At 59.1% G+C, this 51989-nt stretch carries 50 protein-coding genes, 1 rRNA gene and 1 riboswitch; of the genes, 24 read left to right on the top strand and 27 right to left on the bottom strand.

Going from position 1 to position 51989, the window contains the following annotated elements; genetic code table 11:
- Positions 1–22 precede the first annotated feature (22 nt).
- On the bottom strand, positions 23–1054 hold the full coding sequence (locus AB5Y84_RS02605) for an IS630-like element ISAhy2 family transposase (RefSeq protein WP_001809438.1): 1032 nt from the start codon (positions 1052–1054) through the stop codon (positions 23–25).
- Positions 1055–1305: 251 nt separating this feature from the next.
- Between AB5Y84_RS02605 and AB5Y84_RS02600 the strand changes: the two genes are divergently transcribed.
- Positions 1306–2304 (top strand): DUF2860 family protein, encoded by a 999-nt coding sequence (locus AB5Y84_RS02600; RefSeq protein ID WP_335849223.1) that lies wholly within the window; start codon positions 1306–1308, stop codon positions 2302–2304.
- Between the two features lie 67 nt (positions 2305–2371).
- Here AB5Y84_RS02600 and AB5Y84_RS02595 read toward each other — a convergent pair whose 3' ends face one another.
- The 4 genes from AB5Y84_RS02595 to AB5Y84_RS02580 form a co-directional block, all read right to left on the bottom strand.
- The gene (locus AB5Y84_RS02595) at positions 2372–3070 is read right to left on the bottom strand and encodes a DUF3334 family protein (RefSeq protein WP_005339098.1); all 699 of its coding nucleotides are present in this window, start codon (positions 3068–3070) and stop codon (positions 2372–2374) included.
- A gap of 89 nt (positions 3071–3159) precedes the next feature.
- Positions 3160–3606 carry an HIT domain-containing protein gene (locus tag AB5Y84_RS02590; RefSeq protein WP_088870095.1) on the bottom strand — a complete coding sequence of 149 codons (447 nt, stop codon included), beginning with the start codon at positions 3604–3606 and terminating at the stop codon, positions 3160–3162.
- Positions 3607–3679: 73 nt separating this feature from the next.
- Positions 3680–4321, bottom strand: a complete 642-nt coding sequence (locus AB5Y84_RS02585) for a DUF2057 domain-containing protein (RefSeq protein WP_139399056.1) — start codon at positions 4319–4321, stop codon at positions 3680–3682.
- Positions 4322–4392: 71 nt separating this feature from the next.
- Complete coding sequence (locus AB5Y84_RS02580) at positions 4393–5292, bottom strand: LysR family transcriptional regulator (protein ID WP_139399055.1); 900 nt, start codon at positions 5290–5292, stop codon at positions 4393–4395.
- A gap of 97 nt (positions 5293–5389) precedes the next feature.
- On the opposite strand from AB5Y84_RS02580, the gene AB5Y84_RS02575 reads away from it, so the two are divergent.
- A complete protein-coding gene (locus tag AB5Y84_RS02575; RefSeq protein WP_021231956.1) occupies positions 5390–5992 on the top strand; it encodes a short chain dehydrogenase in 603 nt (200 codons plus the stop codon).
- Positions 5993–6120: 128 nt separating this feature from the next.
- On the opposite strand, the gene AB5Y84_RS02570 is transcribed toward AB5Y84_RS02575, so the two are convergent.
- The 3 genes from AB5Y84_RS02570 to dapA all read right to left on the bottom strand — a co-directional run bounded on the left by AB5Y84_RS02570 (position 6121) and on the right by dapA (position 9399).
- Positions 6121–7224 carry a phosphoribosylaminoimidazolesuccinocarboxamide synthase gene (locus tag AB5Y84_RS02570; RefSeq protein ID WP_368176307.1) on the bottom strand — a complete coding sequence of 368 codons (1104 nt, stop codon included), beginning with the start codon at positions 7222–7224 and terminating at the stop codon, positions 6121–6123.
- 167 nt (positions 7225–7391) lie between these two features.
- A complete protein-coding gene (gene bamC / locus AB5Y84_RS02565) occupies positions 7392–8519 on the bottom strand; it encodes an outer membrane protein assembly factor BamC (protein ID WP_005349235.1) in 1128 nt (375 codons plus the stop codon).
- Positions 8512–9399 (bottom strand): 4-hydroxy-tetrahydrodipicolinate synthase, encoded by an 888-nt coding sequence (gene dapA / locus AB5Y84_RS02560; RefSeq protein WP_005349232.1) that lies wholly within the window; start codon positions 9397–9399, stop codon positions 8512–8514. The genes bamC and dapA overlap by 8 nt, the downstream gene beginning before the upstream one ends.
- A gap of 205 nt (positions 9400–9604) precedes the next feature.
- Here dapA and AB5Y84_RS02555 point away from each other — a divergent pair, with 205 nt between their 5' ends.
- The 3 genes from AB5Y84_RS02555 (at position 9605) to AB5Y84_RS02545 (ending at position 11291) form a co-directional block, all read left to right on the top strand.
- Positions 9605–10138: a glycine cleavage system protein R gene (locus tag AB5Y84_RS02555; protein ID WP_064337273.1), complete on the top strand. Its 534-nt coding sequence runs from the start codon at positions 9605–9607 to the stop codon at positions 10136–10138.
- A gap of 24 nt (positions 10139–10162) precedes the next feature.
- Positions 10163–10627 (top strand): thioredoxin-dependent thiol peroxidase, encoded by a 465-nt coding sequence (gene bcp, locus AB5Y84_RS02550; RefSeq protein WP_005358255.1) that lies wholly within the window; start codon positions 10163–10165, stop codon positions 10625–10627.
- Between the two features lie 163 nt (positions 10628–10790).
- Positions 10791–11291 carry a YfbU family protein gene (locus AB5Y84_RS02545; protein ID WP_368176306.1) on the top strand — a complete coding sequence of 167 codons (501 nt, stop codon included), beginning with the start codon at positions 10791–10793 and terminating at the stop codon, positions 11289–11291.
- Between the two features lie 59 nt (positions 11292–11350).
- Here AB5Y84_RS02545 and yfbV read toward each other — a convergent pair whose 3' ends face one another.
- Entirely contained in the window at positions 11351–11791 is a 441-nt protein-coding gene (yfbV, locus tag AB5Y84_RS02540) for a terminus macrodomain insulation protein YfbV (RefSeq protein ID WP_005339116.1), read from the bottom strand.
- A 304-nt stretch (positions 11792–12095) separates the two neighbouring features.
- Here yfbV and AB5Y84_RS02535 point away from each other — a divergent pair, with 304 nt between their 5' ends.
- The 5 genes from AB5Y84_RS02535 to AB5Y84_RS02515 all read left to right on the top strand — a co-directional run bounded on the left by AB5Y84_RS02535 (position 12096) and on the right by AB5Y84_RS02515 (position 18853).
- Positions 12096–13298: an acetate kinase gene (locus AB5Y84_RS02535; RefSeq protein ID WP_005339118.1), complete on the top strand. Its 1203-nt coding sequence runs from the start codon at positions 12096–12098 to the stop codon at positions 13296–13298.
- Between the two features lie 54 nt (positions 13299–13352).
- Positions 13353–15533 (top strand): phosphate acetyltransferase, encoded by a 2181-nt coding sequence (gene pta / locus AB5Y84_RS02530; protein WP_005339119.1) that lies wholly within the window; start codon positions 13353–13355, stop codon positions 15531–15533.
- A gap of 380 nt (positions 15534–15913) precedes the next feature.
- Positions 15914–16234, top strand: coding sequence for a ComEA family DNA-binding protein (locus AB5Y84_RS02525; RefSeq protein WP_040065014.1), 321 nt, complete (start codon positions 15914–15916; stop codon positions 16232–16234).
- Positions 16235–16330: 96 nt separating this feature from the next.
- Complete coding sequence (gene galU, locus AB5Y84_RS02520; protein ID WP_005339121.1) at positions 16331–17242, top strand: UTP--glucose-1-phosphate uridylyltransferase GalU; 912 nt, start codon at positions 16331–16333, stop codon at positions 17240–17242.
- Between the two features lie 213 nt (positions 17243–17455).
- The gene (locus tag AB5Y84_RS02515) at positions 17456–18853 is read left to right on the top strand and encodes a peptide MFS transporter (protein ID WP_368176305.1); all 1398 of its coding nucleotides are present in this window, start codon (positions 17456–17458) and stop codon (positions 18851–18853) included.
- A gap of 74 nt (positions 18854–18927) precedes the next feature.
- Here AB5Y84_RS02515 and AB5Y84_RS02510 read toward each other — a convergent pair whose 3' ends face one another.
- Positions 18928–19899: a response regulator gene (locus tag AB5Y84_RS02510; RefSeq protein ID WP_368176304.1), complete on the bottom strand. Its 972-nt coding sequence runs from the start codon at positions 19897–19899 to the stop codon at positions 18928–18930.
- A gap of 237 nt (positions 19900–20136) precedes the next feature.
- On the opposite strand from AB5Y84_RS02510, the gene AB5Y84_RS02505 reads away from it, so the two are divergent.
- From AB5Y84_RS02505 to AB5Y84_RS02495, 3 genes are all read left to right on the top strand, one after another.
- The gene (locus AB5Y84_RS02505; protein WP_368176303.1) at positions 20137–20835 is read left to right on the top strand and encodes a DnaT-like ssDNA-binding domain-containing protein; all 699 of its coding nucleotides are present in this window, start codon (positions 20137–20139) and stop codon (positions 20833–20835) included.
- Positions 20836–20906: 71 nt separating this feature from the next.
- Positions 20907–21761 carry a DnaA/Hda family protein gene (locus tag AB5Y84_RS02500; protein WP_064341084.1) on the top strand — a complete coding sequence of 285 codons (855 nt, stop codon included), beginning with the start codon at positions 20907–20909 and terminating at the stop codon, positions 21759–21761.
- 133 nt (positions 21762–21894) lie between these two features.
- The gene (locus AB5Y84_RS02495; RefSeq protein ID WP_368176302.1) at positions 21895–22530 is read left to right on the top strand and encodes an SDR family oxidoreductase; all 636 of its coding nucleotides are present in this window, start codon (positions 21895–21897) and stop codon (positions 22528–22530) included.
- Positions 22531–22640: 110 nt separating this feature from the next.
- Here AB5Y84_RS02495 and AB5Y84_RS02490 read toward each other — a convergent pair whose 3' ends face one another.
- The 4 genes from AB5Y84_RS02490 to AB5Y84_RS02475 all read right to left on the bottom strand — a co-directional run bounded on the left by AB5Y84_RS02490 (position 22641) and on the right by AB5Y84_RS02475 (position 27466).
- Positions 22641–23837, bottom strand: coding sequence for an ABC transporter permease (locus AB5Y84_RS02490; protein ID WP_368176301.1), 1197 nt, complete (start codon positions 23835–23837; stop codon positions 22641–22643).
- On the bottom strand, positions 23837–24991 hold the full coding sequence (locus AB5Y84_RS02485; RefSeq protein WP_368176300.1) for an ABC transporter permease: 1155 nt from the start codon (positions 24989–24991) through the stop codon (positions 23837–23839). Before AB5Y84_RS02485 ends, AB5Y84_RS02490 begins: the two co-directional genes overlap by 1 nt.
- A complete protein-coding gene (locus AB5Y84_RS02480) occupies positions 24991–25995 on the bottom strand; it encodes an HlyD family secretion protein (protein ID WP_368176299.1) in 1005 nt (334 codons plus the stop codon). Before AB5Y84_RS02480 ends, AB5Y84_RS02485 begins: the two co-directional genes overlap by 1 nt.
- A gap of 73 nt (positions 25996–26068) precedes the next feature.
- The gene (locus tag AB5Y84_RS02475) at positions 26069–27466 is read right to left on the bottom strand and encodes a TolC family protein (protein WP_368176298.1); all 1398 of its coding nucleotides are present in this window, start codon (positions 27464–27466) and stop codon (positions 26069–26071) included.
- A gap of 292 nt (positions 27467–27758) precedes the next feature.
- Between AB5Y84_RS02475 and dusB the strand changes: the two genes are divergently transcribed.
- The 3 genes from dusB (at position 27759) to AB5Y84_RS02460 (ending at position 30041) form a co-directional block, all read left to right on the top strand.
- Entirely contained in the window at positions 27759–28724 is a 966-nt protein-coding gene (gene dusB / locus AB5Y84_RS02470) for a tRNA dihydrouridine synthase DusB (protein WP_019445016.1), read from the top strand.
- 26 nt (positions 28725–28750) lie between these two features.
- Positions 28751–29047 (top strand): DNA-binding transcriptional regulator Fis, encoded by a 297-nt coding sequence (gene fis / locus AB5Y84_RS02465; RefSeq protein WP_005309538.1) that lies wholly within the window; start codon positions 28751–28753, stop codon positions 29045–29047.
- 112 nt (positions 29048–29159) lie between these two features.
- Positions 29160–30041 carry a DMT family transporter gene (locus AB5Y84_RS02460; protein WP_368176297.1) on the top strand — a complete coding sequence of 294 codons (882 nt, stop codon included), beginning with the start codon at positions 29160–29162 and terminating at the stop codon, positions 30039–30041.
- A gap of 160 nt (positions 30042–30201) precedes the next feature.
- Here AB5Y84_RS02460 and AB5Y84_RS02455 read toward each other — a convergent pair whose 3' ends face one another.
- From AB5Y84_RS02455 to AB5Y84_RS02425, 7 genes are all read right to left on the bottom strand, one after another.
- Positions 30202–30834, bottom strand: a complete 633-nt coding sequence (locus AB5Y84_RS02455) for a LysE family translocator (protein ID WP_368176308.1) — start codon at positions 30832–30834, stop codon at positions 30202–30204.
- A 104-nt stretch (positions 30835–30938) separates the two neighbouring features.
- On the bottom strand, positions 30939–31433 hold the full coding sequence (gene ilvN / locus AB5Y84_RS02450; RefSeq protein WP_005311605.1) for an acetolactate synthase small subunit: 495 nt from the start codon (positions 31431–31433) through the stop codon (positions 30939–30941).
- Positions 31433–33151, bottom strand: coding sequence for an acetolactate synthase 3 large subunit (locus tag AB5Y84_RS02445; protein ID WP_005339146.1), 1719 nt, complete (start codon positions 33149–33151; stop codon positions 31433–31435). Before AB5Y84_RS02445 ends, ilvN begins: the two co-directional genes overlap by 1 nt.
- 390 nt (positions 33152–33541) lie before the next feature.
- Positions 33542–33694 carry a hypothetical protein gene (locus tag AB5Y84_RS02440; RefSeq protein ID WP_005339147.1) on the bottom strand — a complete coding sequence of 51 codons (153 nt, stop codon included), beginning with the start codon at positions 33692–33694 and terminating at the stop codon, positions 33542–33544.
- A gap of 37 nt (positions 33695–33731) precedes the next feature.
- Positions 33732–34841, bottom strand: a complete 1110-nt coding sequence (locus AB5Y84_RS02435) for an MJ1255/VC2487 family glycosyltransferase (RefSeq protein WP_258721695.1) — start codon at positions 34839–34841, stop codon at positions 33732–33734.
- Positions 34838–35341 (bottom strand): phosphatase PAP2 family protein, encoded by a 504-nt coding sequence (locus AB5Y84_RS02430; RefSeq protein WP_005339149.1) that lies wholly within the window; start codon positions 35339–35341, stop codon positions 34838–34840. The genes AB5Y84_RS02435 and AB5Y84_RS02430 overlap by 4 nt, the downstream gene beginning before the upstream one ends.
- Before the next feature lie 126 nt (positions 35342–35467).
- On the bottom strand, positions 35468–36088 hold the full coding sequence (locus AB5Y84_RS02425) for a TetR/AcrR family transcriptional regulator (RefSeq protein WP_005349170.1): 621 nt from the start codon (positions 36086–36088) through the stop codon (positions 35468–35470).
- A 408-nt stretch (positions 36089–36496) separates the two neighbouring features.
- Here AB5Y84_RS02425 and leuA point away from each other — a divergent pair, with 408 nt between their 5' ends.
- From leuA to AB5Y84_RS02400, 5 genes are all read left to right on the top strand, one after another.
- Positions 36497–38059 (top strand): 2-isopropylmalate synthase, encoded by a 1563-nt coding sequence (gene leuA / locus AB5Y84_RS02420; RefSeq protein ID WP_005341192.1) that lies wholly within the window; start codon positions 36497–36499, stop codon positions 38057–38059.
- Positions 38060–38251: 192 nt separating this feature from the next.
- Positions 38252–39337 carry a 3-isopropylmalate dehydrogenase gene (leuB, locus tag AB5Y84_RS02415; protein WP_368176296.1) on the top strand — a complete coding sequence of 362 codons (1086 nt, stop codon included), beginning with the start codon at positions 38252–38254 and terminating at the stop codon, positions 39335–39337.
- A 33-nt stretch (positions 39338–39370) separates the two neighbouring features.
- On the top strand, positions 39371–40768 hold the full coding sequence (gene leuC, locus AB5Y84_RS02410; protein ID WP_368176295.1) for a 3-isopropylmalate dehydratase large subunit: 1398 nt from the start codon (positions 39371–39373) through the stop codon (positions 40766–40768).
- A 12-nt stretch (positions 40769–40780) separates the two neighbouring features.
- Positions 40781–41380, top strand: coding sequence for a 3-isopropylmalate dehydratase small subunit (gene leuD / locus AB5Y84_RS02405; RefSeq protein ID WP_368176294.1), 600 nt, complete (start codon positions 40781–40783; stop codon positions 41378–41380).
- A gap of 117 nt (positions 41381–41497) precedes the next feature.
- Complete coding sequence (locus tag AB5Y84_RS02400) at positions 41498–42427, top strand: hypothetical protein (RefSeq protein WP_005358183.1); 930 nt, start codon at positions 41498–41500, stop codon at positions 42425–42427.
- A gap of 30 nt (positions 42428–42457) precedes the next feature.
- Here AB5Y84_RS02400 and AB5Y84_RS02395 read toward each other — a convergent pair whose 3' ends face one another.
- On the bottom strand, positions 42458–42748 hold the full coding sequence (locus AB5Y84_RS02395; protein WP_005339160.1) for a PilZ domain-containing protein: 291 nt from the start codon (positions 42746–42748) through the stop codon (positions 42458–42460).
- A gap of 89 nt (positions 42749–42837) precedes the next feature.
- A riboswitch (TPP riboswitch) is annotated at positions 42838–42928 on the top strand.
- Between the two features lie 60 nt (positions 42929–42988).
- Here AB5Y84_RS02395 and thiB point away from each other — a divergent pair.
- The 3 genes from thiB to thiQ are packed head-to-tail and all read left to right on the top strand — an operon-like array spanning position 42989 to position 46267.
- On the top strand, positions 42989–43969 hold the full coding sequence (gene thiB / locus AB5Y84_RS02390) for a thiamine ABC transporter substrate binding subunit (RefSeq protein WP_368176293.1): 981 nt from the start codon (positions 42989–42991) through the stop codon (positions 43967–43969).
- On the top strand, positions 43966–45585 hold the full coding sequence (gene thiP / locus AB5Y84_RS02385; RefSeq protein WP_368176292.1) for a thiamine/thiamine pyrophosphate ABC transporter permease: 1620 nt from the start codon (positions 43966–43968) through the stop codon (positions 45583–45585). The genes thiB and thiP overlap by 4 nt, the downstream gene beginning before the upstream one ends.
- Entirely contained in the window at positions 45572–46267 is a 696-nt protein-coding gene (gene thiQ, locus AB5Y84_RS02380; protein WP_323936683.1) for a thiamine ABC transporter ATP-binding protein, read from the top strand. The genes thiP and thiQ overlap by 14 nt, the downstream gene beginning before the upstream one ends.
- A gap of 80 nt (positions 46268–46347) precedes the next feature.
- On the opposite strand, the gene AB5Y84_RS02375 is transcribed toward thiQ, so the two are convergent.
- From AB5Y84_RS02375 to rrf, 5 genes are all read right to left on the bottom strand, one after another.
- Positions 46348–47718, bottom strand: coding sequence for a PhoH family protein (locus AB5Y84_RS02375; protein WP_005358170.1), 1371 nt, complete (start codon positions 47716–47718; stop codon positions 46348–46350).
- A gap of 220 nt (positions 47719–47938) precedes the next feature.
- Positions 47939–48622 carry an NrdJb gene (locus tag AB5Y84_RS02370; protein ID WP_118854278.1) on the bottom strand — a complete coding sequence of 228 codons (684 nt, stop codon included), beginning with the start codon at positions 48620–48622 and terminating at the stop codon, positions 47939–47941.
- Positions 48623–48632: 10 nt separating this feature from the next.
- Positions 48633–50774 carry an adenosylcobalamin-dependent ribonucleoside-diphosphate reductase gene (locus AB5Y84_RS02365; protein ID WP_368176291.1) on the bottom strand — a complete coding sequence of 714 codons (2142 nt, stop codon included), beginning with the start codon at positions 50772–50774 and terminating at the stop codon, positions 48633–48635.
- A 211-nt stretch (positions 50775–50985) separates the two neighbouring features.
- The gene (locus AB5Y84_RS02360) at positions 50986–51438 is read right to left on the bottom strand and encodes a pullulanase (RefSeq protein ID WP_139405601.1); all 453 of its coding nucleotides are present in this window, start codon (positions 51436–51438) and stop codon (positions 50986–50988) included.
- 284 nt (positions 51439–51722) lie between these two features.
- Positions 51723–51837, bottom strand: a 5S ribosomal RNA gene (gene rrf, locus AB5Y84_RS02355).
- Between the last annotated feature and the right edge of the window lie 152 nt (positions 51838–51989).

Below are 51989 nucleotides of genomic sequence, written 5' to 3'. Positions count from 1 at the left end.
TAAATAACTGATCCCAATAGTGCTACACCTTCGCTGTGCCATAGCCATTCCCCGGGAAAGGAGACACGGTATCCATGAAGTGTTTCACTCGGGCCAGCAGGTTTGCCATCCCTCTGCATTGATGATTGCGCGTGATGGTTTCATGTAACTTGTGCCATAGCCGTTCTATGTGATTAACCCAAGGGCTGTAAACTGGCTGGAACACCAGGCAGAACTTGGGATTCTTCTTCAACCATCGCTCGGTCTGTTTGCTTTTGTGAATGATGTAGTTATCGAGGATCAACGTGATGGTTTTGGCTCGTCGGTAGTGGTGGCGCAGCTTTTCCAGCATGGCAATAAACAGCGATGAGTTTTTCTTGATCCCGCTGACGTAAAGTACCCTTCCGTTGCCTGCGTGGAGAACGCCTGCCAGATAATGCTTGGCATTCTGCCCCGGTGTGACAACCCGCTTTTGCTGCGCTCTGAACATCCAGTCGGCTCCTAATTTGGGATTGAGGTCTATATCGACTTCATCCTCATAAAACACCGGATTATCGGCATCACAGCGGGCCAGCGCGGCGTCGATATTCGCCATTTTTTCCTGATAGGCTGGGTCTTTTATCCGCAAGGTCGGCACGGGCCTGCGCCAGACAATGCCCATACGAGGTAACCATCGGCGGAGCGTGGAGGCTGCCACATTGAGCCCTGTTAACCGATTGATTTTTATAGCCAATAGTTCAGTACACCAACGGCTGCGCTGATAACCAAAATCTTGCGGAGAAAACTGCATGAGCAGCACCAGTAAGGTGACAATCTTGGCGATAGGTAAGACTGGGGCACGGCCAGCCGGTAAGGCTTCTAGCGCATCTATGCCTTCATCTCGATACCACCGAAGCCAACGACCGATGGTCGAGCGCGCAGCGCCGGTAAGGTGATGAACATCGGTGATCGTGCGTCCTTCATGTAACAGCAAGATGGCCATCAAGCGACGAGCATGTCCTTTATCACGGGTGGCATGGATGATTTTGTGAATGCGGCGCCGTTGTGGTCGTGGCAGAGGTGGTAGGATAGGCATCAACTCAGTCCTTTGGGTGTGGCTTGTTTTGTTTAGCGACTAATCAGATCGCACAAACTGGACTGAGTTCCCTTCCTCCGGTGATCTACTATTCGGAACAGCTATTTAATCTCGCACAATTAATTAACGATTCGCCGAATGAAATGAGTGGGTTAGGATAATTGGCAATATTGAGTCAGTTGCCATTAAGGTTTTTTCTTTATACTCACCGGCCGAAAAAATTCACCACCATTTAATTTAGGAGTTATCCGATGCGCAATACCACCTTGCTGGGCCTGGGCCTGCTGGTCGCAAATAGTGCTTATGCTGATTTGGGTGAAATTCCCAAGGAGTCTGGCTGGTCCGGTTTCCTGCTTGGCGGGGTCAGTGTCATCAATTACGAATCGAATTTTTATAGCGGTGATGATGAAAACCGCCGCCTGAGCGGACTGGGCAGTGCCGAGAGCAGCTCCGCCGTTGCCCCGCTGCTCAACGCCGATATCCGCTACACCTTTGCCGATACCCGCACCCAGGTCTTCCTCGGTAACCTGATCCAGGATGCCATCCGTTTCGACTTCACCCAGCAGCTCGGTATCCGTCAGGAAATGAGCGACAAGGGCATCGTAGCTGGCTCCGTGGTCTTTAATGCCATGCCGACCGAGCAATGGAGCGATCCCTTCGCGGTGGGTGTCGACCGTCAGTCGACCGATATCAAGTCAAAAGGGGTTCGCTTCGCCTGGGACAGCATCTGGGGTAGCAACTTCAATGGCAGCCTGACCACCCGCAACATCGAGGTAGATGAGGAGCGCAGCGGCCAGCAATACGATAAGGATAACCAGACAGACTATGCAGCCAAGCTGGATCGCAACGGCAAGATCCACGCCCTCGACCTCTCCTACAAATGGCAGCTGGCACCCGGTCAGATGCTGGAGCCAGCCTTTATCTACCGCCAAGCCGATCTGGATGGCAGCGCCCAAAGCTACAAGAGCAACGGCCTGCAGTTGACCTACGGCATGCGCGCTTCCCAGTGGTCTTTCGTCAGCAACGCCTATCTGGGCCAGACCAAATATGATGAGGCCAACCCGATCTTTGGCCAAAACGCCGACTCCGACGAGTTTGCCCTGACCGGTACCTTCTTCTGGCACCGCCTGTTCGGTATTGCTCCGCTCTCCGCAACCTTTACCGCTGGCTATGCCAAGTCCGATTCCGACATCAACTTCTACGATTCTGAATCAGTGATGTTCAACACCGGCCTGCTCTACAACTTCTAACAACGGTTGTGCGCACCGATACAACAAGGCCACCCGAAGGTGGCCTTGTTGCTATCCGGCATTTGCCTCAGATACCCAAAGAGTCGAGCAGATCGTCGTGATCGTTGGCAACCGGAGCTGCCGCCTGAGCCGGCTTGGCGGCATCCTGCTTGGCCTGGGCGATCAGCGCATCGGGATCCAGCTCCTCGTGCTCCATCCCCTCATTGTGGATACGGATGAACTCGGTTTTGTCCATCGCCAGCTCCAGATAGAAGATGTTGTTGCGGGCGGTGAAGAAGGTAACGCGGCGGGACTCCGGGCTGTCGAGATTGGTATCGACACTCAGCATCACCTGCTTGTTTAGCGCCAGCATCTTCGGCTGGTTCTGGGTGATGTGAGTCTGCAGATCGCGGCCCACCTTGACGGTAAAGCTACCGACGATCTGGTTCATCAGCTCGCCCATCACGTTGCTCACCTCGTCAGAGGTGTGGGAGATGGCGAGATCCTCCTTGGAGAGTCCCATGCTCAGCATGTAACTCTCGTACAGCTCCATGGCGGCGGCGGCGGAGAAGTTGATCACCACCAGACCGGAAAAACCGCCATCGAACAGCACGAAGCAGCCGATATCCGGCTTGAGGCAGGTCTTGCTGATCCGCTGCACCATGCCGGAAAACCGCACCTGACTCATGGTCGCAGCACTCAAAACGTCCGTCACCGAGTTGCACAGGCTGAGCAGCACATCCTCTGTGGTCAATACGGCATCGTCATCGGATCTTGTCACTATCATGGGACCTTCCTGAACATCGAAAATGGGCTTATCTATACCATAACTCTAACAGATGGCGCGGCCCGGAGACTGAAATAGCGACACGCCTCTCAGTTGACTCCGTTATCAGCAGCCACAGGGGTGAAACCGCTCAGCTTGGCGAGCCGGGCACGCCATATATCGGCCTGCTGGACCAAAACTTGTGGCTCATAAGGCACGACCGGATGAGCCCCCCAGATGGGGCCGGGCCAAGCGCGATCCGTCGCAAAGCGGGCTACATGGTGAAGGTGGAGTTGCGGCACCAGATTGCCCAGCGCGCCGATGTTGATCTTGTCCGGGCTGAGGGCCTGTTCCATCAGGTTGGCGACAGCGCAGGACTCCTGCATCAGCTGTTGCTGCTGCTCCGGAGCCAGATGGTGAATTTCCCGCAGGTTGGCTACTCGCGGTACCAGGATCAGCCAGGGATACTGGCTGTCTTTGGCCAGCAAGACACGGCAGAGGGGCAGATCCCCAAGCCACCGGGTATCTGCCTGCAGGCGTGAATGCAATTCAAACATGAAAACCTCGTTGAGTACGATGAACAGAGCGCCTGAAAAAGGAGTGTCCACGTTACTGCAACGGGCATAAAACTTAAAGCTGCGGCACGGCCCAACCGATAAAGCGCTTGCGCAGAGCCGGATCGGCCTGGAGGAACAGCTGCTGCAACTGCCCTTCCAGCTCGCTGGCAGCCACAACAGGTTGAGAGCCGCCAGAAACTGCATTGATTGACGGAGCCGCAACCACTCCCGCTGTCAGCGCCGCCTTGCCGCCGCTGCGATTGTATTCAGCCAGTTTGCCGCTCCAATCCACCCCAAGCAGCATACCGCTGGTCACCAGCACATCCTGCTGGATGGCAAGCTCGCGGCCATTCTCCTGCAGCGCTACCACAGGAGCCTTGGCATACGCCTGCATCCCCCGCTCGTCTCCCGGTACGCTGGCCGTCAGCTGCAAATGCTGATTGCTGCCCTGATAGCGCACCACCTGCGGCTCGGAGCGCACCTGCCGGTCATTCTCGCTGCTGCTGCGGCTGGGGATCACCCCCTCGAAGCGCACCAGCAGTTGCTGCTCGCCATCCGCCAGGGTGGCATGCTGCTCATCCTGCAAGGTGCCGTTGCTCACCGCGAGAATGCGGAAATTCTCCGGCACCTTCACGTCCACCATGGCCTGCACACTGCCAGCCCCCAACACTGCACAGAGCAGCACAAACCCGGTCAACCCTCTATTACTCTTCATTCCCGCTGATCTTCCTGATGCCGATGATGGGCGCAGGGTAGCAGCCGAAGATGACAGAAAAATAACGCCGCTCAGAGCAGGTAGTGGGGTCGCTCGGCAAACCACTGGGCCAGCACCTGCTTGAACAGCCGGATCTTGCGTGGCACCCGCCGCTGCTGGGCATGCAGCACATGAAGCTGATGCAGGCCGCTCTGCCACTCGTCGAGCACGGTCACCAGCTCTCCTGCCGTCAGCAGCGACTCCACCAGCATCAGCGGGCACTTGGCATAGCCCATACCGGCGCGCGCCAGTTGCAATACTGTACTGTAGTGGTTGGCTCGCACCTTGCCCTGTACCAGAATGTGAGCCTCTTCCCCCTCACGGATAAAGTGCCACTGCTCCCAGGCCGGATTGTGCCCCTGCAACAGGCAGTTGCGCCCGCTCAGCTCATAGGGAGTGGCAGGACGCCCCTCCCGCGCCACCAGCGCGGGGCTGGCCACCACCACATCCTTGAGCCGCCCCAGCGGCAGGGCCACCAGATTGTCCGGCACCTCGTTCATGGCGCGCAGGGCGATGTCGTTCTCCCCCTGACTCATGTCGACCATCTGGTTGGTGAAGTTGAGCTCCACCTCCACTCCCGGGCAGAGCACGGCAAAGCTGGCCAGCAGCTCGCTCACCATGCGATCGCCGGTACTGACCGGGCAGGTAAAACGCAGGCGACCGCCATCCTCTTCGGTCAGCGCCTGAATATCTTGCTCCGCTTGCCGCGCCAGCGCGAAGATCTCCCCCGCCTGCTGGTAGAGGGTCTTGCCCGCCTCGGTCAGACTGAGGCGGCGGGTGGTGCGCTGCAACAGTTGTGCATTGAGGGAGGCCTCCAGCGCGCTGACATGGCGGCTCAGCATCCCCTTGCTGACCCCCAGCGTATCGGCAGCAGTCGAGAAACTGCCGCGCAGCACCACCTCATAAAAGCTGGCCAAATGGGCGATATCCATCATTAGCTCCAATATGGAAACAATGGGTTTATTTTACGCGCTTTTTCGCATTTTCTGTTGCGCTAGAATCAACACATCCCAACCAGGAGTGATGCAGATGAAAATTGTGATTGTGGGTGCCTCCGGCACCGTCGGCTCCGCGGTCAGTGAACTGCTTGCCAAAGATCATCAGGTGATCCGGGTCGGCCACAGCCGTGGCGATGCCACGGTCGACATGCGCGATCCCGCCTCCATCAAGGCGCTGTTTGCCCAAGTGGGCCAGTTTGATGCACTGGTTGTCGCCAGCGGCAGCGTGGCCTTCAACGGCCTGACCGAGATGACCGACGAGCAGTGGCAGGTGGGACTGGAGAGCAAGCTGATGGGCCAGATCAACCTGACCCGAGCCGCCATTCCCTATCTGACTGACAAGGGTTCCATCACTTTGATCAGCGGTATTCTGAGCGAGGAGCCGATCAACTGGGGGGTGAGCGCCAGCACCGTCAACGGCGCCATCGATCACTTTGTGAAAGCGGCCGCCTGCGAGCTGCCAAGGGGCCTGCGCATCAACGTGGTGAGCCCCACCGTGCTGGCGGAGTCGATGGACAAATACGCCGACTTCTTCCCGGGGTTCGTGCCGGTGCCCGCCGCCAAGGTGGCGCAGGCTTACAAGAAGTCGGTGTTGGGCATCCAGACCGGTCAGGTGTTCAGGGTCAACGGCTGAGCGCAGCTCGCTTGCCGCCAGACCAGCAATAAAAACGGGCCCCATAGCGGGGCCCGTCTGTTTCTCTGCCTCTCTCCATCGCCACCAGCAAACGTTTGTTTGTTGGCGACAAAAAAAGAGAGCAACACTTAGTCGATCAGACCGTACTGATCGCGCAGCACCTCGATGATCTCCTGCTTGGGATTGGCAGAACGCGCCAACTTGTGGCCGATGATCTTCTCGGCGATCCCGACGTAGGTGTTAGAGATATCCATCATCACTTCGGTCGGCAGCTTGTTGTCGCGGGCCAGGGCAAAACGTTCCGGCATGCGGTTCTTGTTGAGCAGGATGTCCGGATCCGGGAAGTGGTTGAGCAGCCACTGACGGAAACCCTCTTTGGACTTCTCGACGATCTGGCCATCGCGCAGGGCCGCGCCATCCCAGATACGGGAGCTGTCGGGGGTGCCCACTTCGTCCATGTAGATCAGCTTCTCGTTGCCGGCGGCATCGTGGACGTAACCAAACTCGAACTTGGTATCGACGAAGATCTGATCCAGCCCAGCCAGCGCGTCGCTAATGACGTTGAAGCCCTCTTTGAGCAGCACTTCGTAGCGGTCGATGTCGGCCGGTTTGCTGAAGTTGAAGCCTTTATAGTGGCGCTCGATATCGGCACGGGAGACGTTGACGTCATCGGCTTCCGGCACGCCATCCAGCCCAGTCAGCACGCCCTTGGTGGAAGGGGTGATGAGGATCTCCGGCAGTTTCTGATCCTTGTTCAGCCCTTCCGGCAGGGTAATGCCGCAGAACTCGCGCTCGCCATCCTTGTAGGCACGCCACATGGAGCCGGTGATGTATTGGCGGGCAATCGCCTCGATCATCACCGGACGGGCTTTTTGCACGATCCAGACGAAGGGGTGCGGAATATCCAGAATGTGGCTGTCGGCCAGTCCCTTCTCCTTGAACAGCTTGAACCAGTGGCTGGAGATGGCGTTGAGCGCCGCCCCTTTGCCCGGCACGCCGTTCAGGCCATCCACACCTTGCCAGATGCAATCGAAGGCCGAGATGCGATCGCTGATCACCATGAGGGCGAGGGGCGCATCGGCCGGCACATCATAGCCTTTCTCTTTTATGAGCCGGGCACTGTCTTCGGGGGTCAACCAGTAGACGCTGCGCACTTTGCCGGAATGGACAGGTTTATCGGTACGGATCGGCAAATCGTCATTCACCGCCAATACTTGATCTGCAAGACTCATGGCTAATAACACTTCCTGTTTGTGGGGGGTAAACATCGCGAGTTCCTCACCTGCGCGCTCTGTTTGCAACGGGCTGGCAAGGGGACTCGCATCATCGAAAACCGCTTGGAATCCCCGCGTTTTCAGAGGGATTCAGATAACAAAACAGGGGCACAAGGCCCCTGTATTTATTCTGCTTTTGCTGCTGCCTGATCGGCCAGCCCCTTGGCGAACGCCTCGGACAGGCTGATATACATTTGGGAGATAACCCCGGACGATACCGGCTTCTTGTCCTTGTCGAACAGGGTGATGGAGGTCTTGCCTCCCGCCATTTCGCCAAGCTGGAAGCGGTATTTCTCCTCCTCCAGTTTGAACGGCTCGCTCCCTTTCGCCTTCCAGAACTCGGCGCCCGGCTCTTCGTATTCGACGTCGATCCAGCCCAGTGACTGCTGGGTATCCTTGATGGTGAAACCGTAAGCAGGCAGTACCTGATTGAGGCGACGCCACACCTGGTCAAAGGAGCCTTCGGCAATCCAGGCGCTCAGTTCGTTGTTGTCCAGACCCAATTGCAGACCCATACCATCGTTGGACTTGTGCTGCTCGCGGGCTTTCAGCTGGCTGTCGTAATAGAGCGAGAACTGGTTCAGCACTCGCGCGGCATAGCGCTGGGCATCGGCAGGGGTCAGCTTGTTGCTGGTCTCGCCATCGATGGTCTCTTCGTGATCCAGTACCCGGACCGACATGTTGACGGCGTGGCGCTGGGCATCGTTGCGCACGGTGAACTGGTAACGCTGACGGATTTTGAAGTCTTCATCATCTTCGCCCCAGCCATCGAGGGCGACCGTGTTGTCAAACCAGCCGGTCTGCAATACGCCATCCTGCTGATCCAGCTTCTCGGTGGTGACCTTGTATTTGGCCAGGAAGTTCATCAGGAACGACCAGGTATCGCGCTCCACGCTCTGGCTGGTGCTCAGGGCATAGAAGGCAACGGTCGGTTCGGTTGCGCTCTGCACCACCTGACTGCCCGGTACCACGGTCAGCAATTGAGCGGGTGGGCGCACATCGACCTGGGCGCCGAGGGCACCTTCACGGCTGCTTTCGGGAAGCGGCGGGATGTCGTACTGGCTGTTGAAGGTGGGGGCACTCAATCCTGCGGGGATCAAGAACGCGCGGCCCTCGAGGCGGGCATCTTCATAACCGAAGTCGCGGTTGGCCATTTTGCGATCCTGGGGGGTGCTGCAACCGGCCAATACGGCCACAGTCGCAACGCTCAGCACCAGACGGGCTCTATTTCCCTTTCCATTAGATTTAAACACTCGCCATCAACTCCGCTGTGGTCAGTGCTCGCGCCATCAGCTGCTCGCCCTCGGGGGTGAGGTCAACCAGCGGCAGGCGCAAGGTGGCTGTTGCAATCAACCCCAGTTGGGCACAGGCCCATTTCACCGGGGTGGGGCTCGGTTCGCAGAACAGAGTCTTGTGCAACGGCATCAAGAGATTGTTGATGTCATGCGCCTGCCCGGCATCACCGGCCAGCGCAGCACGACACATGTCGGCCATCTGGGCCGCCGCAATATTGGTGGTGACCGAAATCACGCCATCGCCACCTTGCAGCATAAAATCACAACCAGTGGCATCGTCGCCACTGTAGAGAGCAAACTCCGGCCCGCACAGCTCGCGCAGCAGCGGAGTGCGGCTCAAATCGCCAGTTGCCTCTTTCAAACCGATAATGCCGGGAACCTTGGCCAGACGGGCCACTGTCTCCGGTTTGAGATCGCAACAGGTGCGACCGGGCACATTATAAAGAATTTGGGGCAGACCACTAGCCTCGGCGATCGCACAATAGTGGCGATAGAGACCTTCCTGAGTGGGCTTGTTGTAGTAAGGAGTCACCGAGAGACCCGCCACCACGCCGGTTTTGGCCAGTCGCTTTGCCAATTCAATGGCATGGGCAGTATTGTTGGAGCCGCAACCGGCGATGACGGGAATACGTCCGGCGGCATACTCAACGGTCTTTTCAACGACGGCGATATGCTCCTGCTCGCTCAGGGTCACCGATTCCCCTGTGGTCCCCACCGCAACAATGGCGCTGGTCCCGGCGCTGACATGATAGTCGACCAGTTTGGCCAGACTGGCCCAATCGACTTCACCTGAAGCCAGCATGGGGGTAACGAGCGCAACAATACTACCGCGTAACATGGACTTTTCTCCCGATTTTCAGGGGCGTAATGGTAAAGCTGACCCCTTTGAAAAACAAGGGAGAGAGGGGGCAAGCCGTGATACCATCCGGAACAAAAAGTAATGGACGAAAGTCGGCAACGTCCCTCAGGGAGTGGCCATCAGGGCCGGAGGGTTGGCTTGCCAGCGCGGCTTTCGCAACGAAATAACGGACGAGAGAAGATTTATGACTCACTACCTGGTCGTAACGGCCATCGGCACGGACAGGCCTGGCATCGTCAATGAAGTGACCCGCCACGTCAGTGGCTGTGGTTGCAACATTGTGGACAGCCGCCTTGGCATCTTCGGCAATGAATTTACCTTTATCATGCTGCTCTCGGGCGACTGGAACAGCATGATGCAACTCGAAATCAGCCTGCCCCTGCGTAGCCAGGAGTGGGATCTCATCACCATGATGAAACGCACCGAACGCCACCAGTCCCTGCAGTATGACATCCGCGCCAGTGCCGACCTGTTGATCCGCGACGAGCCCGGCATCGTAAGCCAGTGCACCCAGTTCTTCAGCGAACATGGCTGGAACATTCAGGCGATGCAATCCATGACCCTGGAGCAGCAGCCGTTCAACCTGCTGAAGATCAGTTTTCAGCTCAATCTGGCCAGAGAGGGTGAAGTGGAAGGTTCGCAAACCGCCTTCGCCGAATTCTGTCGTCAACTGGGTGCCGAATCGTTCGAGTTTATCGTCAATCGCAAACACGCCTGAGGGCGTTTTACCCGAGGAGACCCCATGCAACCACTACAAGCTGGCAGCCCCGCCCCCGATTTCTCCCTGCCCGACCAGAATGGCAATCAGGTCAGCCTCGCTGGCCTGCGCGGCAAGAAGGTGCTGGTCTATTTCTACCCCAAGGCGATGACCCCCGGCTGCACCACCCAGGCCTGCAGCCTGCGCGATGTGAACGCCGAGCTGGCCGCCCTCAATGTGGTGGTGCTTGGCATCAGCCCGGATCCGGCCAAACGTCTGAAAAAGTTCGAAGAGCGGGACCAGCTCAACTTCACCCTGCTGGCCGATGAAGACCACGCCGTCGCCGATGCCTTTGGCGTCTGGGGCCCGAAGAAGTTCATGGGCAAAGAGTATGACGGCATTCACCGTCAGAGCTTCCTGATCGACGAAGAGGGCAAGATTGCCCACCACTTCGACAAGTTCAAAACCAGCGATCACCATCAGGTGGTACTGGATTTCCTCAAGGGATAACCCTCCCCTGCGTTATTGAAAGGCCTGCCATGCAGGCCTTTTTCGTCTGCTCAGCCGCTCCTTGCCAGCGGATTTTTCTCACCAACTCCCCCGCCCAGATCAAAAAATTCATTTTATATATGGGTTAACGTGATCCCAGAATCATCTTCCAGCGAGATATCCCATGAACATGAGCAACACTGAGCGTTTGATCCTGAGCAACCAGTACGAAATTCTGGCGAAACTCAATCCAGAGAAAGCGGACGTCTACCAGCGTGCCAGCACCATCATCGAGCGCGGCTACTGCCTGCAGATCCTCGAGCTGGAGAAGAGCTTCGGCCATCTGGATCTGGCGACCTGCCAGGAGGTGATCGACACCCTCGAGCTGCACCACGCGCTGGCCATCTCATGGGGCAATCTGGATGCCGCCGATCAGGGCGAGTTCAACGCCAGTCGGCTGGAGTTCAACGGCTACAGCCGCAGCCAGGAGCGTGAGCTGGCCGACTACGTCTGCTTCCTGCTGGAGGTGGACAAGCGCTTCCCCGAGCTCAAGTGCCCGTGCGATGAGCTCTCCAGCGACATCGCCATGCGCGACAAGTATCAGCGGATGCTGCAGGTGTGGCGTCAGTGCCCCCGTCAGTACAAGCTCTCCATCCAGGAGATCCGCAAAGTGCTGGCTGCCTGATGGCAGACCACCAGACAACAAAAAAGGCGCCAGTGGCGCCTTTTTGCATCTGAATCGGGTTATTCGTAGAGAAACGATTTATCGAGCTGCTGAAACGCAGCCTTGAGGGTATCGGCCAGCTCTTCATAGCGCGGCTGTGACACCAGCTGACGGCGGCCGCCCTGCTCGTTCATCTTGCCGTTGATCTCCCGATACCAGCTCGCCAGCGACGGGGGCAAGCGGGTATCGGCACGCTGGCCGAGCCAGTAGTAACCCTGCAGCGGCAAGCTGAGCAGAAACAGCACGGAGGTGATGACGGAAGGCCAGTAGTGCAGCTCACCAAACTGGAACTGCAGCATCACGCTCAGCACCGCCAGCGCGGGGATCACCTTGAGGGCGAACTCGGTCGCCTTGATCACCCGATTTTCAGGAAACATCGAATTGAGCTCGGGACGGCGCGGCCAAAGCGTCATATAATGGCGGCCTTGCTGTAACTTAGTTCCAAAAATGTTCATGCTCATACTACCTCCGAGCGCTTTTTGAACGTACTAACGGCAAAACCTCGACAAAATTTGATGCAAAGTAACAAAGGTTGAGGATGACTTTGTTATTTTTCAACAATCGGGTTATCCTTTGTACGCCCATTTTTGCGTCAAAAGCTTCTTGCTATTGACCTGTCAGGGACGTCTGGATTTCGGGTCTTGTATCACTATACAAGGGGCAAGCAACAGATTGCCAACCCTCATAAGGATAAGTTGAAAGTTTTTGGCCGCACCGCGTCCAACGCATCCGCCTACACAACCCAATCTGCGATAGGATTTATTCATGAGTAAGCTGGTTCTTGTTCTTAACTGTGGCAGCTCTTCCCTGAAGTTTGCCGTCATTGACGCAACCACCGGTGATGACCTGCTGTCCGGCCTGGCCGAGTGCTTCAACCTCGACGACGCCCGCATCAAGTGGAAACTGAATGGCGAGAAAGGCAGTGCCGATCTGGGCGCGGGTGCCGCTCACCAGGAAGCGCTGGACTTCATCGTCAACAAGATCCTGCCGCTCAACCCGGAACTGTCCAAGAACCTGATCGCCATCGGTCACCGTGTTGTTCACGGCGGTGAGCGCTTCACCTCTTCCGTCGTTATCTGTGACGACGTGATCGCCGGCATCGAAGCCGCCGTTCCGTACGCGCCGCTGCACAACCCGGCTCACCTGATCGGTATCCGTGAAGCCCGCCGCGTATTCCCGGCGCTGGCTGACAAGAACGTGGCCGTATTCGATACCGCGTTCCACCAGTCCATGCCGGAAGAAGCCTTCCTGTACGCTCTGCCGTACAAACTCTACAAAGAGAACGGCATCCGTCGCTACGGCGCTCACGGCACCAGCCACTACTACATCAGCCTGGAAGCAGCCAAGCAGCTGAACAAGCCGGTTGAAGAGCTGAACATCATCAACTGCCACCTGGGCAACGGCGGTTCCGTCTGCGCCATCAAGAACGGCAAATCCGTTGATACCTCTATGGGTCTGACTCCGCTGGAAGGTCTGGTGATGGGTACCCGCTCCGGCGATCTGGACCCGGCCATCATCTTCTTCCTGCACGACAAGCTGGGCATGAGCGTGGCCGATATCAACACCATGCTGACCAAAGAGTCCGGCCTGCAGGGTCTGACTGAAGTGACCTCCGACTGCCGTTTCGTTGAAGACAACTACGACAGCAAAGAAGAAGCCAAGCGTGCTATGGACGTGTACTGCTATCGCCTGGCCAAGTACATCGGCGCCTACGCTGCCGCCATGGACGGTCGTCTGGACGCCGTTGTTTTCACCGGTGGTATCGGTGAAAACTCCGCCCCGATCCGTGAAATCACCCTGAACAAGCTGGGTCTGCTGGGCTTTGACGTTGATCACGACGCCAACCTGAAGGCTCGTTTCGGCAAGGGTGGCGAGATCACCAAGGCTGGTTCTACCAAGGCCCTGGTTATCCCGACCAACGAAGAGTGGGTTATCGCCCACGACGCGCTGGAACTGGTCGGCGCTTAATTGACGCAGTAACTCGAGGCCGCCCACAGGGCGGCCTTTTCCTGATCCCAAAAAATGAACAAGGGGTATAAAGTGGCACGCACTATTATGCTTATCCCGGTCGGCACTGGTGTCGGCGTAACTTCCGTGAGTCTGGGCGTTGTTCGCGCCATGGAACGTCACGGTGTCAATGTCAGCTTCTTCAAACCGGTTGCCCAGCCGCGTCCGGGTGAAACCGGTGCCGAGCGCTCAACCGCCGTTATCCGCGCTGCTGCCAACATCAATCCGCCCGAGCCCTTCACCCTCTCCTACGCCGAGAACATGATCAGCTCCAGCAACACCGACATCCTGCTGGAAGAGATTGTTGCCCGCTTCGAAGAGCACGTGAAATCCAGTGGTGCCGAAGTGCTGGTTGTCGAAGGTATGGTGCCGACCGACAAGCAGCCCTTTGCCAACAAGCTGAACTACGACGTCGCTAAAGCTCTGGATGCCGACATGGTATTCGTGACCCATCCGGGCCATGACTCCAGCCAGAAGCTGAAAGAGCGCATCGAGCTGGCCTGCTCCAACTTCGGTGGTGTCAACAACCCCCGCATTGTTGGTTGCGTGATCAACAAGGTGGGCGCGCCGGTTGACGAGCATGGCGTAACCCGCCCTGACCTGACCGAGATGTTCGAAGCCCATCACCACGCTTCTGACGCGGCTCACAACCTGGAAGTGCTGCAAGTGTTCGGCAAGAGCCCCCTGCGCATCCTGGGTTGCATCCCCTGGAACACCCAGCTGATCGCCCCGCGCGCCAAGGATCTCGCCAAGCATCTGGCCGCCAAGATCCTGCACAAGGGCGAGCTGGACAGCCGCCGCCTGCAGACCGTGACCTTCTGTGCCCGCTCCATCCACAACATGGTCGAGCACTTCCGTCCGGGCAGCCTGCTGGTCACCTCCGGCGACCGCTCTGACGTCATCGTCTCTGCCTGCCTCTCCGCCATGAACGGCGTCAAGCTGGGCGCCCTGCTGCTGACCGGTAACTACCATCCGGAGCCGCAGGTAATGGCGCTGTGCCAACAGGCCATGGCCACCGGCCTGCCGATCATGATGACCGGTACCAACACCTGGCAGACCGCCGTCAGCCTGCAGAACTTCAACGTCGATATTCCGGAAGATGACCGCGAGCGTATCGAGCTGGTGCAGGACTATGTGGCTGGCCACATCGACAAGCACTGGATCGAGTCGCTGACCGTCAGCTCTACCCGTTCCCGTCGTCTGAGCCCGCCGGCATTCCGTTATCAGCTGACCGAGCTGGCCCGTCAGGCCAACAAGCGTGTCGTGCTGCCGGAAGGCGACGAGCCGCGCACCATCAAGGCTGCCGCCATCTGTGCCGAGCGTGGCATTGCCCGTCCGGTGCTGCTGGGTAACCCGGAAGAGATCCGTCGCGTTGCCGAACAGCAGGGTGTTGTTCTGACCGATCGCGTCGAAATCATCGATCCGGCCGTTGTGCGCGAACGCTATGTGCCGCGTCTGGTCGAGCTGCGCAAGAACAAGGGCATGACCGAAGTGGTTGCTCGCGAGCAACTGGAAGACAACGTGGTACTGGGTACCATGATGCTGGAGCGCAATGAAGTTGACGGCCTGGTATCCGGCGCGGTGCACACCACTGCCAACACCATCCGTCCGCCGATGCAGATCATCAAGACCGCTCCGGGCTCTTCCCTGATCTCCTCCATCTTCTTCATGCTGCTGCCTGACCAGGTGCTGGTCTACGGTGACTGCGCGATCAACCCGGATCCGACTGCCGAGCAGCTGGCCGAAATCGCCATCCAGTCCGCCGACTCTGCTGCCGCGTTCGGCATCGAGCCGCGCGTAGCCATGATCTCCTACTCTACCGGTACCTCTGGCGCCGGTGCCGATGTAGAGAAAGTGCGTGAAGCGACCGAGCTGGCCAAGGCCAAGCGCCCCGATCTCATCATCGACGGCCCGCTGCAGTACGACGCGGCCATCATGGAGAACGTGGCCAAGTCCAAGGCACCGAACTCACCGGTTGCCGGTAAAGCTACTGTGTTCGTCTTCCCTGACCTGAACACAGGTAACACCACCTACAAGGCGGTACAGCGTTCCGCTGACCTGGTCTCCATCGGCCCGATGCTGCAAGGCATGCGCAAGCCGGTCAACGACCTCTCCCGTGGCGCCCTGGTTGACGACATCGTCTACACCATCGCCCTGACCGGTATCCAGGCTGCACAGGCTGACGAACAAGCCTAATCAGCATCCGCCTGAAAAAACCGATCACAAAGGCTGCTCACCCCAGGTGAGCAGCCTTTTTTATTGGTTCTCTCTTTGAAGACCAGTGAAACATGCCATCCGCACTTTGTGGAGCAGAATAATTCCATCCGGCACCTCCACAACGGTTTGAGCAGAGCATCTCGGGGAAGTCTGCTCGTCAAATCAAAGATGCATCTGAAATACATTCCAGATCATAAGGTTGGCTATACGGCGGCATTCATGGCTAAGCGCTTATAGCAAATCCGCCACCATCGGCATGAGAATTTGACCTGTTAGAAATAGCAGTGAAAAAGACCCGTTCGATACGCTATTTCTCAAAGTGCCCACTCGGCAAAATCCAACATCATGGAGGAATGGAAATGCTGATGAAGAAGTTCTCTGCAATCATGCTGCTGGCCTGCTTGCCCCTGTTCAGCCAACCCGTGCTGGCCGCAGATAAGGCAACGCCCAAGCAAACAACCACGACCGCGGTCGCCAAGGAGTCCGGCAAGCTGAATATCAATACGGCCACCCTTGCCGAACTCACCAGCCTGAAAGGGATTGGCGACAAGAAGGCACAGGCCATCGTCGACTATCGGGAAAAACAGGGAAAGTTCACCTCGGTCGATCAGCTGGCAGATGTCAATGGCATTGGCCCAGCCACGCTGGAAGCCAACCGTGACATGATCATCGTCAAATAACGTCCGAGCACTGCATATGCAAATGGGGCAGCCTGTGGCTGCCCCATTTTTCTTGGAGTATCATGGCCGCACTTTAATCCCGCTGGATAGTTTTCCATGAAAAAGACTCCTCTGACAGTTCGCAAGGCCGTGCTCCCGGTAGCCGGTTTGGGTACCCGTATGCTGCCAGCCACCAAGGCTATCCCGAAAGAGATGCTGCCGGTGGTCGACAAACCGCTGATCCAGTACGTAGTGCGCGAAGCCATCGCCGCCGGTATCAAAGAGATCGTGCTGGTCACCCACTCAAGCAAGAACTCCATCGAAAACCACTTCGACAAGAGTTTCGAACTGGAAGCTACCCTCGAGAAGCGGGTCAAGCGTCAGCTGCTGGAAGAGGTGCAACAGATCTGCCCGAAAGACGTCACCATCATGCACGTCCGTCAGGGGGAGGCCAAAGGTCTGGGCCACGCGGTGTTGTGTGCCCGCCCGCTGATCGGTGACAACCCCTTCGCCGTGCTGCTGCCGGATGTACTGATTGATGAAGTGGCCAGCGACCCGAAAAAAGACAACCTGGCCGAGATGGTGCACATGTTCGAAGAGAACCAGATCAGCCAGATCATGGTGGAAGCGGTTCCCGAGAGCGAAGTGGACAAGTACGGCATCGCCGACATCAAGGGCGAGGCCCTGAGCGAGGGGATGTCCCTGCCGATGCAGGCCATTGTCGAGAAGCCGCCCCGTGACGAAGCCCCCTCCAATCTGGCGGTGGTGGGTCGTTACGTCCTCTCCTCCAATATCTGGCCGCTGCTGGAGAAGACCCCGGCCGGTGCCGGTGACGAGATACAGCTGACCGATGCCATCGCCATGCTGATGGAGCAGGAGCAGGTCAACGCCTACTTCATGAAGGGCAAGAGCCACGATTGCGGCAGCAAGCTGGGCTACATGAAAGCCAATGTGGAATATGGTGTGCGCCATCACGAGCTGAATGGTGAATTCATCGGCTGGCTGAAGCAGTTCGTCAAGCAGTTGTAATCGCTGATAAATCTGTTTTTTATAGACGTATTTAAGGGGCATCAAATGATGCCCCTTTTTCATTTTTGCAACAAAAAATCAATCAAGAGTAAATAAACTCTCAGCAAATCATAATGTTGTAATTTATTCACACATGCTCTATAAGGATTGAGGCGTGTTTCTCGCCCTTGCATAAAAAACTCAAAAAAATATAAGACACAGGTGGAAGTTCCAATGAATAACCCGTCAAAAGGGACCTTTTTAGGTCACCCTAAAGGGCTTTTTTTGCTCTTTAGTACCGAACTGTGGGAGAGATTCTCCTATTACGGCATGCGTGCCGTACTGGTGCTCTATCTGACCGACCTGACTGCCAACGGCGGTCTGGGCTGGAGTCAGGCAGATGCCCTCAAACTCTACGGTATCTATACCGGTCTGGTTTATATCACTCCGCTGATCGGCGGCTGGCTGGCTGACACCTTCCTGGGTCAACGTCGCGCCATCCTGATCGGTGCCGTGCTGATGGCCGCAGGTCAGTTCACCCTGGCACTGCCCCACGCTATGTTCCCGGATATGGTCAACACCATGTTCTACACGGGCCTCGCGTTGCTGATCGTGGGTAATGGCCTGTTCAAGCCGAACATCTCCACCATGGTGGGTGACCTCTATGAAGAGGGCGATCACCGCCGTGATGGTGCTTTCACCATCTTCTACATGGGTATCAACCTGGGTTCCCTGCTGGCAGGCGTGATCTGTGGTGCTGCCGCTACGGCCTACGGCTGGCAAGCTGCCTTCGTCGGCGCCGGTATCGGTATGCTGCTCTCTCTGGTGATCCAGGCCACCATGGCCCAGCGTTTCCTGGGTGACATCGGTCGCGTCACTGCCGCCCAGCGCGCAGCCGCCCTGCGTACTACCGAGCAGAAAGCACCGCTGACCAAGCAGGAAGTGGATCGCATCAAGGTTATTCTGGTACTGGGTCTGTTCACCATCATCTTCTGGGCCGGTTTCGAGCAGGCCGGTGGTCTGATGAACCTCTACACCCAGGAGTATACCGACCGCATGATCGGCAGCTTCGAAGTGCCGACCGCCTGGTTCCAGTCCCTGAACCCCTTCTTCATTATCACCCTGGCACCGGTCGTTGCGGCCATCTGGATCAAGCTCGGCAAGAAAGAGCCGAACTCTCCGGTGAAATTCGCCATGGGTCTGCTGTTCCTGGCTATCGGCTTCCTGTTCATGGTCGGTGCCGTGCTGCAGCAGGGTGGTGACAACACCGTCAAGACCTCCATGTTCTGGCTGGTAGGTGCTTACCTGTTCCACACCTTGGGCGAGCTCTGCCTCTCCCCGATCGGCCTCTCCATGGTGACCAAGCTAGCTCCGCTGCGTCTGGCTTCCCTGATGATGGGCGCCTGGTTTGGCTTCGTTGCCCTGGCCAACTACGCTGCGGGCTTTATCGGCTCCTTCGTGGGTGAAGCCGGTCCGATCGCCATCTTCGGTGGCATCGCCTTGGCTGCGATACTGAGCGCCCTGATCCTGCTGACCATGGCCAACCGCCTGGTCTACTGGATGCACGGTGCCGAAGGCCCGGCCAAAGAGCCGCAAGTTCAAGAGAAGAAACTGCAATCCGCCACCGTCTAAACGGTCAGGATTGTAAACAACAAACAGGGCGCCCATCGGCGCCCTGTTTGTTTTGGCCTGTTTATCAGGCGGCATCAGTGATGACGAACCTGCACATCCAGCGAGCCGCCGCTGTCGCTGCGAAACTGCAGGGCGAACGGTTCATGCCAGCTACGTTTGTGCAGGGCGTAGTGGCTGCTGCGCATCAGACCAAGGGGTAGCCCGCCGGAGCGCATCAGCCAGTGGGGAGAGGTGAGCCCTGCGTTGGCAAACACCAACCCATCATGCAGATCAAACAGCAGCGCCGCCATGGCAAAAGAGTGGCGAAGCCCGGACGCCATCAACTGATGGTTGAGGTAGTCGAGCAACCGGTGCGGCTGGCTCAGCAACCGGCTCTCGTTCTGCTGAAACTGGCGATAGGGGACGTTCATCAAGGAGCGCACCAGTGCCCCACAAAATGCCGCATCCGTCCCCATGATCGGCAGCTCCATCACCAGCACCAGCAGCTTGTCTTCCACCTTGAAGGTATCGGGAATAAACAACTGACCCAGCCCCTTGAACGTAACCTGCCAGGGGCCCCACTCCTGCAAGCCCGGCGGCTTGAGCCCCGCCAGCAGGCGGCTGGCCGCCTTGTCGTGGGCACTGAAATAGTCGATGTGATCCATCAGCTCAAGCTGCTGCGCCCGGTTGGCGCTGCCGTTGAGACACTGTTCGATACTGCGCTCGACCAGCGCGTAATCCTCGAGGGGTTTGAGCAGATAGTCCCGCGCACCGGCACGCAAGGCGCTGGCAACCGCCTCCATGGTGCTCTGGGCCGAAATAACGATAACCGGAATATGGGGATAGCGCGCAGAGAGGCAGGCGATCACCTCGTGGCCATTCATATTGGGCATATTGAGATCGCACAACACTACATCGGGATGGTAGAGGGCCGCCGCCGATAGCCCCTCAATACCATCTTCGGCCTGAAACACCGTTGCCCCGTCCCGTGCGAGGTAACTCACTAACGAGTGGCGAAAAACAGCTTCGTCCTCCACCATCAGGATCCGTAGCCCGGCTCTTAACATCTTGATAAAGCTCTTATTAGTCAATTGGTTATTTAGGTATTAAGACTAGTTCAAAAGTCCGGTATCCGCGGAAACGATGTGTCAAAAATAGACCTTGGTCAGATTCTGAAATACAGATAGCTCTATTAACAACCACATAGCAGTGCCGTATCTCCTCGTTATGTCGCAACCCCATGCGAATTGTGCAAGTGGGCGCCATAAGGGATAATGCCCCCACTCCAGCTCGTGAAGAAGACCATGACCCCAGCCGAATACAGCGCCCTTGCCCACCCCAGATTGTCCCATCCGGCTCGCAGTCTCTATACCCTGCAGCTGCGCCGACTGGTGCTGGAAAATCAGGCGGCCAGGCTCAACTATCCCGAGCTGGGTCGGGCGCTGGCGGTGGCCGATCCGGGTGATCCCTGCGGCTTCTCGTTTCAGGTCAATGCCCGCCAGCTCACCGAGCTGTTCGATGAACTGATGGAGGCGGGCCTGCTGCAAATCGAGGCCCAGCCAGAGAGTGAGCACTACCATCAGTGCCCGTTCCGGTTGCCGCTACTGACCCAGAAATTGCGCAGCCCGCTGCCGGAACGCCCCTTCCAGATGCATCTGCAATGGCGCCCGGACGAAGAGCTGCCCGCCCTCGCCCATCTGTGCGGGGTGATCGATGCCAGCTATAACGAAGAGGATCTGGGAGAATTTATCGCCTACTGGCTGGGGCGCCCCGAGGTGTTCGACTCCCAGCATCAATGGATGCTCAAGTTCATTCGCGCCCTCAAGACCCGCCGCTATACCCGTCGCAAACCGATGGAGGTGCAGGGCTACCAGCAGGTGACGCCGGCCCCGCCAGAGTCGGGCCCCAGCAAACGGGCCCAACAGATGATTGAAGAGGCCAAGCGACTGGCCCAACAGCAGACGCAAGAACCCGCAGCGCAGCAGGAGTCGGATAATGATTGATAGCGGCCCCCGCCTGCAGGCAGAATCAACCCCTTGTCTACCCATCCCTGATCGAGCAGAAGGAGCATTCCATGACTGACCCGCAAGATCCCCTGCGCCAGGAGCTGGAAGAGATCGAAGCCAAGCGCCAGAAGATCGCCAAGGCCAAGCAGGATCACCGCATTCACGACCCGGAATTGAGTCGCCATGTGGGTGGCCTGCTGGAGCGCATTCGTCGCCTGCAACAAGAGACCGGCGGCAGTCAGTATGACTACGAGACTCTGCGCAAGGAGTATGACGCCAAGGCCAACGCCGAGGTGCGCGAGCTGCAGAAAGCGGCCCGTCAGGAGCGGATCCAGAAGCTGATCGCCCAGGCCGACCTCAACCCCGACTGGGTATTTGACAAGATGGATGCCGGTGACCCGGCGCTGCAATACCCCATCGAAACAGCCCGTTACTTTATCAGCGGCTTCGAGCACTGGGAGAAGAGCGGTGGCGGCTGCATGCTGATCTACGGCGACTACGGCACCGGCAAGTCAACGCTGGCGGGAGCGGTGGCGCATGAGCTGATCGCCCGTCACCAGAAATCGGTGATCTTCCAGCAGTGGGCCTCCATCGTCGATCGGCTGTTCTTCAACGTCATCCCCGACCAGGATGAGCGCAACCAGTACCGCCGCGCACTGGAAGAGGTGGATCTGCTGATCATCGACGAGGTATCGGCCAACCGCGCCAAAATGGCGGAGAGCCAGTCCAGCTTCCTCGGCCACCTGCTGCGCCGCCGTCGCAACCTGTCAAAGAGCGTCATCATCATCACCAACCACACACCCCAGAGCCTGCATCAGGCGATCGGTGATTTCAGCTATGAGGCGATCAAGGCGTTCAATCCGGTGGATATCCACCTGAGCGGCCCAAGCCGTCGCCCCAGCATCGGCAACTACAACGGCTGATCCCTCTCAAAGAGTGCGAGTCGCTGGAGGCTCGCACTCTCTCCTCCCTGCCAGCTCACAAATAGAAACAACTCTCATTTACAGCAAGCGAACAAGCCACTAGGCTAGCCCCTTTTGCCAAGGGAGCTCAGCTATGCCAACCACACTGATTTTCGGAGCCAGCCGCGGGCTGGGCCGCGCCTTTACTCACCACGCCCTGAACATGGGTCACCGGGTCGTTGCGCTGGTGCGCAGCCCCGAGATGGCCACAGAACTAGATGCGCTGGGGGTCGAAGTGATCGAGGGGGATGCGCTGGATCCGGCTGCGGTGCAGCAGGCGTGCGCCCTAGCGGGGCAAGATGCCCACGTTGTCTCTACCCTCGGCAGCTTCCGTCAGACGACGCCGGTGGACTATCAGGGCAACCGTCATGTGATCGATGCCATGGAGCAGGCAGGCCTGAAACGGCTGCTGCTGGTCACCTCCCTCGGCTGTGGTGACAGCTGGCAGTATCTGCCGGAGCGGGCACGCGCCGCCTTCGGTCACGAGGTACGTCTCAAGAGTCTGGCGGAGAGCTGGCTGCAGACCAGCTCCCTCGTGTGGACCATTCTGCGCCCGGCGGGCCTGCAGGATGGCGACGCCACCGGCCGCGCCGAGCTGAGTCAGGGCAAGGAGGTACACGGACTGGTGCGCCGCGCCGATGTGGCCGCCCAAGGGCTGCGCCTGCTGGCGGATGAGACAGCGGTGGGGCAGATCTACGCCATCGGGGATCCCACGCTCCAGCGCGGCTAAAGCAGCAGTAAAATCGCTCATACCCACCACATAACAAAACGGTCAGCCCAAGGGCTGACCGTTTTCGCTTTACCGCACACACCATCTCACGGGCGCTTGCACCATCCCACTTAACCGGCGGTCGTCTCACTCTTTACGACCGGCTGACTGGCCACCGGCAGTGACTGCTGCCGCCAACGCAGCAACAGGCAGGCCAGCACACCGTAAAGCAGCGCCAGACCCCACAGCTGCCACCAGTAGCGGGAGACCTGCGCAAAGTCGGCCCCCATCTGGTTAAGGCGCAGAAAACCCTCGATGGCGGGGATAGTGGGCACCCACTGAGCCAGCCAGTTGAGAGGCGTAGGGATCAGCTCGAGCGGCCAGATAAAGCCCGCCAGAAAGACCAGCGGCAGGGAGGATATGAGTACCACCTGAGTGGGCAGATCCCGCCGGGTAAAGATCGCCCCCAGCACAATCCCGAACCAGCAGGTCGCCAGCAGGAACGGCAGGGCAAACAGCCAAAGCTGCACCGGATCTGCATGACGAGCGATATTGTAGTGATCGAAACAGAAGCCGAGGAAGTAGCTCACCGGCAGCAGGAACAACCCAGCCAGCACCAGGGTTCTGGCCAGCAGCAGCGGCAACACCGGCGCGCTTTGCCAGTAACCATGCTCGCCGCGGCAACTGCGCTGGTTCTGGGTCGCCCCCAGGATCCCCGCCCCCATCAGCAACACCTGATGGAGGATCAGCACGAACACCGCCGGCACCACGTAATTCACATAGCCCATGGTGGGGTTGAACACCGGTACCACGTTGAGGGCCACCGCATTCCAGCCCATGGCCGCTTGTGGCAGCGCCTCACCGTGACTCAACAGCCGCGCCACCTTCACCTGCGCGGCGAGAGTGCCACCGGCCTGCGCCAGCCCTTCGGCAATGGTGCCGTAGACCAGAAAGTAGGAGGCATCACCGGCATAACTCAGGGTGACGCTCTTGCCCTGCATCAGATCCCGATAGAAGTGGTTGGGGATGTGCAGGATCCCGCTCGCCTCCCCGGCCATCATCAGCTGGCGCGCCTCGGCCAGCGAATTGGCTCGCGCCACCAGCTTTACCTGCGGCGTGGCATCGGCCATAAACTCCAGCTGACGGGACAGCTGACTGTCATCGTCGTTGACCACCACCACCGCCTCTTCCCGCGGCAGCTGATGCAGATAGGGCTGGGGATAGAGAAACGAGTAGAAGATCACCCCGCCAAACAGGGTCAGCATGATGGCGCGATCCGCCAGCAGGGTGCGCAGTTCGAGGCGCAACAGATCGACAAATCCCAGCATCACTCAGGCTCCTTTTCGGCGCTCGCCACTGCGGCTGATTGACGGGCCAGCTCGGCCTGCTGCTTGTAACGACGTACCACCAGCAGTAGGGGGAGCAGGAACAACAGCAGCGCCCCCAGTTGCGGCAACGCCGATGCGACTGGCAGACCGTAGTTGCTCTGACCAATCTGCAGCTCGACATAATGAGAGACCGGCAACAGGCTGCGCCAGAAGCGGGCGAAATCCCCCATGGCGCTCACCGGAAAGGTGACGCCCATAAAGGCAAAACCGGGCGCAGTGTAAGCCCCCGCCAGCGACAGGGCACGGGCCGGATCCCGGATGATGCCGTAAAAGAAGGCTCCCATGGTGACGCAGGCGCCCGAGGCGAGCCCCAGACCCACCACCAGCACCAGCCAGCTGCCGTGCATGGGGTAGGAGAAGCCCTTGAACAGCAGCAGCGTCCAGACTATCCCCCAGCCCCAGCCAATCAGCACGTGGGGCAGCAGGGTGCGCCAGAGACCAAACCAGACACCGCGAGTGGTCCAGTCCAGCCCCAGCCGATCGGTACGGGCCAGCGCATTGAGGCCGAACAGCACCACCAGGATCTGCCACACCGCGGGCAGAATGGCGCTCAGCAGAAATTGGGCATAGCTGGAGTTGAGGTTATAGAGCGCAGTGACCTGACTGCTGATAGGCACCGACTGCCCGAGCGCGCCGGGCAGTGCCTTGCCCTCGGCCATCGCCTCCAGCACACCGACCTGACCGTTAAGGGTGCCTACCACCTGCGCCAGCGCCGAGTTGACCAGCTTGGCGATCAGGATGAACTGGCCGTTGTTGAACACTGTCACCTGCGGCTGGGTACCCCGGCGGGCATCCCGCTCCAGATGGTTGGGGATCACCACCAGCGCATAGATGTCGCCACCGCGCAGGGCGTGGGCACCGGCATCGATGGAGTCAAACTGATTGGCCACCTTGAGCCCGGCCGAGCCATCCAGCGAGAAGGCGAGCTGGCGCGACAGTACGCTTCGGTCGAGATCCACCAGCCCCACCTTGAGGTCGCGGGCCAGCCCTGCCGAGAAGATCCAGCAGAGGATCCCCATCAGCAGCAGCGGTACCCAGCTCATCAGGGCACGGCTGAACGGATCCTGCCACAGCAGCCGAAATTCACGTCCCATCAGAGTTCAACCAGCACACTCATGCCAACCCGCAGCCCCTCAACCGGTTGCAGCGGGCGAGCCTCCACCTGGAAGCTCTTCATATCGAAGCCCTGACGGGTATCGGTGGCACGCCAGGTGGCGAAATCCCCCATCACGGCCACATGGGTCACCTTGAAGCGCACCATCTGGTCGCCAAGGCCCGGGATGCGGGCATCAAACTCGGTATCCACGGTGAAACGGGGCAACAGATCTTCACGGATGTGGAACTGGGCCCAGGCATCGCTCATGTCGAGCAGCGTCACCACAGGGAAGCCTTGCGGCGCCAGCTCGCCGCTACGCAGCAGCACCTGACTCACTTCACCATTGTGGGGACTGGTGATGCGGGTGTCGGCCAGATAGGCCTCTACCTCAGCCACGGAACCCGCCGCCATTTTGGCCTTCTCGCGGGCGGCGATCTTGGTCTCTTCCCGCGCCCCTTCCAGCGCCATCTGGTACTGCTGCCACGCCATCCCTTCGCTGTAGCGGGCGGCTTGCCATGCGGTCCAGGCCTCATCGCGTTTTTGCAGCGGCATTACGCCGTCGCGGTGCAGGCTGGCAACCCGCTCATAGGTCTTGCCACGCAGCTGGGCGGCAGCCTTGGCTTTTTGCCACTGATCCTTGGCAGCGGCGATCTGTTGGGCACGGGCCCCCTTCTCCGCCTCTTGCGCCAGCGCACCCGCTGCGGCCTCACCGGCCTTGGCCTGGCTCAGCTTGGCTTCGATCTCGGGGCTCGCCAGGGTAAAGACCAGCTGATCCTTGGTCAGCTGATCGCCCTTTTTAACCAGCACCTCGTCGATGCGGCCCGGCACCTTGGAGGAGACCGAATATTGCTGCGCTTCAATCTGCCCTTGCAGATGCACCGGCTCGGGCTGATAGGCGAGCCAGAAGCGCCAGCCGAGCCAGACCACCAGGATCACCAGCACCAGCGGCAACAACAGCGGTTTACCCTGGCTCATCTTCTTTTTGATGGGGGGATGGCTCATCACTTCACCTCGACAAACGGGCGACCCTTGGCGGTCGAAACAGAGATAGAAAAAGGCACGGACTGGAGTGCGATCATGAGTTCACCTCGATCACCTGACCGTGCTGATATTGATTGAAACTGTTCATCTGGCCGGAGAGCGCCAGCAGGCGGGCCAGCGACACTACATATTGATAGGCCGCCGCCGCGCGCTGAGTCTTCACCCCCGCCAGCTGGTTCTGGGCATCCACCACATCAAGGGAGGTAGAGAGTCCCTGCCCGAAGGCCTTGTCCCGCAGTAGCACGTTCTCCTCTGCCAACGCCTGGGTGGAAGAGAGGGATTGATACTCCTCCAGCCCCTGCGCTGCTTCGCGCCAGGTCTTCTCCACCAGCAGCTTCAGATCATCGCGAGTCTTGGCCTGCAGCAGATTGACCTGCAGCTCGGCGCTCTTGGCTGCCTGCACCGTCTCGGAACGGCCATCGCGACTCACCAGCGGCATGCTGACACCCACCCCCACCAGCCAGTCCGGCGCGGTCTTGGAGGCGAGCGAATCATCTTCATAGAGGTTGTAGTTGCCGAACAGGAACACCTCGGGGGCATATTTGCCCTGCTCGACCCGGATCATCCCCTTGGCCTGCTCCTTCTTGGCAATGAGCAGCTTGAGACCGGGGTGCACCTCCAGGGTCTGGCTCACCAACCCCTCGAGGCGCGGCAGCTCCTTGTTGACGAACAGGCCGCTGCCCGGCTGGGCATTTGGCAACTTCAGCATGCGGCCGAGGGCCAGTTCGGCGATCTCGAGGCTGCGGCGCGCCTTCTGGGTATCGATGCGCGCTCTGTCATAGGCCGACTGGGCGGAGAGACGCTCCACCCTGGCTATCTGGCCCTGCGCTTCTAGCTTCTTGGCATGATCCAGATGGTGGGCCAGCCCCTCTTCGATCTCCTGTTTGGTCTGCACCACCTGAGCAGCCAGCACCACGCCGAAATAGGTCTGGGAGAGGCTCTCGAAAGTGGACTGCTCCTTGAGCACCAGCAGCTGTTGCGCCTCGCTCACCTGCGCCTGGCGGATATCCTGCGCCGCATCGATGCGACCACCGGCAAACAGCGGCCAGAGCATCTTGACCGAGCTGGTCACCACATTCTGTTTGGTCAGGGGGGTGACAAATGCGTTGGCTCCGACCCCGAACAGGCTGCCGAGTGCCAGGATCAGATCTTTCTGCTTGGCCAGCGGATTGAGATCGAGGGCATCAAGTTCAATCGGCTGATCAAGATGGGTATAGCTGGCCCCCAGATCCACCTTGGGCAGATACATATCCTTGGCCGCCTCGCGCAGCTGCTTGGCCCGATCGACCCCGGCCTGCTCGGCAGCCAGCCCTTCATCCTGCTGGATGACCCGGGTCCAGGCTTCGCCAAAACTGATGGTTTGCGCCTGCGCCGACCCCAGCACGGCCCCCATCAGACACGGCCAGAGTGATTTAATGAACCTTGACGTCATAGATCCCCAATCCGCTTTTGTTGCATAAATGTTTGGAGCATTTGCTCGATTTAAGCCAGCTATCATAACGCAAAGCGGGCCTGCAAGTGGACTGACAATTATGCAGGCGTCCGACCCGAATGGTACAGCGCTCACTCTCCGGCAATCTGGCCGTTTTTCAATAACTCCAGAATTTGCAAGCCTTGGCGCGACGTTTTTTTCAGAAAAAAATGGCTGACGCTCAAATACTAACCTTTTCTCCTGCCTAAAAAATGCGTAATATACGCCGCCCTAAGCCGATGGTAACCGTGGAATGCAGATAGGTCCCCACACGCTTGAAACTCCCTTGATTGTGGCTCCCATGGCCGGTGTAACTGACCGACCATTCCGTGAACTTTGTTTGCGATTGGGGGCTGGCATGGCCGTTTCCGAGATGCTGCTGGCCAACCCGGATGTCTGGGATACCCAGAAAACCCGGATGAGGATGGATCACTCTGCAGAAGGCGGATTGCGATCGGTCCAGATTGCCGGAGCCGACCCCGAGATGATGGCGTTTGCTGCCCGCTACAACGTGGAGCAGGGCGCACAGATCGTCGACATCAACATGGGATGTCCGGCAAAAAAAGTGAATAAGAAGTTGGCAGGTTCTGCCCTGCTGCGTGCCCCCGATCAGGTCAAAGCAATTTGCCGGGCCGTGGTGGATGCAGTGGAGGTGCCTGTCACCTTGAAGATCCGCACAGGATGGGATCCGGATAACCGCAATGGCGTGGAGATCGCCCGAATCGCCGAAGATTGCGGTATCGCGGCCCTTGCCGTGCATGGTCGTACCCGTGCATGCCTCTACAAGGGCGAAGCGGAGTACGACACGATCAGGGCGATTAAGCAGGCCGTATCGATTCCTGTTGTCGCCAATGGTGACATCAACAGCCCGGAGAAAGCCCGGTATGTCCTCGACTATACCGGTGTAGACGCCGTGATGATCGGCCGAGCTGCGCAAGGACGACCCTGGATTTTCCGGGAAATCCGTCATTTTCTTGAGACGGGCACCAAGCTGCCGCCTCCCGAGAGGGAAGAGGTTCGCACCCTGATGAACGAGCATGTAACCAACCTGCACCGGTTTTATGGTGCATATCTGGGAGCGCGCATAGCCCGTAAACACGTGGGCTGGTATCTGGATGAAGAAGAGACGGGCCGAGAATTCCGTAAGCACTTCAATGCCCTGGATTGCGCAGACGCGCAACTTGAGGCACTCGAAGCGTATTTCGATGGATTAGGTTAACAAGATAACTAAAGAGCCGACCGAATATGTTCGAACAAACCCTGACTTCTGATGCATTGGTAACAACTACTCACAATCACGCTGCCGAGCCGACCCAGCGCCCCCTGCGTGACTCTGTGCAACAGGCCCTGCGTAACTACCTGGCCCAGTTGAACGGTCAGGAAGTGATTGATCTGTACGATATGGTTCTCTCCGAAGTCGAAGCGCCGATGCTGGACGTGATCATGCAGTACACCCGTGGTAACCAGACTCGCGCTGCCGTGATGATGGGTATCAACCGTGGCACCCTGCGCAAGAAGCTCAAGCGTTACGGCATGAACTGATTGCTGGCCGCGAGCCGCGACGGCGGTTCAAGGCAGATGCGAAAGGCGTCAGGTAGCAATACCTGGCGCCTTTCCTTTATGCTCTCCCCTCCATTTCACCATGACGACCCCGATGAACCGCACTCCCCTGCTGCTGATGGTACTGGTCACCCTGCTGGCCGCCGCTGGCTGGCTCTTCTCGAAAGAGGCGATCCGCGAACTGCCCCCTGCCGCCTTTATCGGCAGCCGCTTCCTGCTGGCGGCGCTGCTGTTGCTCCCACTCGCCTGGCTGCGTGAACCGCCGCCGACCCGCGCCCAGCTGGTGCGCGCTGCCGGTTGCGGCACATTGCTCGGTGCCAGCCTGCTGCTGTGGGTCACCGCCATCAGCCAGAGCGATGCGCTGGGCAGCGGCGCATTTATCATGAGCGTCGCCACCCTGATGGCCCCGCTGGCCGCATGGGGAGCCTTTCGGGCCAAGCCCAGCCGCCACTACTGGCTCACCCTGCCCATCGCCATCGCCGGTTTGCTGCTGCTCTCCAGCAGTACCCACTGGGGCGTGTCGCTCTCGCTGTTCTGGTTTCTGGCGGCGGCCACCACCCTCGGCATCCAGCTTGCCGTCCATCGCCACTTCGCCCAATCCATTGCACCGACCTGGCTCACCTGTATCCAGCTGGCGATGACCGGCCTGCTCGGCACCCTGCTCTCCCTGCTGACCGAGCAGTGGCCCGAGGCTGGAGTCAGCCACGGCATCTGGGGCTGGTTTGCGGCGAGCGTCTTGATCGCCACCACATTGCGCTACTGGCTGCTCACCCATGCACTGAGCAAGATGACTACCGCTCACGCAGCCCTGATGATGCTGCTGGAACCGGTCTGGACCCTGCTCCTGAGCACCCTCTTCTACAACGAACCCCTCGGCGGCGCCAAACTGGCCGGAGCCGGACTGGTGCTCGGCGCCCTGGTGCTCTACCAACTGCCCCTGCTGCTGCGTAGTCGCACGCTGAAACCGGCACGCTAACTGCCCACGGCAAACACCTCTATGCGGATGAAACAACCAACGAAAAGGGGCCTGCAGTTGCAAACCCCTTTTGTTGCATTGCCACGGCGAACTGCTTGGGCCATTCTCTCGGCTCGCCCCTGTGCGCCAGCTCCCTTCTTGAACGTCCCTTGGCACCCAGTTAGCGGCTTGAAAGAGCTAGCTTGATCCCGAGTCCGACAAACAGAGTGCCGATGCCCCGGTTGAGCCAGCGACCAAGACGCTGTGACAACCGAACCCTGTGGCTGGCATAGACGGTGGTAAAGACCAGCAGGTGGCACCAGATGATGCCGCCCAGATTGAAGATGCAACCGAGCAGGATAAAAGCGAGCGCCTTGTCGGGAGCCTCCGGTGCAATGAACTGGGGCACAAAGGCAAGGAAAAAGAGCGCCACCTTGGGGTTGAGCACATTGGTCAGTACCCCTTGCCGGTAAATCTGGCCATAGGAGAGGGCGGGTAAAATAGCCCCCCTCTCCATTGCTCCTGTTGCCTGCTGGCGCAGCAGAGAGAGCCCCAGATAGATGAGGTAGATGGCGCCAGCCAGCTTGATGAGGGCAAACAACTCGGCCGACGCACTGAGCAGGGCCGACAGACCCAGCGCCGCCGCCAGCACATGCACCATGACACCTGTGCCGATGCCAAGGGCCGCGACTGAACCGGCACGCCACCCTTGCGAGCCGCTGCGCAGCATAACCAGCAGGGAATCCGGCCCCGGCATGATGTTGAGCAGCAGCCCCGAGACCATAAACAGTGCAAGATCATGAATACCGAACATCATCCCTCCCCTCGTAAAGCAAAACCAAACAAAGAGGGCTCCGCAGAGCCCTCTTTACTTTCACTCTGCGGCAGCTGACGCGTCATCAGCTGTCCCGCCAGCCATCAGGGCCGCAGCGCCTTATCCGCCCGGGAGATACCGCAGACGCCGGAGCGCACCACTTCGATGATCTCGTTGGTCTGGGCTGCGGTCTTGATAAAGGCATCCAGCTTCTCGCTGGTGCCCACCAGCTGTACCGTGTACTGCTCGGGGGTAACGTCGACGATCTGGCCGCGGAAGATATCTGCCAGCCGTTTCAGCTCGTCACGGGCCCCACCGGCGGCGCGCGCCTTGACCAGCGCGATCTCCCGCTCGATATGCTCCCCTTCGCTCAGGTCGCACACCTTGAGCACATCCACCAGCTTGTGCAGTTGCTTCTGGATCTGCTCCAGCACCCGCTCGTCACCCATGGTGACTATGGTCATGCGCGACAGGGTGGGATCCTCGGTCGGCGCCACCGTCAGGGTCTCGATGTTGTAGCCACGCTGGGAGAAGAGACCCACCACGCGGCTCAGGGCGCCGGATTCGTTCTCCAGCAGTACTGAAATGATGTGTCTCATCAGGTTCTCTCCGTCTTGCTCAGCCACATCTCATCCATGGCGCCAAACTTGATCTGCATCGGATAGACGTGCTCATCCGGGTCGACCGAGATATCCATGAACACCAGCCGATCCTTCATGGCGAAGGCTTTCTCCATGGCGCTCTCCAGCTCGGCCGGATCGCTCACCGCGATGCCGACGTGGCCGTAGGCTTCCGCCAGTTTGACGAAGTCCGGCAGGGACTCCATGTAGGAGTGGCTGTGACGGCCGCCGTAGAACATCTTCTGCCACTGCTTGACCATGCCCAGTGCACGGTTGTTGATGGAGATGATCTTGATGGGCACTCCGTACTGCATGCAGGTGGAGAGCTCCTGAATGTTCATCTGCACCGAGCCGTCGCCGGTGACGCAGCAGACCACCGCATCCGGGTTGGCAAACTGGGCCCCCATGGCTGCCGGAATACCAAAGCCCATGGTGCCGAGGCCCCCCGAGTTGATCCACTGGCGCGGTTTGGCAAACGGGTAGTAGAGGGCCGCAAACATCTGGTGCTGGCCCACGTCGGAGGCAACAAACGCCTGACCCTGAGTCACCTTGTAGAGGGTCTCGATCACCTGTTGCGGCTTGATCTGGGTAGCCGACTTTTCGTAGGCCAGACAGTGACGGGAGCGCCACTGGTTGATCTGGCTCCACCAGTCCGCCAGCGCCTCCTTGTCGTTATCGAAGCCACACTCGCGGATCACTTCCAGCATCTGCTCCAAAACGGTCTCCACCGAGCCGACGATGGGCACATGGGCCTGCACCGTTTTGGAGATGGAGGTGGGGTCGATATCGATATGGACCACGGTCGCATTGGGGCAGAACTTGGCCACGTTGTTGGTGACGCGGTCATCGAAGCGGGCACCGACAGCGAAGATGAGATCCGCGTTGTGCATGGTCTTGTTGGCTTCGAAGGTGCCGTGCATCCCCAGCATGCCGATAAATTGCGGATGGACGCCGGAGAAGGCCCCCAGCCCCATCAGGGTGGTGGTCACCGGCAGGTTCAGCAGCTCCGCTAGTTTGGTCACCAGATGGTCCGCATTGGCGTTGATGGCGCCACCGCCCACGTACATCACCGGGCGCTGGGCTTCTACCAGCAGCTTGGCTGCCCGCTTGATCTGCCCTTTATGGCCAGACTTGGTCGGGTTGTAGGAGCGCAGGGAGACCGTCTCGGGATACTGGTAGGGGAATTTCTCTTTCGGGTTCTGCACATCTTTGGGCAGATCCACCACCACCGGCCCCGGGCGGCCGCTGGCGGCAATGTAGTAGGCCTTCTTGATGGCCTCGGGAATATCGCTCGCCTTCTTGCACAGGAAGCTGTGCTTCACCACCGGGCGGGAGATACCGATCATGTCGGTCTCCTGGAACGCATCCTCACCGATCATGCTGGTCGGCACCTGGCCGGAGAGGATCACCAGCGGAATGGAATCCATATAGGCGGTGGCAATACCGGTAATGCAGTTGGTCGCTCCCGGGCCTGACGTTACCAGCACAGTCCCCACCTTGCCGGTGGAACGGGCGTAACCGTCAGCCATGTGAACCGCGGCTTGCTCGTGCCGCACCAAGACATGCTCCATCTTGCCGTTTTCGAAGAGAGCGTCATAGATGTCGAGCACTGAGCCACCAGGGTAGCCGAAGACGTGCTCAACTCCCTGATCTTCCAGCGCTCTAACCACCATCTGGGCGCCTGATAACATCTCCATGATAAAGCCCTCCAGGCTTTGCTCCGTTTAGCGAATCCCGCCGACGATGCCGTGCTTCCCGGCACGGCCCGATCCGTTTCTTGTTGTTATCTGAATGCAGATCGGCCCAATTCAGCCCCGTCGACAGTAGAAAAAAAGGATTTTTCCGTCATTCACCCGAAAATAGGGTGAAAAACCAACTTAACCCGCTTCATAACGCTTGTCCACGGCTTTATCTGACCAGAACAGTCATACATTTCAACCGGCTATTAACATTCAATGACTTGCCGCAGCGACCATGAGACAAAAGGGAAGGAAGTCGGGGAATGGCCAGCGGATCATTCCGCAGAGGGGAAAAACAGCCACAAAAAAGCCCACCGTTCAGCGGTGGGCTTGATGCCGGATGATGACTCAGTTCTCCTGATCCGGCTCCGCCAGCCAGATCTGCTGATCCGGATCGGTCTCTTCACTGACCGAGATGCTGACACCCATATCGAGCAACTCGTGCAGGGTGAGATTGTCAGCCAGGTTCATGACTTCGCCGTTTTCATTGGTAAAGCGCATTTGCTCCGTCCTCTCCTTGGTGGGATCGCCTTTCAGTCTAGTCAACAACGCTCACTTGCGATAACCAGCAACTGGATAAACAGTCGCCCCCATCCAGCTCGCTCAGGCGATCACTCACCTCCTCCGGAAACAGGGTGCGCGCCCAGAGCCGCCGCGACAGAGAGGCCACGCTCTCGTCAGCGCCCGCCGCCAGCCAGCGGGCCAGCTCCCCTGCTACATCGGGGTAACAGACCGCCCCGGGCGAGGCGCTGTCGAGCCAGGTACGCACCAGATTGGCATCGAGCACATCCATCAGGGTCGCCAGCCCCATCATCTCGAGCGTCTTGCCGTTGGTCAGCTGCTCGAACTGGCCGCCGAGGGGCTTGACCAGCAGCTTCTTGCCGAGGGTGAGCGCCTCGGAAGCCAGCTCGAAACCCGCGTTGGAAATAACACCGCGACAACCGGCCAGCACGGCGATAAATCCGTGCCGCGACGGCGGTTCGAAGCGCAGGTTGCGCCACTGGCTGGGGGTACGAATGGCGGGGTGAAAGCAGACAAAGCGCTGCTGACCAAAGCGCGACAACAGGGCGGCAATCGCCTCGGTCTGCTCGAACGGCAGATAGACCAGGATCTCGCCGTTATCCGGCGCGGCGGCGATGGGGTCGATCACCGGTGGCAGCAAGGGGTGACCGAAGTGAAACCAGTGCAGCCCGAGCGGCTGATCCACAGGAGCAAAGTGGCGCATCAGCTGGCGGCTGACCCCATCCTCCCCCCAACGCGGTATGGGCCAGTTGAAGCTGGCCTGATGACTGACGGTGAGGCTCGGTTTGCCATAGCGGCGGGCGGCGTGGGCGGTCAGCGGCTCAAAATCGCTCACCACCAGATCGTATTCGCTGCAATCGAGGGCCCGCAGATCCCGCCAGAAGGTGAGCGGCGAGGCGGCTTGCAGGGTGCGCCACGGAGAAACTCGCCCCTCGTGACTGACAAAAGTGAGGCCGGGAAAGACGCGGTAGGCGCCGAACTCCTCCATGTCAAAGTAGCGGTCGGCAGGACGGCCGCTAAAGAGATAATCCACCTCGACCCCTGCCGTGCGCAGCGCCCGCGCCAAGGTGCGACTGCGACTGATATGACCGTTGCCGGTGCCTTGCACCCCAAACAGTATCCTCATGAGTGGCTCCAGCCGAGCGCCAGCACGGCGCAACCGCCACCCAGCAGGGCACCGGCAACCAGATCGCTCAGGTAGTGCACCCCGAGCAGCAACCGGGATGCCCCCACCAGCGCCGCCCAGCCAAACAGCAGGGGTGCCCAGAGCGGAAAGCCGGTGGCCAGTATGGTGGCCATCAGAAAAGCGGCAGCGGTGTGGCCGGAGGGGAGACTGTAACGATCGGAAGGAGTGATAAAGACCGGCAAGCCGACCGGCCGTTGCCGTTTCAGGCTGTTTTTCAGCAGCAGATAGAGGGGCAATTCGATGGCGAAGGCTAGCAGCGCCAGTCGCACCAGCTCCCGCTCTGCCTCCCCCTGCCACCAGAGCAGGGCGGCCAGCACGGCGTAAAGCGGGCCATCGCCGGTGCGGGAAATGAGACGACTCACCCTCGCCTGCTGCCGGTTGTAGCCGTGAAGCAGGCAGACCCGGCACACCTGCAGGTCCCATTGCTGGATCTTGTTCATATCCCCTCCTTCCCTGAATTCTGCTTGCAGAGTAAAAAAGCGGGATGACGTTACGTTGAACAAGGGATAACAGATTTATGAAAAAAGGGCCGAATGGCCCTTTTTAATCTCGATGTTGCGGCAAAATCAGTGGCTGCCGCGCAGACCGGTCTCCATCAGACGGCAGTTGTGGTCCGCCAGACGGGCCATGAAGTGCTCATCCACTTTCAGGCCAAACACCTGCTCGTAGAGATCTTTCATCACGAACGGCTGCCACATCATGCTGAGGAAGGAGATCTTCAGCATGTCGGGATCCAGGTTGTCACCCAGCTCGCCGTTGGACTTCATGGTTTCCAGCAGGGCATCGAACTGCGGCAGCTGGCGTTCCAGCAGGCGGTTCAGCACAAAATCCCGGCCCGGGCTCTTCTCGGTCGACAATGCGCTGGAGATGGCAGAGGTCAGCTCGCTGTTGGGCGCCATCACCTGATAGTAGGTGTTGAGCAGCTCGTTGAGGCTGTGATTGCTGTGTTCATCTTGCCAGGCATGGTCGAGGGGCTCGGCGACATCGCCCAACACAGCTTTGTAAAGACCCTCTTTACTGCCGAAGTAGTAGTGGATCATTGCCAGATTGGAGCCAGCAAGCTCCGCGATTTCGCGTGTAGTCACCTTGCTATAGGGAGTATTGAGAAAACGCTCACGGGCGGCAGCAAGCAACTTGTCACGAATGTCAGAACGTCCGACCGGACGACCAGGTCTACGTTTTTCCATTTAACACCTCAGATAATTCAGCCAATGCTGATAAGTCGATCTGGTTGTGCAGAGAATAGAGCACAGCAGGAATGACCAGATAATCGGTCATGGGCCGAATATGGGACAAGGAAATTTGCAATCCTTTACAATCCGATTAAATACGTCAGCAGATTGCCCCTGACCTTCCGTGTTGACACAGCATAAAAATCTCGATATTGGTAAAAGCGTTATCGACTGGAAGGAATAACAACGTCATGCATATCGCCACCCCGCTACTACTAATCTCCCTAATCGCGTTAACTCGCGCGGGATCCTTGTAGCCGGGCTAAGGCATAGCCGGAATTTACAAAAACCCGTGCACCCTGCACGGGTTTTTTTATGCCGCCGCAGGATGCACGTTACCGAACTTAGGAAGAGGGAAGTCACATGTCAGATCGGGTCATCATATTCGACACCACCTTGCGTGATGGTGAGCAGGCCCTGGCGGCCAGTTTGACAGTCAAGGAGAAGCTGCAGATCGCCCAGGCGCTGGAGCGGCTCGGTGTCGACGTCATGGAGGTGGGCTTCCCGGTCTCTTCTCCCGGCGATTTTCAATCGGTGCAGACCATCGCCCGCCACATCAAGAACAGCCGGGTCTGCGCCCTCGCCCGCGCCCTGCCAAAAGATATCGATGCCGCCGGTGAAGCCTTGCGGGTCGCCGAGGCGTTTCGCATCCACACCTTTATCTCCACCTCCTCCATCCATGTGGAGAGCAAGCTGAAAAAGAGCTTCGAGGATGTGCTGGAGATGGGGGTCGGCGCCATCAAGCACGCGCTGCGCTACACCGATGATGTGGAGTTCTCCTGCGAGGATGCAGGCCGCACCCCCATCGATAACCTCTGCCGCATGGTGGAGGCCGCCATCAAGGCGGGGGCCCGCACCATCAATATCCCCGATACCGTGGGCTACACGGTACCGACCGAGTTCTCCGGCATCATCCACACCCTGTTCAACCGGGTACCCAACATCGACAAGGCGATCATCTCGGTCCACTGCCACGATGATCTGGGGCTCTCGGTGGCCAACTCCATCGGCGCGGTGCAGATGGGGGCCCGCCAGATTGAGTGCACCATCAACGGCATCGGCGAGCGGGCGGGCAACTGCTCGCTGGAAGAGGTGGCGATGATCCTCAAAACCCGCGCCGACCTGCTCGGGGTGCAAACCAATATCCGCCACAACGAAATTCATCGCACCAGCACGCTGGTCAGCCAGCTGTGCAATATGCCGGTGCAGCCCAACAAGGCGATCGTCGGGGCCAACGCCTTCTCCCACAGCTCCGGCATCCATCAGGATGGGGTGCTCAAGGCGAAAAATACCTACGAAATCATCACTCCCGAGAGCATCGGCCTGACCCAGAACAACCTCAACATGACCTCCCGCTCCGGCCGCCACGTTATCAAGCACCGGATGGAGTCCATGGGCTACGCCGAGAGCAGCTACGACCTCGACCACCTCTACGGCAAGTTCCTGACCCTGGCCGACAAGAAGGGGCAGGTATTCGACTACGACCTCGAAGCGCTGGCCTTCTTCAGCCAGATCCACGAGGAGCCGGAGCACTTCAAGCTGGAGTACCTCGGGGTGCAGAGCGGCAGCTCGGTACTGGCCACCGCCTCGGTCAAATTGAAGGTGGGACAAGATCTGATCTGCGAAGCGGCCACCGGCAATGGCCCGGTGGATGCGGTCTACCAGTGCATCAACCGCATCACCGGCTATGAGATCCGCATCGACAAATATGCCCTCAAGAGCAAGGGCGAAGGGGAAGATGCCCTCGGTCAGGTCGATATCGTCGCCGAGTACAAAGGGCGCAAATTCCACGGCATGGGACTGGCCACCGACATCATCGAATCCTCGGCCCACGCCCTGCTCCATGTGATCAACAGCATCTGGCGCGCCGATCAGGTGGCCGAGCAGATGGAACGCAATAACAGCATCAAATCAGAAACCGTCTGAACAGGGCTCGGAACCAAACAGACGGAATGGAATGACAGCATCACATCGGAAACCGTCTGAGCAGGGCTCGGTGCCACACAGACGGCATGGAATGACAACATCAGGACGGAGAACGTCTGAACCGGCATCCGCGCGCAGCGTCGGGGAAACCGGGCAGAGGGATCTCAAAGACAATATCAGGATGGAGAGTGTATGAGCAGTTATCGGATCGCAGTATTGCCGGGTGACGGCATTGGCCCGGAAGTGATGGCCGAGGCCGTCAAGGTGCTGGAGAAGGTGCAGGCCAAATTCGGCCTCGCCTTCGAGTATGATCGCCATGACGTGGGCGGCATCGCCATCGACAACCACGGCACCCCGCTGCCACAAAGCACCATCAAAGGCTGCGAAGCGGCCGACGCCGTGCTGTTCGGCTCGGTCGGCGGCCCGAAATGGGAACATCTGCCCCCCAACGATCAGCCGGAGCGCGGAGCCCTGCTGCCCCTGCGAGCTCACTTCAAACTGTTCTGCAACCTGCGTCCGGCCCGTATCTATACCGGTTTAGAGCAGTTCTCACCCCTGCGCGCCGATATCTCCGATCGCGGTTTTGACATCGCCTGCGTGCGCGAGCTGACCGGCGGCATCTATTTCGGCCAGCCCAAGGGGCGCGAGGGAGAAGGGGCGAACGAGAAGGCGTTCGATACCGAGGTGTATCACCGCTTCGAGATTGAGCGCATCGCCAAGATTGCCTTTGAGTCGGCGCGTGTGCGCCGTGGCAAGGTCACCTCCATCGACAAGGCCAACGTGCTCGCCTCCTCCATTCTGTGGCGCGAGGTGGTGACGCAAGTCGCCAAGTCCTATCCGGACGTAACCCTCAATCATATGTATATCGACAACGCCACCATGCAGCTCATCAAGGATCCATCCCAGTTCGATGTGCTGCTCTGCTCCAACCTGTTCGGTGACATCCTCTCCGACGAGTGCGCCATGATCACCGGCTCCATGGGACTGCTCCCCTCAGCCAGCCTCAACGAATCGGGTTTCGGCCTGTTCGAACCGGCCGGTGGTTCGGCTCCGGATATCGCCGGCAAGGGTATTGCGAATCCCATTGCCCAGATCCTCTCAGCCGCCCTGATGCTGCGCTACAGCTTAGGGATGGAGGCTGCCGCCCAGGCCATTGAGCAGGCCGTGGCCCAGACCTTGGCCGAGGGTTACTTCACCGCCGACCTGCATCAGGCCAGCGCCCGCCATCCGGTGCAGAGCACGTCCGAGATGGGTAGCCAGATCGCCGCCCGGATCTGAGCCGCATAACAGAGAACAAGGAAGAGAGAAGCAATGGCCAAGACCCTCTATCAGAAAGTATTCGACGCCCACGTGGTACGGGAAGTGGAAGGGGAGACCCCCCTCATCTACATCGACCGCCATCTGGTGCATGAAGTGACCAGCCCGCAGGCATTCGACGGCCTGCGCGCCATGAATCGCCAGCTGCGCCGCCCGGACCTGACCTGGGCCACCATGGATCACAACGTCTCCACCACTACCAAGGACATCGCCGCCTCCGGCGAGATGGCTCGCATCCAGATGGAGACGCTCGCCGACAACTGTAAAGAGTTCGGGGTTCGCCTCTACGATCTCAACCACAAATATCAGGGGATCGTCCATGTGATGGGCCCCGAGCTCGGCATCACCCTGCCCGGCACCACCATCGTCTGCGGCGACTCCCACACCGCCACTCACGGCGCCTTCGGCTCGCTGGCGTTTGGCATCGGCACTTCCGAAGTGGAACATGTGATGGCGACCCAGACCCTGAAACAGGGCCGCGCCAAGACCATGCGCATTTCGGTCAACGGCAAGCTGGCCGAGGGCATCAGTGCCAAGGACGTGGTACTGGCCATTATCGGCAAGGTCGGCCACGCCGGTGGTACCGGCTACGTGGTGGAGTTCGCTGGCGATGCCATTGCGAGCCTCTCCATGGAAGGGCGGATGACGGTGTGCAACATGGCCATCGAGCTGGGCGCCAAGGCGGGGATGATTGCCCCCGACCAGACCACCATCGACTACATTCGCGGTAAGGAGTTTGCTCCCAAGGGCGAGGTACTGGAGCAGGCCATCGCCTACTGGCAGAGCCTCAAGAGCGACGATGGTGCCCGTTTCGATGCCGAAGTGGTGCTGGACGCCGCCGATATCGCCCCGCAGGTCACCTGGGGTACCAATCCGGGGCAGGTGATTGCCGTCAATGAGCCGATTCCTGCGCCGGAATCCTTCAGCGATCTGATGGAGCAGCAGTCCGCCCGCAAGGCGCTCGCCTACATGGACTTGCAACCGGGTCAGAAGCTCTCCGACGTTGCCATCGACAAAGTATTTATCGGGTCGTGCACCAACAGCCGCATCGAGGATCTGCGCGCCGCCGCCGCCATCGCTCGCGGTCGCAAGGTAGCCGCTGGCGTGCAGGCGCTGGTGGTGCCTGGCTCCGAGCAGGTGAAGGCACAAGCCGAAGCCGAGGGGCTGGACAAGATCTTCATCGAGGCCGGTTTTGAGTGGCGCCTGCCCGGCTGCTCCATGTGTCTGGCGATGAACAACGATCGGCTGCAACCGGGGGAGCGCTGCGCCTCCACCAGCAACCGCAACTTCGAAGGGCGTCAGGGCCGCGCCGGCCGCACCCATCTGGTGAGCCCGGCCATGGCCGCCGCTGCCGCCGTCACCGGCCGCTTCGCCGATATTCGCGCACTGTAAGAGGACATTTCGATGACAGGATTCAAACAGCATAAAGGGATCGTCGTCCCCCTCGACAGCGCCAACGTCGACACCGACGCCATCATTCCCAAACAGTTTTTGCAAAAAGTAAACCGCATTGGTTTTGGCAAGCACCTGTTCCACGACTGGCGCTTCCTTGACGATGCCGGCCAGCAGCCAAACCCCGAGTTTGTACTGAACCAACCACAATTCGCCGGTGCCAGCATTCTGCTGGCCCGCGAGAACTTCGGCTGCGGGTCGAGCCGCGAGCACGCCCCCTGGGCGCTGGCCGACTACGGCTTCAAGACCATCATAGCCCCGAGCTTTGCCGACATCTTCTACGGCAACGCCATCAACAATGGCATGGTGCCGGTGCGCCTGAAGGAGGAGGAGGTCGACGCCCTGTTCCAGCTGGTGGCCGCCAAACCGGGCATCGAGATCGAGGTGAATCTGGAGGCCAATCAGGTACGTGCAGGTAGCCTCTGCTTCGGTTTCGAGATCGATGAATTCCGCCGTTACTGCCTGCTCAACGGGCTGGATGCCATCGGTCTGACCCTGCAGCACGAGGCAGCTATCAGCGCCTTTGAGGCGAAGCAGCCGAGCTGGATTTAACGCGCCAATTGCAAAAAAACGAGTAGAATCAACAGGGAGCTTCGACTCCCTGTTTTACTGTCCGCTACGCTTCCCACTTTGGGCCACCGGAACTGGCCCGTGCCACAGGAAAGGATGATGAAGAGACCGACGGCAATTCCTCTGCTCTGTGCCCTGCTGCTTGCCCTGCCTGCGGGTGCCAGCCAAACCAGCTTCAACAACAGCCTCGGCCAGATCAGCGTCGGCTGGCAGGATAGCGAAGGTAAACCCCAACAGCTCACCTACCGGCTCGAACAGGGCAAGTTGCCGCCCCTTATCGCCTATCGCCCGGCGAGAATGCAGGAGGAGGTGTTGCAGGTGTTGCTGCGGGAGGTGCGCCAGAACTACCCCGAGGTGCAGTTCACCCTCGCCCGTCCCTCGCTGGAGCTGCATCTGAAAAGCCGCAATCAGGACAAGGCGCGCGAGGCGATGGCCTTTCTGCAGTCCAAGCGGAGCAAAGAGGAGCAGGCGTGGCTGACCAAACACTACTTCCAGTACTTCAACACCCCGGACGGGCAGCTGGCGGTGAAGCAGGACCATGTGCGCATCGCGCTGGAGAGTCGCAGCGGGCTGGCTCCGCTGGCGGATCAACTCAAGCAGCAGGGCAGCACCGAAACGGAAGCGCGCCAGAAAACCGTGGCCCATATGCTCACCTTTATCCAGAGCATCCCCTACCAGCAGCTCGACAGCCTGAATGGAAGGCAGGGCAAAGGATTTCTCCCGCCCCGTCAGGTGCTGGAGCAGAACCGGGGTGATTGCGACAGCAAGGTAACCCTGATGGCCGCCATGCTGGCTCAGCTCTTTCCGGAGCTGAAACAGGCCATGGTGTTCGTCCCCGGCCATGCCCTGCTGGCCGTTGACCTGCCCGCCAAGCCGGGGGATGTGACCCTCAACTGGCAGGGGCAGAACTACCTGCTGCTCGAACCTACCGGTCCCGCCACCTTGCCTGCGGGCCAAATAGCATCGACCAGCAAAACGCTGGTCGATAGCAAGCAGTTGAGTGTGCAGCCGGTTCAGGAGAAAGGTTAATCCCCTCCCTCTGCCGATGGGGAGAGAGGATTAACCTTGAGGCAGAAACTCTACCGCCAGCAACAACCCGCTCTCCTCCTCCAGCACCCGGATAATACGGGCATGGGCTTCAAAGGGAGGCAACAGATTGTTGTTGGTGGCAAGACTGATCCGGATGGGCTGATTGATGTCGAGCTGGTGTTCAGAGACCGCAATCCCCATGCCGTTGGCACTGAGATCCCGGCAGATCCCCTCCAGCACCAGCTGCTGCTGATAGACGGTGACCGGAGCATTGATGACCATGCGCGCAAAGGCACGCCTTTCCTTGGTATTGGTAAGCACGCGAACATCCTCTGTTGGGTGGGCGTCATCTCATGGGTATTGCACAATTGTGCTGGTCTACCCAAAAGAACGTTAATACAATGCGGTTCGTTTCTCAAACGGGGTGCGGTTTACCGCTGAGATTATACCCGTGTACCTGATCCAGATAATGCTGGCGGAGGAATTTGAGGCATGGCGCTCATTTTTTGCGCCCTCACCCGCTGGCACCTCGTTATTAACAAGTAATAGGGAGTGCCACCCATGAAGACCCTGCTGCTGGTCACCACCGGCCTGCTGTCGGCCAATGTGTTCGCCGCCGACACCCTCACCGTCTACACCTACAGCTCCTTCACTGCCGAGTGGGGGCCGGGGCCCAAGATCAAACAGGCCTTCGAGAAAGCGTGCGATTGCACCCTCAATCTGGTTCCCCTCGAAGATGGGGTCGCCATCCTCAACCGGCTGCGGCTGGAGGGCAACCACAGCAAGGCCGATCTGGTGCTGGGGCTTGACGATGCCCTCATCAGCGAAGCCAAACAGAGCGGCCTGTTCGCCCCCCATCCCGCCAAGCTCGACAGCATCAAGGTGCCGGGTGGCTGGCAGGATGACACCTTCGTACCCTACGACTACGGCTACTTTGCCTTCGTCTATGACAAGGACAAACTCAAGCAACCACCCAAGAGCCTGAAAGAGCTGGTGGAGCGGCCCGATCTCAAGGTGATCTATCAGGATCCCCGCACCTCCACCCCGGGGCAGGGGCTGATGCTGTGGATGAAGTCTGTCTACGGCGACAAGGCGCCTGCCGCCTGGGCCGAGCTTGCCAAAAAGACGGTCACCGTCACCAAGGGGTGGTCAGAAGCTTATGGCATGTTCCTCGATGGCGAAGCGGACATGGTGCTCTCCTACACCACCTCTCCGGCCTATCACCTGATTGCCGAGAGCAAGCCCCAGTATCAGGCTGCCGCCTTCGAGGAGGGTCACTACCGTCAGGTAGAAGTGGCTGCCAAGCTGAAGAGTGCCAAACAGGAGAAGCTGGCTGACCAGTTCCTGCAATTTATGGTGAGCCCCGCCTTCCAACAGGAAATCCCGACCGGCAACTGGATGTATCCCGTTATCGACACGCCGCTGCCCAAGGGCTTCGAGCAGATGATCACCGTAGCCAAGCCGCTCGCCTTCAGCAGCGATGAGGTGGCCGCCAATCGCAAAGGGTGGATCCGCGAGTGGCTGCAAGCCGTCACCCAGTGAGCCGTCATCTGAAACCACAGGCTCGTCCCCTCTGGTGGTTGCCGGGCAGTGCGGCCACCCTGTTGATCCTGTTGTTGTCCCTCGGGCCGCTCGCGGCCCTGCTGTGGCAGGCCGGTTCGCTGGCCCCCCGCACCCTGCTCTCAGATCCTTATCTGCGTCATGTGCTGGGCTTCAGTCTGGGGCAGGCACTGCTCTCCACCCTGCTCAGTCTCGGGCTGGCCATTCCGGTGGCCCGCGCGCTGGCGCGGCGCCGTTTCATTGGCCGAACCCTGCTGATCAAGTTGTTTGGCCTCTCGCTGGTACTGCCGGTCATCATCGCCATCTTCGGTATTGTGGCGGTACATGGCAAACAGGGGTGGCTACCGCAACTACTACGGTCACTGGGGCTGGATCCCGGCAATTATCTCTACGGCCTGTTCGGCATCCTGCTGGCCCACGTCTTCTTCAATATGCCACTGGCGGCCCGTCTGATGCTGCAGAGCATAGAGAGCATCCCCGAATCGAGCTGGCGCCTTGCCAGCCAGCTTGGCATGCGCTCATCCCATATCTTCCGGCTGCTGGAGTGGCCGCTTATTCGCGGCATATTGCCTGGGCTGGCCAGCCTCATCTTCATGCTCTGCTTCACCAGCTTCACTACCGTACTGGCGCTGGGGGGCGGGCCGAAATCCACCACTCTGGAGGTGGCTGTCTATCAGGCGCTGCGCTTTGACTTCGATCTCGCCACCGCGGGCGGATTGGCGCTGGTGCAGCTCATCCTGACCGCCGCCCTGCTCGCCCTGCAGCACAAGCTGCAGAGCACCCCGGCCAGCAGGGTGACGCCTCGTCGCCCCTGTCTGCGGCCGGATCGCCATCAGCCGGGAGCGGCCGTGGTGGATCTGCTCTCGCTCTGTATCGGGCTCACCATCTTTCTGCCACCACTGCTGGCTATCGTGGTGGCCGGCCTCCACCCCGGCCTGCTGACGGCGCTCACTTCCACCAAACTGTGGCAGGCGAGCGGCCAGTCGCTGCTGATTGCACTGGCGGCGGGCACCCTGGCGACCCTGCTTGGCAGCGGCCTGCTGCTCACCAGCCGTCACCTAAAGGTGCGCACCCGCCAGCGGCGAGCTGCCGCCCTGTGGGAGGCAAGCGGCTCGATGATCCTGATGATCCCGGCAGTGGTGCTCTCTACCGGTCTCTTCATCCTGTTTATGCCGTTCGCCGATGTGTTCGCCCTCGGCCCCTGGCTGGTGGTGCTGGTCAACGCCCTGATGGCGCTGCCCTACGTGCTGCGCACCCTCTCCGCCCCCATGCAGCTGGTGGTGCGCCAATACGACCGGCTGGCGGATAGCCTGGGGGTACGCGGCCTGCATCGCCTGCGGCTGGTGGAGTGGCCGCTGCTGCGCCGCCCGCTGGCACTGGCGATGGCGCTGTCGATGATCCTCTCGCTGGGGGATCTCGGCGCCATCGCCATGTTTGGCAGTCAGGAGCTCACCACCCTGCCCTGGCTGCTCTATCAACAGCTCGGCAGTTACCGGCTGACCGAGGCGGCCGCCACCGCCCTGCTGCTGCTGACACTCTGTTTCTCCCTGTTCTGGCTGGTGGAACGGGGGCTTGGAGGAAAACATGCTGAACATTGATACGCTGGTGACCAGCTACCCCGACTGGCGCGTCAGCTTCAGCGCGACCCTGCCCAAGGGGGAGATCACCGCGCTGATTGGCCCAAGCGGCGCGGGCAAGTCGACCCTGCTCGGGATGATCGCCGGCTTCGTGCCGGTGGAATCAGGCCGCCTCAGTTTCGATGGCGAAGATCTGCTGCCGCTGGGCCCCGCCGAGCGACCGGTCACCACCCTGTTTCAGGATCACAACCTCTTCCTCCACCTGTCGGTGTTCGACAATATCGCTATCGGCTTGCACCCGGGTCTGCGCCTGAGTGCCGCCCAACGGGCACAGGTGATCGATGCAGCCGGGCGGGTTGGCCTTGGCGAGATGCTAAGCCGTCTGCCGGAGCAGCTCTCCGGCGGCCAGCAGCAGCGAGTCGGGCTGGCTCGCGCGCTGGTGCGCGGCAAACCGCTGCTGCTGCTGGATGAGCCCTTCTCTGCCCTCGATCCCGCCCTGCGCCGGGAGATGCTGGCCGAAGTGGCGCGCCTCGCCTGCGAACAGGGCATTACCGTACTGATGGTCTCCCACAATCCGGAAGATGCCCAGCTGATTGCCGATCAGGTGCTGTTTGTCGACGAGGGCCGCATCGCCCTGCAAGGCAAGCCGGATATCCTGCAAAATAGCGACCACCCGGGGCTGCTGCGCTACCTTGGCCAATAGCCCTTGGGAGTAAAGACTGCGCCATGATCAAAAAAGGAGGCCGATTGGCCTCCCTTTGTATCTGGAAATATTCATTTAAATCAGAGGTTTTCCTCGGCGAACGAAGCCAGTCGGCTGCGCACCACGCCATTGAGGAAGATGTTGGCACTGCCGTCAAAATCCTTGAAACGCTCGACGATGTAGGTGAGACCCGAGGTCACCGGGCTCAGGTAGTTGGAGTCGATCTGGGCCAGGTTACCGGAGCAGACGATCTTGGTGCCCTCGCCGCAGCGGGTGATGATGGTCTTGATCTGGGACGCGGTCAGGTTCTGGCACTCATCCAGCAGCACGAAGGTGTTCTGGATGCTGCGCCCGCGCATGAAGTTAACCGATTTGAACTGGATATTGGCCTTCTCCATGATGTAGCTGAGCGAGCCGCTCATGTTCTCGTCCTGCTTGTGCAGTACCTCCAGGGTGTCGGTCACCGCCGCCAGCCAGGGCATCATCTTCTCCTCTTCAGTGCCGGGCAGGAAGCCGATGCTCTCGGCAATTTCCGGGGTATTCCGGGTGACGATCACCTTCTCGTAAATGCCCTTCTCAATCACCAACTCCAGCGCAGCAGCCATGGCCAGCAAGGTTTTGCCACAACCCGCCGGGCCGGTCAGGATCACCAGATCGATGTGCGGATCGAGCAGTGCATCCAGCGCCATCCCCTGATAGACATTCTTGGGATGGACACCCCACGCCTTGCGGGACATCAGCCGCTCGCGGCCCAGATCCTTGATGCGGATCTTGTTGCCATCGTGGCTGAGTACCCGGGCGGCGAAGAAATTCTCCTCATCCACCAGATACTGGTTTACGTGAACCCCTTCCAGCAGATTGGCATCGATCACATGGATGGTGTCGCGGCCATGGGTCTCGCTCTCGCACTCGCCAACCCGCTCCCAAAAGCTGCCGGGCACCACCTGAAAACCCTTGGCCAGCAGGCGGATATCGTCGATCAGCTGGTCGCTGCGATAATCTTCGACGTGAGCAAGACCGGCCCCTTTGGCTTTGAGGCGCATGTTGATGTCTTTGGTGACCAGCACCACCTGACGCTTCAACTCGTGCTTTTGCAGATAGAGGGCCGCGTTGATGATGCGGTTGTCGGCCTCCTTGTCGGTAAAGACCTCGGCATCCTGCGGCAGATGGTGATCGCTGAAGATGCAGATATTGCCGCTCGCTTCGCCAGCCAGCGGCACGCCCTGGGTGATCTGATCCGGGGTTGCATCGCGGAACACATCTTCCAGCGCACGAATGGCCACCCGCGCGTCGCGGCTGACATCCTTGTTGCGATCCTTGATGTTATCGAGCTCTTCCAGCACCGTCATGGGGATGAGCACGTCGTGCTCTTTGAAGGAGTAGATAGCGAGGGGTTCGTGAAGCAGAACGTTGGTATCCAGGATAAACAGCTTTCGGTCCGTATTGTCCATAAGCATCCTCCTTGGCACTGAAGGGCCACGTGTGTGAATCTCAGATGTCATTGAAACCACACGGCCGTGACAGTTTTATTACCCTCAACGCTACGCCCGATTTTACTATCGCGCAACAAATCACTTGGCCGCCTGATTTGATTGAGCATAAAAACAGCAATAAAAAGACCGACGCTATGGCCGGTCTTTTTTCTATCGTTCAACTACTTGGGCATGTCTGTCAGCCGCACTTGGAGTCGCCGCAGTTGAGGCAGGTCATGCAGCCATCCTTCAGCACCAGCGCCTTGGTGTGGCACTTGTAGCAGAGCGCGGCATTGGCCGGAAAACCACTGCTCGCCTGCTGCTCTTTAGCCTCCTGAGCGGCTTTCAACTCGGCTTGCTTCTCGGCCAGAAATGCCTGCTGATGCTCGTCCAACCCCGGCGCCTTGAGCATGCCTATCTCGGTGAGATGGCTCTCGATCACGTTGCCAATTTCAGCGATCAGCGATGGAACGTACTTGCCCTTGTTCCAGTAGCCGCCCTTGGGATCAAACACCGAGCGCAACTCCTCCACCAGGAAGGTGACATCCCCACCCTTGCGGAATACGGCGGAGATAATGCGGGTCAGCGCCACGATCCACTGGTAGTGTTCCAGGCTCTTTGAGTTAATGAAGATCTCGAACGGGCGGCGGGTTTCGTGAACAGTACCCTCGTTGAGAATGATGTCGTTGATGGTGATGAACAGCGAGTGTTCGGAGACATGCTCCGGCGTCTTCAGCTTGTAGGTGGTTCCCATCAATCGCTCCGGGCGCAGCACGGTTTCGTGCATGTGCACTACGTCATCCTGCACAGAGAGATCTTCTTGCGGCTCATCCTTGGTACGCACCTTGTAGGCGACGATTTTCTTGTCGATCTTTTTGACCATAATGTCGTTCTCAGAATTTACCGTAATAGCCTTCTTTCAAGGCGTCGTAGAGGTTGGCGGCAGTGTGCAGCTCACCATCGTATTCAATCTCTTCGTTCCCCTTGACGGAGATGACGGAGCCATCCTCCAGGGTGAAATCGTACAGGGTGTTCTCCAGATCCTTCTCCTTCACCAGCACGCCCTGGAAGGCCTCCGGATTGAAGCGGAAGGTGGTGCAGCCCTTGAGGCCGGAGTCCGAGGCATACATGTAGATGTCCTTGAACTGCTCGAACGGAAAATCGGTCGGCACGTTGGCAGTCTTGGAGATGGAGGAGTCAATCCAGCGCTGGGCCGCAGCCTGAATGTCCACATGTTGCGCCGGGGTGATGTCATCAGCAGTAATGAAGTAGTCCGGCAGACGACTCGCCTCATCATCGGCATAGGGCATGGCGGCCGGATTCACCAGCTCGCGATAGGCCAGCAGCTCGAAGGAGTAGACATCCACGCTCTCCTTGCTCTTCTTGCCCGGCTTGATAACGTTGCGGCTGTAGTGGTGGGCAAAGCTCGGCTCGATGCCGTTGCTGGCGTTGTTGGCCAGAGACAGCGAGATGGTGCCGGTCGGCGCAATACTGCTGTGATGTGTGAAACGCCCGCCCACTTCGGCCAGCTCGGCGACTAGCGCAGGATCCACTTCGGCAACCTGCTGCATGTAGCGGCTGTAGCGCGCATGCAGCACCTTGCCCTTCACCTTGTCGCCCACCTTGATGCCATCAGCCGCCATTTCCGGGCGCAGACGCAGCATCTTGCCGGTCACTTCGAACTCCTGCTCCATGATGGGGGCTGGGCCCTTCTCCTTGGCAAGACGCAGGGACTCCTGCCAGCCGGTCATCGCCAGCTCCTGGGATACCTGCTCGGTAAAGGCTACGGATGCCGCAGAGCCGTACTTGATCTGCAGCATGGTGAGGGTCGAACCAAGACCCAGGAAACCCATGCCATGCCGGCGCTTGGCTGTGATCTCCTCGCGCTGTTTGGCCAGTGGCAGTTGGTTGATCTCCACCACGTTGTCGAGCATGCGAGTAAAGATGGCCACCACCTTGCGAAACGCCTGCCAATCGAATGCCGCGTATTCAGTAAAAGGGTCGCGCACAAACTTGGTCAGATTGACCGAGCCCAGCAGACAGGCACCGTAGGGCGGCAACGGCTGCTCACCACAGGGGTTGGTCGCGCGGATCTCTTCACAGAACCAGTTGTTGTTCATCTGGTTGACCTTGTCGATCAGGATGAAGCCGGGCTCTGCATAGTCATAGGTGGAGGTCATGATGACATTCCACAGCTTGCGGGCTGGCATGGTCTTGTAGACCTTGCAGGCGACCTGCCCCAACTCGTTGAATACAACCCCTTCCTTGTTGGGCCAGTCGGCCCATAGCACCTGAGCAGGATCGTCCAGCGCAATGCCATCCTGCTCTACCTCTTTGGCGGTGTAGGGGAAGATCAGCGACCAGGGAGCATCCTCTTTCACCGCCTTGACGAAATCTTCGGTGATGAGCAGGGAGAGGTTGAACTGGCGCAGACGGCCATCTTCGCGCTTGGCCTGAATAAACTCGATCACATCGGGATGACGGATATCCATGGTGCCCATCTGGGCGCCACGACGGCCACCGGCTGACGAGACGGTGAAACACATCTTGTCATAGATATCCATAAAGGAGAGCGGGCCGGAAGTGTAGGCACCGGCACCGGAGACAAAGGCACCGCGCGGGCGCAGGGTCGAGAAGTCATAGCCGATACCGCACCCGGCTTTCAGGGTCAGACCGGCCTCGTGCACCTTGCCGAGGATATCGTCCATCGAATCTTCGATGGTGCCGGAAACAGTACAGTTGATGGTTGAAGTCGCAGGCTTGTGCTCAAACGCCCCGGCGTTGGAGGTGATGCGGCCCGCCGGAATGGCCCCATTGCGCAGCGCCCACAGGAACGGCTCATACCAGGCCTCCGGCTCCTGCTCTGCCAATGCACGGGCTACCCGCTGGTAAGTCTCATCGATAGAGCTGTCGATGGGAGTGCCATCCTTGCTCTTGAGGCGATACTTGCTATCCCAGATCTCGAGGGACGTTTCCTGCATGGGGATAAGGCGGGAGCCAAGCTCACTCTCCAGCACCGGGTTCGATTTAGCCATTTTCAATCAACCTTATGTGAATGCATCAACATCATGACAACAGCAGAAAACACAACCAATGGTGCCATCTAAAATTAATGGCACAACATATAGTACACCTGATGCCATGAGGGCGCCGATTCTAACCTAAAAAAATGCCCCGGCCAGCAGATTTCTGGGCCAGGGCGCTTAACTGATTAATTTGCTGAGAGATTTAACACTCAGAGATAGATCAGGGCTTCTTGACGTAAACGGACGGCGTTTCACCCGCCATATTTAGATAGAACTCGTAGACGCCATCAGCATCCGGTGAGAACTTCATGTCCTCATACTTGGAGCAGGGGTTTACCGGCACCGCCTCACCACCCAACACGGCAACACCATCACTCGGGCTCTTGTAGCCAAAGTTGGTACCGCAGCTCCAGCCTGAATCAGCAAACTTGAACTTGTAGGGGGCCCACTCTTTCTTGAGAGTGCCTTTGGCCATATAGAGTTTGTCGGCCACCTTGACAACCTTGCTTTCATCAGTCGCCATCCAGTCGTTCATCTCCCCGCGCAGGTAGATGGACTTGCCACCGAAATCGCCGTTATCTGCCCCAGCCTGCTCTGCACCACCATTGGATGCGCAACCGCCTAATACCAGGGTTCCCGCCGCCAGCATCATCGTTACTGTTCTTTTGAACATGGGTCTATTCCTTAAATTATTGTGATTCCTTGGTCCATCCATGTGGACTGAAGAATTAAACCAGAGCAGGCATCACAAGAAAGGTAGAGGCATCACATTCTGTACTTTTTGTATCCAACACATTGAACTGGTGAGCAAATATCGAACAGAAAAAGAGGTCGTTTTGGGGCTTTAGAAGGGTAATCAATGAATGACAAGAAGGGGAAAGTCTAATAATCCGGTGACGTGCTGAATTGCAGGCAATAAAAAACCCCGCTCATCGAGCGGGGTTTCTTGTATTGGGTGCCTGGCAGTGTCCTACTCTCGCATGGCGAATGCCACACTACCATCGGCGCTACCGCGTTTCACTTCTGAGTTCGGCATGGGATCAGGTGGTTCCACGGCGCTATGGCCGCCAGGCAAATTCTTCAATCTGAGAAAGCTGACGTGAGTAGTGATGTTGCGCTTGGCTTGTCACTATCACTGAATTTGAGTAGTTCGCTTGGTATCTGTTACAAGCCTTAGAACACTTCTTGGGTGTTGTATGGTTAAGCCTCACGGGTAATTAGTAT

It is taken from the genome of Aeromonas sp. s11, assembly GCF_040907945.1.
Lineage (GTDB): Bacteria > Pseudomonadota > Gammaproteobacteria > Enterobacterales > Aeromonadaceae > Aeromonas > Aeromonas veronii.
Note: the sequence above shows the minus strand (reverse complement) of the source record. Positions and strands in the feature narration are given on the sequence as shown.

Bases quoted from the DNA above. Each gene is read 5' to 3' on its own strand.
- AB5Y84_RS02605 (WP_001809438.1), bottom strand. From the start codon at position 1,054: ATGCCTATCCTACCACCTCTGCCACGACCACAACGGCGCCGCATTCAC.
- AB5Y84_RS02600 (WP_335849223.1), top strand. From the start codon at position 1,306: ATGCGCAATACCACCTTGCTGGGCCTGGGCCTGCTGGTCGCAAATAGT.
- AB5Y84_RS02595 (WP_005339098.1), bottom strand. From the start codon at position 3,070: ATGATAGTGACAAGATCCGATGACGATGCCGTATTGACCACAGAGGAT.
- AB5Y84_RS02590 (WP_088870095.1), bottom strand. From the start codon at position 3,606: ATGTTTGAATTGCATTCACGCCTGCAGGCAGATACCCGGTGGCTTGGG.
- AB5Y84_RS02585 (WP_139399056.1), bottom strand. From the start codon at position 4,321: ATGAAGAGTAATAGAGGGTTGACCGGGTTTGTGCTGCTCTGTGCAGTG.
- AB5Y84_RS02580 (WP_139399055.1), bottom strand. From the start codon at position 5,292: ATGGATATCGCCCATTTGGCCAGCTTTTATGAGGTGGTGCTGCGCGGC.
- AB5Y84_RS02575 (WP_021231956.1), top strand. From the start codon at position 5,390: ATGAAAATTGTGATTGTGGGTGCCTCCGGCACCGTCGGCTCCGCGGTC.
- AB5Y84_RS02570 (WP_368176307.1), bottom strand. From the start codon at position 7,224: ATGAGTCTTGCAGATCAAGTATTGGCGGTGAATGACGATTTGCCGATC.
- dapA (WP_005349232.1), bottom strand. From the start codon at position 9,399: ATGTTACGCGGTAGTATTGTTGCGCTCGTTACCCCCATGCTGGCTTCA.
- AB5Y84_RS02555 (WP_064337273.1), top strand. From the start codon at position 9,605: ATGACTCACTACCTGGTCGTAACGGCCATCGGCACGGACAGGCCTGGC.
- bcp (WP_005358255.1), top strand. From the start codon at position 10,163: ATGCAACCACTACAAGCTGGCAGCCCCGCCCCCGATTTCTCCCTGCCC.
- AB5Y84_RS02545 (WP_368176306.1), top strand. From the start codon at position 10,791: ATGAACATGAGCAACACTGAGCGTTTGATCCTGAGCAACCAGTACGAA.
- yfbV (WP_005339116.1), bottom strand. From the start codon at position 11,791: ATGAGCATGAACATTTTTGGAACTAAGTTACAGCAAGGCCGCCATTAT.
- AB5Y84_RS02535 (WP_005339118.1), top strand. From the start codon at position 12,096: ATGAGTAAGCTGGTTCTTGTTCTTAACTGTGGCAGCTCTTCCCTGAAG.
- pta (WP_005339119.1), top strand. From the start codon at position 13,353: ATGAACAAGGGGTATAAAGTGGCACGCACTATTATGCTTATCCCGGTC.
- AB5Y84_RS02525 (WP_040065014.1), top strand. From the start codon at position 15,914: ATGCTGATGAAGAAGTTCTCTGCAATCATGCTGCTGGCCTGCTTGCCC.
- galU (WP_005339121.1), top strand. From the start codon at position 16,331: ATGAAAAAGACTCCTCTGACAGTTCGCAAGGCCGTGCTCCCGGTAGCC.
- AB5Y84_RS02515 (WP_368176305.1), top strand. From the start codon at position 17,456: ATGAATAACCCGTCAAAAGGGACCTTTTTAGGTCACCCTAAAGGGCTT.
- AB5Y84_RS02510 (WP_368176304.1), bottom strand. From the start codon at position 19,899: ATGTTAAGAGCCGGGCTACGGATCCTGATGGTGGAGGACGAAGCTGTT.
- AB5Y84_RS02505 (WP_368176303.1), top strand. From the start codon at position 20,137: ATGACCCCAGCCGAATACAGCGCCCTTGCCCACCCCAGATTGTCCCAT.
- AB5Y84_RS02500 (WP_064341084.1), top strand. From the start codon at position 20,907: ATGACTGACCCGCAAGATCCCCTGCGCCAGGAGCTGGAAGAGATCGAA.
- AB5Y84_RS02495 (WP_368176302.1), top strand. From the start codon at position 21,895: ATGCCAACCACACTGATTTTCGGAGCCAGCCGCGGGCTGGGCCGCGCC.
- AB5Y84_RS02490 (WP_368176301.1), bottom strand. From the start codon at position 23,837: ATGCTGGGATTTGTCGATCTGTTGCGCCTCGAACTGCGCACCCTGCTG.
- AB5Y84_RS02485 (WP_368176300.1), bottom strand. From the start codon at position 24,991: ATGGGACGTGAATTTCGGCTGCTGTGGCAGGATCCGTTCAGCCGTGCC.
- AB5Y84_RS02480 (WP_368176299.1), bottom strand. From the start codon at position 25,995: ATGAGCCATCCCCCCATCAAAAAGAAGATGAGCCAGGGTAAACCGCTG.
- AB5Y84_RS02475 (WP_368176298.1), bottom strand. From the start codon at position 27,466: ATGACGTCAAGGTTCATTAAATCACTCTGGCCGTGTCTGATGGGGGCC.
- dusB (WP_019445016.1), top strand. From the start codon at position 27,759: ATGCAGATAGGTCCCCACACGCTTGAAACTCCCTTGATTGTGGCTCCC.
- fis (WP_005309538.1), top strand. From the start codon at position 28,751: ATGTTCGAACAAACCCTGACTTCTGATGCATTGGTAACAACTACTCAC.
- AB5Y84_RS02460 (WP_368176297.1), top strand. From the start codon at position 29,160: ATGAACCGCACTCCCCTGCTGCTGATGGTACTGGTCACCCTGCTGGCC.
- AB5Y84_RS02455 (WP_368176308.1), bottom strand. From the start codon at position 30,834: ATGTTCGGTATTCATGATCTTGCACTGTTTATGGTCTCGGGGCTGCTG.
- ilvN (WP_005311605.1), bottom strand. From the start codon at position 31,433: ATGAGACACATCATTTCAGTACTGCTGGAGAACGAATCCGGCGCCCTG.
- AB5Y84_RS02445 (WP_005339146.1), bottom strand. From the start codon at position 33,151: ATGGAGATGTTATCAGGCGCCCAGATGGTGGTTAGAGCGCTGGAAGAT.
- AB5Y84_RS02440 (WP_005339147.1), bottom strand. From the start codon at position 33,694: ATGCGCTTTACCAATGAAAACGGCGAAGTCATGAACCTGGCTGACAAT.
- AB5Y84_RS02435 (WP_258721695.1), bottom strand. From the start codon at position 34,841: ATGAGGATACTGTTTGGGGTGCAAGGCACCGGCAACGGTCATATCAGT.
- AB5Y84_RS02430 (WP_005339149.1), bottom strand. From the start codon at position 35,341: ATGAACAAGATCCAGCAATGGGACCTGCAGGTGTGCCGGGTCTGCCTG.
- AB5Y84_RS02425 (WP_005349170.1), bottom strand. From the start codon at position 36,088: ATGGAAAAACGTAGACCTGGTCGTCCGGTCGGACGTTCTGACATTCGT.
- leuA (WP_005341192.1), top strand. From the start codon at position 36,497: ATGTCAGATCGGGTCATCATATTCGACACCACCTTGCGTGATGGTGAG.
- leuB (WP_368176296.1), top strand. From the start codon at position 38,252: ATGAGCAGTTATCGGATCGCAGTATTGCCGGGTGACGGCATTGGCCCG.
- leuC (WP_368176295.1), top strand. From the start codon at position 39,371: ATGGCCAAGACCCTCTATCAGAAAGTATTCGACGCCCACGTGGTACGG.
- leuD (WP_368176294.1), top strand. From the start codon at position 40,781: ATGACAGGATTCAAACAGCATAAAGGGATCGTCGTCCCCCTCGACAGC.
- AB5Y84_RS02400 (WP_005358183.1), top strand. From the start codon at position 41,498: ATGAAGAGACCGACGGCAATTCCTCTGCTCTGTGCCCTGCTGCTTGCC.
- thiB (WP_368176293.1), top strand. From the start codon at position 42,989: ATGAAGACCCTGCTGCTGGTCACCACCGGCCTGCTGTCGGCCAATGTG.
- thiQ (WP_323936683.1), top strand. From the start codon at position 45,572: ATGCTGAACATTGATACGCTGGTGACCAGCTACCCCGACTGGCGCGTC.
- AB5Y84_RS02375 (WP_005358170.1), bottom strand. From the start codon at position 47,718: ATGGACAATACGGACCGAAAGCTGTTTATCCTGGATACCAACGTTCTG.
- AB5Y84_RS02370 (WP_118854278.1), bottom strand. From the start codon at position 48,622: ATGGTCAAAAAGATCGACAAGAAAATCGTCGCCTACAAGGTGCGTACC.
- AB5Y84_RS02365 (WP_368176291.1), bottom strand. From the start codon at position 50,774: ATGGCTAAATCGAACCCGGTGCTGGAGAGTGAGCTTGGCTCCCGCCTT.
- AB5Y84_RS02360 (WP_139405601.1), bottom strand. From the start codon at position 51,438: ATGTTCAAAAGAACAGTAACGATGATGCTGGCGGCGGGAACCCTGGTA.